This is a genomic window from Rhizorhapis suberifaciens (genome assembly GCF_014200045.1).
GTDB lineage: Bacteria > Pseudomonadota > Alphaproteobacteria > Sphingomonadales > Sphingomonadaceae > Rhizorhapis > Rhizorhapis suberifaciens.
The window spans coordinates 167,409-223,744 of the sequence record NZ_JACHOV010000005.1 but is presented as its reverse complement, the minus strand read 5'-3'; the positions used below and the strand labels follow the sequence as shown (position 1 = coordinate 223,744).

The following is a 56,336-nucleotide window of genomic DNA, read 5'->3' as shown; positions in this document are numbered from 1 at the left end:
GGATGGGAAATTCCGCCCTCCCGTGCGTCGATGTTCTGCTGGGCTCCGCTTCCTCCGGCGCTCGCGCATCTGGGCAGCCTGGAGTTCTCGAAACAGCTTCTCACGCATGCGGGCGTCGCTGTTGCTCCCGGCGTAGGCTATGGCGAGGACGGCGAAGGTTTCGTCCGGATTGCGATGGTCGAAAATGAGCAGCGCATTCGCCAGGCGGCGCGCAATGTGCGGCGCTACTTGCAGAGCATGGGGGTCAATACCCCCTCAGCAAGGGCGGAGTGACGCTCTCCATTTCGGATCGGATTGCCTGAACTTCACCCGGCTTTGGACAAATTGCCGGGTGACAGGCTCCAGCTTTTGGGACTGGGCTCAACCCTCATCGTTCATGATGGGGGCCGAAATTGGGGCAGCAGTCACAACATAGCTATAACGCTCGCCCTCTCTTGCCATATCATCGTGAGAGGGGGCGACCGGTCGTCCTCGTTCTCACCCTGATTTTGGGGGGGCTTTTCCTCGGCTATTATTTTGCGCTGCTCGCCCCCAATGCAGTGATGCCGCTGCTTCTTCCGGTAGCGGTGCTTGCCGGACTCGTCATCTGGGCGCTTCCGGACATGCGCTCTGCGCCGACAAGGTCGTTATCCTGGCTGCTCCTGGCCTTTCTGGTCGCGCTGCCGCTCTGGCCCAATTATCTCGCCTTGGCCTTGCCCGGCCTGCCCTGGATCACGGTGTTGAGGATCATCAGCGGGCCCATGATCCTGCTCTTGCTCATCTGCGTGTCGGTATCGGCGGAGTTCCGGCGGCAAACAACGCAGAGCATTTCCGCCAGCGCGCCCTTATCGAAGCTGCTGCTGTTTTTTATCCTGCTGCAGTCTGTTTCGCTCCTGCCCGCGCTCATTTTCGGAGGGGGGCTGGGAGAGTCGATCGAAGCGCTGATGCTCGCCCAGATCAACTGGACAGCGATATTCTTCCTCAGCGCTTATGTCTTCCTTTATCCTGGACGCTCGGACATGATGATCGCTCTGCTGCTGCTCGTGGCAGGCGCATTGTGCCTGATCGGGATACAGGAATGGCGCATCAGCGCTGTCCCCTGGGCCGGTCATATTCCCGGCTTCCTAAAGATCGAGGACCCCTTGGTCGAAAAGGTGCTAAGCGGTAGCGCCCGCGCGGCGACCGGTATTCACCGCGTGCAGGCGAGTTACACCACCAGCCTGGGCTTTGCCGAGTTTCTGGCCCTCATCACTCCCTTTGCTCTCCATATCGCGGTCCGCGGGCGGCAACTGGCCACGCGAATAGCCGCGGGGACGTTCATGCCGCTGCTCCTTTGGATCATCATTCTTACCGACTCGCGTTTGGGAGTAGTTGGCTTCTTCCTCTCCTGCTTCTTCTACCTCCTTATCTACGGCGTCATCCTGTGGCGTAGCAATCGGCGCAGCCTGATGGGCCCGGCGATAGTGCTTGCTTACCCGATGCTGTTCGCCGGTTTCCTTGTCTCAACCTTTCTCGTGCAAAGGCTTGCCCGCATGGTTTGGGGAGGTGGAGCGGCAAGCTACAGCACACAGGCCCGGATCGAACAATGGGATCGGGGCGTGCAACTGCTGATCGCTAATCCGCTAGGCTATGGCATTGGGCGGGGGGGAATAACGCTTGGCTATGTAAACCAGGCCGGGCAGGGCACCATCGATAGCTATTTCCTGCTGCTTCTGCTGGAATATGGCCCGGCAGGGTTTCTGATTTTCTTTGGAATGTTCGCCGTCGCTTTATGGAAGGGCGGCCAAACAATTTTCCGACGCAATCTGACCGGCGAACTGACTCTGTTAATCCCCCTGATGATTGCGATTGCCGATTGGATCATCGTTAAATCGATCTTTGCCCAGCCCGACAATCATCCGCTGATCTTCGCGATGCTGGGAATGACCACGGCCTTGATATGCCGTGCGGGCGAGGAAAGCGCGTTCAACCAATCCAGTCCGGCACGCCCCGCCGGCCAAGCAGCCCGTCCTTCCATCCCGAAAGGCCATAGCTGAACTGCCGCATCGCGCCTCGCCTTAAAAAACGCAGGCCCAGCAGGATCAGTGCGGCGGGCGCGGCCACGGGCAGATGAAACGGAAAGCAGTCCCGCGTGACCAGCATCTTGTTCCGTTCATCCAGATAGATGGGCAGGCGCGGGCGGTCCCGGATCGATTGACCCGACCCGGTGCTCGCACCTTGATTGTGGAGGACGCGCGCCTCGGGCGCAAAGCCCAGGCGCAACCCGCGCGATCGAGCGCGAAGGCACCATTCGATTTCCTCGCAATAGAGGAAATAATCTTCGCGCATCGCACCAGTCGCGTCGCGAAAGGCGCGGCTTACCAGCATGGATGCGCCGGTGATGTAGTTCATGGATGCTTCGACCGCCGCAGGAGAGATGGGCATTTCCAATCCGCGGCCATGACCTAGTGACACGGCCCGGGCGAGCCAAGAGCGCCACCGCCCGCCATCGGACTGGACAGTGCCATCGGGAAAATACTGCGTTCCCCCGACCGCTTGGCAGTCATCCTTGCCAAGACGCGCCACCAAGGCTGCTAACGCCTCCGGATCAGGCAAGGTATCTGGGTTGAGAATCCACCACGCGTCGGCATCCGCCGTCTCGCGCATCCCGATATTCACCCCGCCAGCATAGCCGACATTGCCCGGCGCCTGCACGACCCGCACGGTCTGTCCAGACGGAAGTCGCTGCCGTAGAGCCTGGGTTAGGTGCGTGAATGCCGCATCTCCGCCATTTTCGCATATGACTACCTCGAAATCGCGATAAGTCGACTCTGCGAGCGCAACGAGGCATGCCTGTATGTCGGGCAGGTTCCGAAATCCTACGATGGTTATCGCAACGTGCATCAGGATCGCTGCTCATGCAGGAAAAGTCGCCACGCGTTTACAAAGCGCCAGAGTCTTTGGCGCGCCAGCATGGAAAGCGCCGCGAAACGCTGAGCACTCCGCCGCAGCCTGGGCGTAGTCATGACCTTCACGCCATGCGGAATTATGGAAAGCGGCAGCGCAAAACTGCGTAACAGCCATTTAACGCGGCCATGTTTGCGGGTGGCGAGGAACCAGGCATAGGTCTCGCGGTCAATGCGGGCGAACTTGGTCCGCAACTCCGGCCAACTGCGCCTCGGGGGGTGATGCACCAGCGCGTCGGGGGCATAGCCGAGCTTCAGTCCCATCCCAGTCGCACGATGGCACCATTCCTTGTCCTCGGATATGTCGGATTGGAAGGGACCCACTCGATCGAAATCCGCTCTAAGGCAGAAAAGATTGGCGGTCACGGTAAAGCCCTTGGACTTCACATAATCCTCATTGTCGAATCCAAAGACGGTTTCGAACGCTTCGGCGGGATTCATCGGCCCGCCATGTTCCATGCGGACCTTCACCCTGCCACCCACGATATCGAAGCGGTCCAGCGCCTTCATGCCCTTTTCCAGCCACAGGCGATCAGGCAGGCAATCGCAGTCGGTGAAGGCAAGAATTTCACCGCGGGACTTGGCGACGCCGCCATTGCGTGCAGGGCCAGCGCCCTTTGTCTTTACGATGACAAGGGTAGCGCGGTGGGCGATGATCTGGTCGAGTGCCTTCTTCCCTTGGGGAGAATCATTGTCGGCTACAATGATCTCATATTCCTTGGGAGACAGACTTTGCTCCGCGAGCGCGGCGAGACAGAGTTTCAGCCGTAGCGGGTCATTATAATGCGGAACAATGACGCTGATACGCGGCGCGATCACCTGGCGCGTTCCCCGCGCCACTGCTGGAGTGTCGCTGCATCAGGATGGAAAAGCATGTTGGGGCATTCCTGCGCCAGCTTACGAAGAGCGGCAAGGTCCAGTTCCCACCAACAGCTTGCCTCAATGGCTTCGATCAGGTCAGGCGCGAAGCGGTCGCGCAGCTTTCGGGCCGGGTTGCCCGCAACCATCGCGTAGCGTTCGACATTGCGCGTGACGATGGCCCCCGCTCCGATGATCGCCCCGCGCCCGATAAACTTGCAGCCGGGAAGGATCATGGCGTTGTGCCCGATCCATACATCGTCTTCGATCACCAGCGGCTCGTCATAGAAGAGATCTTTGTCCACCACGCCGAATTTTTTCTCGTACAGGGCGGGGTGGGTGGTCAGCGCCGCGGCCGGGTGGTTGATAGGGGCCGACCGAACGCTATTCGCGATCGAGCAATAGCGGCCGACCTTGATCGGCCCGGGCATCCGCCATTGGTCAAAGCAGCCATAGGAATATAGGCCAACCTCCACCCGATGATGTTTCATGAACCAGGCCCGCAAGGGAGCGCTTGTGAATTGATCACGCCGCCAGAGGCGGATCTTCGCTTTTTCGATCAGCGAGGCGAAAAGGCCGGACATGGAAAAGGGTCCCTATTGGGCTTGGCTGTTACGGATGCGGAGTCGTGCGGATTGTGGGCGGGATGTCAACTTTGTTGTACCTTGCAGTTCGAATTTGGCCCGTCCCATTCCGAGCAAAATATTTCTATGGACGTCAACTTTCCCGGAATGCGCGGTAAAATTGGTCCGCCAGCGGCTTTGTCAAGAAGGAGAGGAGAGATCGGGAAGCGGTTTCGATATAGATTTCCGCCGGCATTCCTTGAACCAGTTGGACGTCCAATTGACCCATTTCTTTTTTGGGAATTGCCACGCGCGCCGAATAGAAGCGCTGGCCGGTACGGGGATCGTCCGTTGCTTCGGCGGATATAAAATCCAGCCTTCCGTGAAGGTCCGGCGTCGTCTGCCGGTTCAGGGCCGGAAAGATTATCCGCGCCTTTTGACCGGTGCGGAGCTGTTCCCGATGCGCTGGCGCAATTCTGACCTCTACGGCCAGCGCACCATCGGGCACGATCCGCAATATGGGCTGGGCTGCCGGGATGAAGCTGCCGATGGTGGTGTAGGCAAGCTGGTCGACAATACCGCTGGTCGAGGCGCGCACTGTAGTCCGGTCAAAGTTTTCGGAAGCACTGGCGGCGCGTCGTCGTTGCTCGCCAATCCGTTGTTCGGTTTCCGCCAGAAGGGCGGCGGCATCGGAACGGCGTTGCTGGACGAGCTGGACGGACTGCTGGCGGATTTCGGCCATGCGAGCGCGGGCTTGGGCAATGTCCGCCTCCAGCGCGGCGATGCTGCCGTTCAGACTGACGGCCGTCCGTTCCAGTTCGTTGAGGCGGTTGATCGTCACTAATTTGCGCTCCCACAGGCTGCGCACGCCCGCGCGTTCGGGTTCAATCAGTGCCTGCTGATGGCGGTAGGCGGTAATTTGCGCCTGATAGCTGACAATCTGTTGCTCCATCTGGCGCTGCCGTTCGCTCAATTGCGCTTGTTCCACCTTCAGTGCGTTACGCCGTAGAGCGAACAGGCTCTGTTCGCTGGCTCTCACAGTGGAAGGGGCAAGGCCGGGTGGAAAGGTGATCGCGGATAATCCATCACGTTCCGCAATGAGCCGGGCGCGCTGGGCGACAAGCTGATCGAGGCTGATTTCGTTTGCGCTCGCGTCTACCGCAGCCACATGGCTTTCGAACTGGACGAGGGCATCGCCCGCGCGCACCTGCTGCCCCTCCTTTACCAATATTGCCGCGATTACCCCGCCGGTTGGATGCGTCATGATTTTCACTTTTGAAGCGACCGCGACCTCCCCGCTGGCAACCACTGCCCCGCTGACGCGCACCAGGCTTGCTGACAGCAGCAACATGACGACCAATGCCGCAAGCACCGCCAGGGCGACATGCTGATATCGCCGCAGCGTCTCTTCAGCGTCGGCGCTTCCCATGGCTTTGGCACTTGGGAGGCCTTCTGCGCGTTTGGCGAACATGAGTGGCCGTCCCCTGTGCCGGACCCCATGTGGGGTGGATGGCAGGGCGATGCTCTGGCGCTTCGCCCTTGCGCCATGATAGGGGCGTAATGCGCGCGCGAGCAGTGAAGTTTGTTCCATTTCGGTCGAACCGATGCAATGGCGGGCGGGGCGAATGCTATAGGCCAGGAATATGAAGTTCGACGACAAGCTGCTGCGTCCCGAAGCGAATAATCTGACTCTTGTCCGCTTGGTGCTGGCATCGGCGGTGATCTATACTCACTGCTATTGGCTGATCAGCGGCCGGATGGGTGAGGACGATCTCAGCTTCCTGCTTGGCGAACCCGTCTCGGTTTACGCCGTTGACGGATTTTTCTTCCTGAGCGGATTTCTGGTTTATGGCAGTCTGCGCCGCAGCGGTGGGGTGATAGACTTCCTTCTTGCAAGACTGGTTCGCCTATGGCCTGCCTTGGCCTTGTCGGTCGGCTTGACCGTCGTTGGCGGCTATGTGGTAACCACCGATCCGTCCAATTATTTAAGCGGACAGACCTTCAGGTTCATAGCCAACAACCTCAGCTTCATTGCACCCGCTTATTATCTGACCGGCGTCAATTGCGGTGGAGAACCCTGCACGATCAATGGCAGCCTTTGGACATTGCCTTGGGAGGCGCGGTGTTATCTGCTGCTGGGACTATTGGCCTTTCTGGGACTGGCGCGGGAAAAGATGATGGTGCGCCTTGTCCTGCCCGCGACGTTGCTCGTGGCCCTCGGTTGGGATCTGGATGTAGTGCGGCAGGCCGCAGGCGGCATCATCGGCACCGACGCTTTATATTATCCCGACATGGTCGATCGGCTCTGGCCGCTCTTCGCTTTTGGCGCAGCCGCTTATATCTTCCGCGCAAGGATTAGGCTGTCCTGGTTGGCGCTCGGCATCCTGTTCATCCTCAACATCGTCGCGCATCAGGGAGAAATGGGCTTGCATGTGCGTGCGGTCTTTATCGGCTATGCGCTGCTTTGCTTCGGTTTTCTCACGGCCCAAAAGGGAGCAATTGCCGGGCGCTGGCATGATTATAGCTATGGCATGTATATCTATGCCTTCCCCGTCATGATGGCTCTTGGCAGCTGGCGAGACTGGGCCTCTCATCTTTGGCTGGCGGGAGCAACGGCGTTGCTGACCGTCCCGTTGGCGATTCTGTCCTGGCATGCGGCCGAACGTCCCGCCCTGGACTGGTTCCGCCGCTATCGTCGAAAGCGAGCCGCCAAAAGAGTGCCTGCGGGGTTGGCTGCCTGAAGATTGTCCTGTTTAAAGGACACCCTTCGTCCCGATCCCCTCGACCGCGTGCAAGGCAGGCGCTCGGGATAAACCGAAGGCTGAAGTGGAATTACATCAAAGTCCAAACCTTATCGGAACGCCCCGTCCGCTTGCCGGTTGTTTCTCCGACATTAACAGGAGATCCGAAATGGCCACCCACGCACGATATTCCCACTCATCTCATAGCGGCAATAGCCGTAGCGCTCTTGCGGGAGCTGGAATCGGTATCGGCCTGGCCTTGCTTGCTACCGTCGGACGAAAATTGGCGGTGCAGGCCCCGACCGCCCTTGCGGGCAACTGGGATGAAGCGCTCAAGATGGAGCACAAGGCCGCACTGGCCGTGTTCGACAAATTGGCGCTGACGAACGACGATGAACCTAAAAAGCGGGCTATGCTGCTCTACAAGCTGAAGCACATGCTGTCCCGGCATGCCTTCCAGGAGGAAAATGTAATCTATCCCGCGATGCGCGATGCCGGAATGAACTCAGAAGCGGACAGCCTGAACAGCGAGCACGGATATGTGAAGCAATATCTCTATGACTTAGCGGATATGGTTGAAAACAATTCTGAGTTCCAAGCCAAGTTGACCAATTTCCGAACGGATATCCAAAAGCACATGGCGGAGGAGGAAGAGCAGCTTTTCCCCCGGCTGCAAGGCATGCTCAGCGAAAGATCGAACAAGGATCTCGCGGCAAAAATGAATCGTGAGGGCCTGAAACTGGCTTGATTTGCGAGAATTGAATCAGCGGTCGACGGGAGCCGCCGCGACGGGAGATCTATCGGCGGTGAGAAGGTGTCGAGGTTCCAGCACAGCGGCCGTTTCGATGAGGTCGAGGGCGCGGCGGGCCTCGATATAGCGGCGCGCCTGATCCATCCATTTGGCTCCGGCGGCACGGCCAGGCATGCGGGTGACTTCGGCCAACGCCGCATCGACACGTGCCGCCTCGAGCAAATGCCGAGCGCGGGCCAAACGACGCGCGGGCAGAGGTGAAGGCGTCGCCGCGTGGCGGAATATGACAAGCTCGCCTACTTCCCGCTTCATGTCGGCCCACCAATTTTCGCTTTTGCCGTGACCGATCAGTTCGGGTGCGATTTCTTCGAGTTGTCCCTGAAGGTCTTGCAGAGTCACGGGCTCTCTAGCGGCATTGATGATCGTGGCGACGGCACGCGGTTGCGCCTCGCCAAAGCGCAGCCGAAGCTGACCTTCTATATAACCGAGCGCCGCGCCGGTATCGAGTGCGCGACGTGCTGCGAAAGCGATCAACAATCCTTCCGCCCGGGCCGCATTGCCGGAAGCCGCCTCGGCCTGGATATTGATGCGGGCAATGCGATCTTCCAGCTCCGACACTCTGGCTTTCAACTCTTGGCCGTGGCTGCCCTCGATCATGGAAGGCCGATTGTTTCTGTCCGATGTCGCGCTTGCCAATTCGTCGCGAGCGGGCCGATCCTGAGGGACCGACTCGTCCTGACCAGTCCAGCGGTCCCATCGGCTCATCACAAAGGCCATGGCGGTCAGTCCCCCGAGGAAGGCCAAAAGCAACAACACTGCCATGACTCGAAAGGAATAGCTTGCCGGCTTGGCACTTGCGCCCGTGTGATAGTCGCCGCCCATTTCTCGTTCGATTTCCCTCACAGAACCCGCCGCGCTCTTATTTGCACAAAGAGGCGGCAAGGGCCAGTAATGCTTCGTCCCGCGGCTGGGTCGACCAGTCTCCTGATGCCCATCCCACTCCGGCCGCATCAAGCACGGCAGGACTGATTGCGGCCAGATGAAGCCGCCGCCGCTCGATCATCGGCACCAATCGCGCCAAGCGAACGGCCCCGCGTGGCGAATGCAGCAGGGCCACTGCTTCGATAGGCAGTACGGCCGCCAAACCCTCTGCGGTTCCCGCTTCCACCGCTTCATAGACACAGCGAGGCACCATCATGACGGAGCCGGGATTGAAATCCTTGCGGTCGCGGCCGGCGGGATGAAATACGCGGGCATGTGCTCGCTGACCCATGAAATCGGATATCGCCTGCACCCCTGAATGACCGACCCTGGCGATCTGGAAGCCTTCTTGCCGGGCGGCCAAGGCCGTCGCTTCGCCGACGGCATATACCGGCAAGTGCTTGTAAAGACCAAGGTCGCGACCTCCGTACCGGACGGCGTTGGCGCTCGTCAGCAACATGGCGTCGAAATTTGCCGGATCCGGCGGTTCCCAAACGCAGGGGCGGACGTCGAAGAGCGGATAGCGGATCGCCGACAAACCGAGTTTTGCAGCGCGGCTTGCCGTTGCCGAGGCGCCTGGCTCCGCGCGCAGGATCAGCAGCGGAAAGGTCATGGGTTGAAAAGCGCGCGGAGCATCGGGCTTGCTCTTTTCAGAAGACTGCGGCCCAGGGCCACTGCCCGTGCTTCGTCACCTCGTGCCAGTCGGCATTCATCGGCGACATGCTCTCGACCATCGTTCGTCAGGATTTCAGCGGAAAGCAGGATCTCGCCTCCATCAATCCTGGCCCATGCGGCGACAGGAGAGTGACAACCGGCGTCCAGGCCAAGCAGCACCGCGCGCTCCGCCCGCACGCAATCGCCTGTATCGGCATCGTGAATGGCGGAAAGCAATGTCCGGATATTGCTATTGTTCGCGAGGCATTCGACCCCGACGGCACCTTGCGAAGGGGCGGGTAACATGATGTCGAGTGGAATGTCGTTGCCGACCGCCTCCTCGCCTAGCCTGATCAAACCTGCGGCGGCGAGCAGGGTTGCGTCGGCCTCACCTTTTTCCAGCCGCGCAATGCGTGTTGCCACATTGCCCCTGAAAAGGACGATTGAAAGATCCGGGCGGAGCCGCAGGAGTTGCGCGGCACGGCGGGGAGAACTGGTGCCGACCTTTGCTCCGGGTGACAGCGCTTCGATGCTGGGCGCGCCGATTAGCCGGTCATGGACATCGGCACGGGGAAGCATCGCGGCGACCACGATCTCTTCGGGCCGTATGGTTTCGACGTCCTTCATGCTATGAACGGAAAAATCGATGACACCTTCGACAAGGGCGCGATCCAACTCTTTGGTCCAAATGGCTTTTCCACCGATTTCCGCCAATGGTCGATCCTGGATGCGGTCGCCGTCGGTCCGCACGGTCACTATGTCGATCGCTTCTTCGTTCCAACCGTGCGCGGCGCGCAGCGTGGCAGCGACCATGTTCGCCTGCACCAGGGCCAAGGGAGAGCCTCGCGTGCCCAGGCGGAGCGGGCGGGTGAAGGGCGGATTGTCTTCATGCGTCATATCGTTGCTTGCTCTAATCCTTGGGAGCAGTAGAGGGAAGGGCAATGACCATCATCCTTGGCCTTGAATCCAGTTGCGACGAAACCGCCGCGGCGCTTGTGACGAGCGATCGGCGGATATTGGCGCATCGGCTGGCAACGCAAGAGGCGGAACATCGTCCTTATGGCGGCGTGGTGCCGGAAATTGCCGCCCGAGCCCATGTCGAGGCTCTAATGCCCTTGGTAGAAGCGGTATTTGAAGAGGCGAAGCTCAGTCTGAAGGATGTCGATGCGATTGCCGCGACTGCGGGGCCCGGCCTGATCGGTGGAGTCATGGTCGGCCTGGTGACGGGCAAGGCGCTCAGCCTGGCTGCCGGTAAGCCGCTCGTGGCGGTCAATCATCTGGAGGGCCATGCGCTTTCGCCGCGTCTGGCTGATCCAACCCTCCAATTTCCTTACCTGCTCCTGCTGGTGTCGGGCGGGCACTGCCAGCTTTTGTGCGTGGAAGGCGTCGGGAATTATCACCGTCTTGCCACCACGATCGATGATGCCGCGGGCGAGGCCTTCGACAAGACCGCCAAGCTGTTGGGACTAGGCTTTCCTGGTGGCCCGGCGGTCGAGCGTGCCGCCGCTTTGGGCGATGCCGCCGCCGTTCCGCTGCCTCGTCCCCTTCTGGGAACCAGCGAACCGCATTTCTCATTTGCCGGGCTGAAAAGCGCGGTGATGCGCGCCAGCCAATCGGGCGATTGGCGGGCCGAGGACATTGCGGCAAGCTTTCAGCAGGCCGTTATCGATTGCCTGGTGGATAGGACTCGCCGCGCCATTTTCGATGCCGGCGATCGCGGGAAGCCAAGCTCGTTGACCGCGCTTGTGGTTGCGGGGGGCGTCGCCGCGAATCAGTCGGTTCGAGCTGCGCTGGAGGGACTTGCTGCCGAACATGGCCTGCCTTTCGTGGCACCGCCGCTCTGGTTATGTACCGATAATGCCGCCATGATAGGCTGGGCCGGGGCGGAACGTTTCGCCGCGGGCATGACGGACGGGCTGGATGTTGTTGCGCGGCCACGCTGGCCGCTTGATCCCAATGCTGAAAAGGCAAGGGGTGCGGGGGTGAAGGCATGAAGATCGGTGTGATTGGCGGGGGCGCATGGGGCACTGCTTTGGCGCAGGTAACCGCTGCAAGTGGCGAGGCGGTCCTTCTCTGGGCGTTGGAGCCGGACGTCGTCCAAACCATTAACGATACCCACCGTAACACGCTCTATCTGCAGGATATTGATTTGAGCCCCGCCATTCGCGCGACGGGCGAGCTGGCCGATTTGTCCTCTTGCGACGCACTTCTTGTAGTGACGCCAGCCCAGTATCTGGGCGCGACATTGGGCAAGATCCCGGCCACGGGAACGCCGTTGGTGCTATGTTCCAAGGGCATCGAGGCGGGATCGCAAAGGCTGATGTCGGAAGTGGCAAGCGATGTTCATCCCGGATCGCCTATCGCGATATTGTCAGGACCCACATTCGCGCATGAAGTGGCGAAGGGGCTTCCCACGGCCGTAACGCTTGCCTGCGCTGATCGTAGCCTGGGCGAAACAATTGCTGCCCGCCTGGCGCGGCCAGCCTTCCGGCCCTATCTGTCAGAAGATGTGATCGGCGCTGAGATCGGCGGCGCGGTCAAGAACGTTCTCGCCATAGGTTGTGGGGTGGTTGAAGGAGCAGGACTGGGACAAAATGCCCGCGCCGCGCTTATTAGCCGGGGCTTTGCTGAAATGACACGTTTCGGACTTGCGCGAGGAGCGAGAGCGGAGACATTGGCGGGACTTTCGGGACTGGGCGACCTGGTCCTCACCTGCTCCTCGGTCAGTTCGCGCAATTTTTCGCTTGGCAAAGGGCTGGGCGAGGGTAAACCCGCGTCAGAGCTTCTGGCCGACCGCCGCACCGTTGCGGAAGGCGCCTTTACCGCGCCTGTACTGCATGCCGCCGCCACGGCCGCAGGCGTGGACATGCCGATCACCGAGGCCGTCTGCTCCTTGCTTTCAGGCAAACTTTCGGTAGCGAAAGTCATCGATGCGCTCCTCGCCCGGCCATTGCGACAGGAAAATGGCAATTGAGCCTGTGCGCTAATGCTGATTTACATCCGGACGGTGCTTCGCGATAAGCGTCGATTCTAAAAGAATAGGGGCAGGCTTTTGACGGGTGCAGTTTCTCCCGACGGCCCGGCCGGCGCAGGGTCCCCTGAAAAGGAGGATATTGCTGCGCTTGCCAAGGGAGGGCGCATCAATTTCATAGGCTTTTTGATGCGCTTGGCCGCGCGCCTGCCATTCCTGTTCATTGCAGGTCGCGTCTATGGCGCCGGTACTCTAGGTCGTTTCGCTTATGCTGTACTGGTGGTGGAATTCGCCGCCCAGCTTGCTACGCTGGGGTTGAAGCGGGGATTGGCGGGGGAACTTACCCGTACGGATCGCGACCATGCCCATGTCGTTTACGATGCAATGCTGGTAAGTTTGATCGCCTCCATCTTTGCGGCGGTCATTCTATCGATTTTCCCTCAGGCATTGTTTCCGAACAGCAGCGTCAATGATCTGGACCAGTTGCTGCCGCTCATCATCATAGCAGTTGCCGGCTCGGACATTGCGCTCACCGCATGCGCCTATCGCTATGACATCGCAGCCACAGTGCGGGCGCGTTCGATCATCGAGCCCTGGACGATCAGCATCGGCGCGATCGCCTTTTCCTTCTATTCGCTGCGGGATGGCCTGATTCTTTCCTATGTGCTGTCCTTGGTGGCGGCGCTGATCGCCTCGCTCATTCCTCTCGTCCGGACCTATGGTTTGCCCAAGGGATGGCGACCTGAGCCAATGCGGTTGTGGCGGATGGCGCGTCAGAACACGCCTCTCGCGGTTGCTGACGCGGTCGAATGGGGCTCGCGCCGGTTGGATCTTGCGATATTGGGACTGTTCGCGGCTCCTTATGTGGTCGGCATCTACTATGTCGCTCAGCAGGTGGCGTCCCTGCCGCAGAAACTGAAGACCAGCTTCGATCCCATACTTGGCCCGGTCATCACCCGTAACCTCGCGGAGAAAAACTATACCGCTATCGCCCGGCAGGTGAGTCAGGTGGGCTTTTGGATCATCGCGGCGCAAATGGGCATCGCCCTCGCGCTCGGCATTCCGGGCGAGGCGGTCATGGGGTTGGTGGGCCCCAATTTCGTCGGCGGCACGGGAGCGCTCGCCTTCCTTCTGGCGGCGGAGGTCATTGCCGCCACCGCCGTGGTCAGCGAAGCGGCGCTGGTCTATATGGCCCGCCACAGGAACCTGATGATCTCGCTTGCGATGATCGCGGTGCAGGCCGGCCTCAGTTTTGCCTTCATCCTGGGCGCGCGGGAATTGGGCCTGCCGGAACTCTATGTCGCGGCTGGGCCTGCGCTGGCGCTCTGCGTGGCCTTGGGATTGGCTGCCTTCGTGAAGGCGCGCTTTCTTTCCCGCTTGTTGGGTGCTCCGGTCAATGCCTGGCGCTGGGCGCTGGTCTGGGCGTCGGCTTTAGCGGTGCTCGCTGGCATGTTGGTTACGCAAATCCCCGAATGGGCGGAACTGTCGCTGGGGGTGCCGTTGATCCTTGGCGTCTATTGCTGGATGATCTGGTCCAAGGGCTTTGGGCAAGAGGACCGGGAACTGTTTCGTAAGGCGCGATAGGCTCGCTCAAACTATCTTCCAAGCATAATGACTTCCGTTCCGGGAAGACGAACTGCAGCCAATCCCCATCTTGTTTGTCGCGCCTACGCTGTTGCTCGGCGATTTCATGCAAGACAGCTGCAGTCATCTGCTGTAATAAAAATGTCATTGTAACAAAAATGTCTTGGATTTGTCGTGTTCTTGTCATCACCTTTTGGCCAGAAGTCAAAGCATGGAGCGGTAGGCGCGCCGCCGCTGGCTCTGCTGTTTCAGGAGATGCGTTCTCTACCCCGAGTGAGGCGCGCGGGACATGCCGGGCATCTGTTCAGCACGTCTCATAATGGACAGGGCCATCCGGTCTTGGTGCTGCCTGGCTTTCTGGCTTCCGATGAGTCCACAACGACGCTTCGCCGAACGTTAAGGGCCGCCAACTACCATAGCCATGGTTGGGGCCTGGGACGAAATCTGGGCATTCGCTCGGATATTTTTGAACTGCTCGATCGCAGGATGGATCTTATCCAGGCGCGCGCGGAAGAACCGGTCACGGTCGTCGGTTGGAGCCTTGGGGGCCTTATCGCGCGGGAATATGCCAAATATGCGCCGCGGCGCGTGGCGAAGGTGATCACTTTGGGCAGCCCTTTTTCGGGAAATCTGCGCGCCAATCATGCCTGGCGGCTCTATGAGTTCATTGCCCGGCATCCGATCGACTCTCCGCCGGTGCAGGTCCAACTCAACCATAAGCCGCCGGTGCCGACCTTCGCCATCTGGTCGCGCCTGGACGGCGTGGTTGCCCATCGCTGTGCTCGCGGCCTTCCCGGCGAAAGCGACGCAACGATCGAGGTGCGATGCGGGCATATGGGCTTTATTTCCGCGGCCGATTCCTTCGAGGCGATTTTCCAGGCATTGCAGAGTTAAAGTGATTTCGACCCTCCTGCGTTCACGAGTCAGGGTGGTCCGTCAGGCGCTTTCGGAAACAAGCCGGCATTTTACGGATCGCGGCGTTCGACCGCACTTTGCGCTCCGATCCACCGCTGACGAACGCGTGCTGCAAATGATTGCGGCGGGGCTTGGGATCACCATAATGCCGGCGAGCTATAGCTGGCCTGGCGTAACCCGCCCCTCGCTCACCGGCTTTGATTTGACGCGTACGCTCGGTTTCGCTTTTGGCCATGACTTTGAGCATTTACGCGCGCAATAGCCCGGCTTTCTTCAGGCGCTAAGCCAGCAGTTGCTGCGCCAATAATCTGATTATGTCCGGGCTCCCTTGCAGTCTGTACCACTTCCGCTTAACCTGCGCTCAAGTACCGGCGGGATTGCCCGTTCCGGAAAGCATAAGTGAGTTACGGCATGGCACAGTTTGGTTCGCCATTGCCGCGAAGTTCCGGCGCCAGAAATCCTAATGGCAGCCGGGCCATGGCGGCGCAATTGCCCCGGTCAGAGGGCCGATGGCCTCACCGCCGCGCTTATGCGGCCATTGATCTTGGCACCAATAACTGCCGTTTGCTTATTGCAAAGCCGTCATCCGATGGGTTTATCGTTGTCGACGCCTTTTCGCGGATTGTGAGGTTGGGCGAGGGGCTGGCCACCAGTGGCAGGCTCAGCGATGCAGCAATCGATCGCGCGATAGCGGCTCTTTCGGTTTGCTCTGACAAGCTGCGGCGACGCCATGTTACTTTGGCAAGGTCAGTGGCGACCGAGGCCTGCAGGCGGGCCAGCAATGGTTCTGCATTTATTGAACGGGTCTATCGTGAAACCGGTATCGCCCTCGATATTATCTCGGCTGAAGAAGAAGCGCGGCTGGCGGTGCTTGGCTGCCACATCCTACTGGAGCCGGGAGAAGGGCCGGCCCTCATCTTCGATATTGGCGGCGGATCGACCGAATTGGTTCTGGTCGAAACCGAAGGTCCTGCGCCGCGTATCGTCGATTGGCAAAGCGCTCCCTGGGGCGTGGTGTCGCTCACCGAGAGCGAAGGCTATGATCCCGCCGATCCCGAAGCGCGGATAGCAGGCTATGCGCGGATGCGGGAGCGCGTGACCGAAAGCTTCCGTCCCTTTGCGGAACGTTTGCCCAAGCGGTTGGGAGGAGTGCGTTTGCTTGGCACCAGCGGCACCGTAACGACGCTCGCCAGCCTTCATCTGGGTTTGCAGCGCTATGACAGGCAGGCTATCGACGGACTGATCGTCCCGTCCGGGTCAATGCGCGACATTTCAATGCGGCTGTCCTCCATGTCTATCGATGAAAGGCGGGAATTGCCCTGCATCGGGCATGAGCGGGCTGACCTGGTGGTGGCGGGATGCGCGATTCTCGAATGCATACTCGACATCTGGCCTGCTGCGCGGCTGGGCGTTGCTGATCGCGGCATTCGGGAAGGCATTTTACGCGGATTGATGGAACGCGACGGGCGGTTTGCCCACCATGGCTAGGGGCGGTGGCGCGGGTCGGGTTCGTGTAAAAACGGCCAAGGGACGAACGGCCCAATCCACCCGTTGGCTGGAGCGCCAGCTGAACGATCCTTATGTGAGGAAAGCCAAGGCAGAGGGCTATCGCAGCCGTGCCGCCTTCAAGCTTATCGAACTCGACGAGAAGTTCAAACTTATCCGGCAAGCGCGGCATGTGGTCGATCTGGGGGTGGCACCGGGCGGCTGGGCGCAGGTGGTGAAGAAGCTTAGCCCCAAGGCGAAGGTAGTCGGCATCGACCTGTTGCCGACCGACGCCATTCCGGATGTGACGCTGTTCCAAATGGACTTCATGGACGACAAAGCGCCGGAGGTGCTACGCGACGCGTTGGGCGCAGAGCCTGATCTGATATTATCCGACATGGCTGCGAACACGGTTGGCCACCCGCAGACCGACCATCTGCGCACCATGGGCCTTGTGGAGGCGGCCGCCTGGTTCGCCGTTGAAAATCTGCAGAAGGGTGGGGCCTTTGTAGCCAAGGTGTTCGCCGGCGGGACGGATCATGATCTTCTAATCGTGCTGAAAAAGCATTTTTCCACGGTGAAGCATGCCAAGCCCCCCGCCAGCAGGAAGGGCAGCAGCGAGTGGTACGTGATTGCTCAGGGCTTTAAAGGGCGGGACCAGGGGCAGGGTCAATCAGAAGAAGCACCCGGCTGACCCGAACTGACTGTCATGCAAAACAGTTGGGCTCCTGCAAAAGCAGAAGCCCAGATGTCATTTCAGATAGAGAGAAGGCTTAAGCTCCTTGTGGAGCTGGATCCCCGAACGGCCCCTTCCGGCGGCGCGTCTTGGGGATCGAAGACCCGACAGACGGCACGGTTGCAGGCTTCACCGTAGTTCCATCGTCGCGGCTGAATTCGCCGGTGTCGAGCAGGGTTTTGATCTCCTCGCCGCTCAGCGTTTCATATTCCAGCAACGCATTGGCGAGCATATGCAGTTGATCCTCATGGTCGGTCAGCACCTTGTTCGCGCGTTCATACCCGGTCTCAACGATATGCCGGATCTCCGCGTCGATGGCCTGGGCCGTTTCATTCGACATGTGCATGTTTTGCGTGCGGGAGTAGCCGAGGAATACCTCTTCTTCACCCTCGCTATATTGCAGCGGACCCATTTTGTCGGACATGCCCCAGCGCGTGACCATGTCGCGCGCAAGCTTCGTGGCGTATTGGATGTCGCCCGAAGCGCCGGATGAAACCTTGTCATAGCCAAAGATGATTTCTTCGGCGACACGGCCGCCCATGGCAACAGCAAGGTTCGCGTGCATCTTGTCGCGATGGTAGCTGTAGCTGTCCCGTTCGGGCAGGCGCATGACCATGCCGAGCGCACGACCACGCGGGATGATCGTGGCCTTGTGAATGGGATCGGACGCTGCTTCATGGACTGCGACGATGGCATGTCCCGCCTCATGATAGGCGGTCATCTTCTTTTCGTCCTCGGTCATGACCATCGACTTGCGTTCGGTGCCCATCATCACCTTGTCCTTGGCCGCCTCGAACTCATCCATGGCGACAAGGCGCTTGCCGCGCCGCGCGGCGAGCAGGGCTGCCTCATTGACCAGGTTGGCAAGATCGGCGCCTGAAAAGCCGGGCGTACCACGTGCGATGATGCGGGGGTTGACGTCCGGAGCCAAGGGCACCTTTTTCATGTGGACAGCCAGAATCTTCTCGCGACCATCAATGTCCGGGCGTGGGACCACGACCTGCCGATCGAAGCGGCCGGGGCGCAGCAGCGCGGGGTCCAGCACGTCGGGCCGGTTGGTCGCGGCGATGATGATGATGCCCTCGTTCGCCTCGAAACCGTCCATTTCGACCAGAAGCTGGTTCAGCGTCTGTTCGCGTTCGTCATTGCCATTGCCCAGACCAGCGCCGCGATGGCGTCCGACCGCGTCAATTTCATCGATGAAGACGATACAGGGTGCGTTTTTCTTCGCCTGTTCGAACATGTCGCGCACGCGGCTTGCACCGACGCCGACAAACATCTCAACGAAGTCCGAACCGGAAATGGTGAAGAAGGGGACGCCGGCCTCACCCGCAATGGCGCGGGCAAGCAGCGTCTTGCCGGTGCCGGGGGATCCGACGAGCAGCGCGCCCTTGGGGATTTGCCCACCAAGACGGGCAAATTTCGTCGGATCCTTTAGAAATTCGACGATTTCCTGCAATTCCTCGCGCGCCTCGTCAATGCCGGCAACGTCATCAAAGGTCACCTTGCCCTGCTTTTCGGTCAGCAGCTTCGCCTTTGACTTGCCAAAGCCCATCGCGCCCGAGCCCGAGCCCTTTTGCATCTGGCGAAGGACGAAAAAGGCGATGCCCAGGATCAGCAGGAATGGCAGCGACTGGTAGAGCAAAATCATCCAGAAACTGGGCTGCTCTTCGGCCTTGCCGCTATATTTGACATTATAGTCGTCAAGCAGATTGGCGAGCCCGGGATCACTGACCGGAACCGTCGAGAATTTCTCGTCATTGGTGAGAGTGCCGGTAATGCGGTCCGGCGCGATAGCTACGTCCTTGACCGCGCCTTCCTGCACCTTCTGCCGGAATTCGGAATAGGCGATGGCGCTGCCTGTGGGGGCCGCTGACTTTGAATCAAAGATCGACACGAAAAGAAGCAGGGCTACGATCACCCCCGCCCAGATCATGGCGCTCTTAATCCAGGGATTGGTCTGCGGGTCCTTTTCGTCGTTCATCTTCACTCTCTAACGCCGTCGCCTCCTAAAGATAGGAAAGCACGGCCAAATGACAATATCGCCGGCCGATCATCCGGGCCGTCGCCGGGGCGGAGCTGGTTTCACTATCCAGTTGCCGCCCCCGCTCAATAGCAGCATACCAATTGTATATTTCTTACCAAGCGCGAGCTGAACCAGCGCTTGATCGATGGCATTGCCCCTGGGCGTCAAGCCGGGATCAAGCCGGGCAAGCATGCGCAATAGCAGCCTTCGTTGAATTTCGCGTGGAAAATCGATTCTGGAAAGCCGAATTTCTTCGCCGTTGTAATCGATATATTGTTGTTCCAGGGTGTTAACTACCCATTCCAGCGCGATTTCGGCTTCATTGAGGGCTGCGGCGCTGCGGCTGGCCGAAATGGAATCGAGCCAGTCCGTTTCCGAAAGATGCAACCGAAGAGCGGCTCGGTCGTAGCGAACATCCCTGTTGCTCGGGTCCTGCACGCTCGAGCAACCGGCTTGAGCCACCACATGCGCGAGTTCGGCGCGGGTCCAGAACAGGAGAGGGCGAAGCAGCCTGTCGGATCGGCCCCGAATGCCCGCTAGGCCGGATACTCCCGATCCTCGGTTCAGCCGCATCAATATGGTTTCGAGCTGATCGTCAGCATGATGTGCTGTCAGCAGCCAGTTCAGCTTGCGCTCGTCGCACCATTGCCAAAGGAGCCGGTAACGCTCGGCGCGTGCGGCGGATTGCAGATTGCCGGTGATGGGGACGTGCGGGCGCAAGGTTGCGTGGGAAACGCCCTGCTCCTGACACCATTGAGCGACGATTGCCGCTTCATCGGCGGCTTCGGGGCGGAAGCCATGATCGACGGTCGCGGCTTCCACCTGGCCCGGAAAAGCCGCTTGAGTGAGAGCGAGAAGCGCCATGCTGTCAGGCCCGCCCGATACAGCTATGCCAAAGCGGTCCTTCGGACTCTTTTCCCGCCCCAGCAGGCGTTCCAGGTCGGCGATGAAGCGGCTTAGGATGGGCTGTGGAAGATGAGCCAAGGTGATGCTTTCGCCAAGGTCTTTACCCCGCGCACTTCGCGCTGGCGCGGCCCTTGGTCACCACATCCTTCAGGCTGACCGACGCGGTCGGGCCGTAAACATCGTCGAACTCGTCATAAACCTTGCAAGCGTCGGCAGGCTTTTTCAGCTGGACGAGCGCCTGCCCTAGATAAGCCAAGCTGTCGGGCGCGCGTTCGCCCTTCGGACGCTTCTGGTAATTCTCGTAAAAAGCGACGGATGCCAGCGCTGGTTTGCCTTGATCCAGATAAGTGCGTCCCAGCAGATTCTGGGCAAAGCTGGCGCGGCGGTGATTGGGGTTTTTCTCGAGGAAGCTTTTTAGTTGCACTTCCGCCTCCGGATAGAATTTAGCGGCCCATAGGCGATAGCCGTAAAGATAGGCGTCTTCGGCAGCGTCCCCCGAATTGGGTCGTTCGATGGCAGCAACAGCAGCCTTGCGGGCATTGTCGACCGGAGCGGCGGCTGGCGCGGCAGTGGCGGCGCCCGGTGCGGGTGCAACCGCTGGGGGCGTACGAGCGCTCATGCGTGCATCCATGTCTGCCTTGTACTTGTTGAATGCCTCTTCCAGCTGGCGAAGCTTGAAGGCGTTCTGTTCTGCTTGTCCGGTGAGGCTCGCAAGTTGTCCTTCCAGAGCATCCACGCGCGAGGTGAGATCGCTAATCGGCGACGAAGCCGGCGTACCTGGTGCTGGTGCGGGCGTGGCGGCTGGCGGCGCAATTTCCGCCTCGAAATATTGTCCGCTCCCGCCAGGGAAAATCTTGCGCTGAACCGCCTTCATCTCTTTTTCGAGCTTACCGACACGCTGCTCTACGTTGGACTGCGCCAGCAAGGGAGTTGCCGGAACAGCCGCCATGACAAGAGCGCTCACAACAAAACCGCGCATAAGGATCCTCAAATTGATGGTTACTGGCCCCGATGAAACCATAGATGATTTCCTCGCAGGGTAAAGATTGACCTGAGATGAATCGGGCGTTTGTTTGGCTTGGCCTTTAACGGACTGCGAACGCCTGCATTTGGCATCCGCTTCCAGGGCTAAGCTTATGGTTGCGGGGCAGGTGGAGGCGTGGCCGGCGCGGCTCGGGCATTGAGGGCGCTCGCGCTGATGGGGACGTCGGTAATCGTCTTGTCCGGCGTGCCGAGGGGCGGGACTTCCTTGCCGCCAATAGTGACGCGAAGCGCCTGCGGTCTGCCCGTGATAATCAACGGGTTTTTGGCTGTGGGCGGCACGATGAACTTTTCCCCGGTCACCATTTCCTTCTCGAAAAGGCGCTTGCCCCCTTCCTCATAAATGCGCAGCCATACCGTGTCGGTGGCCGTCAGCATTACATCGCCTGCAGGCGCCTGCGGGCGTTGCGGAACGGAGGGCTGCCCCGGAACTGTCGGTACTGCTTTGGGCGCTTGCGCCACTCGCGTCTCAGCAATCTCCTCATCGGTCGGAGCGGTAAAGAATTGCGTGCGCCAAATGCCGTACCCCACCGCCAAAATCACCGCCAGCGCTATGGCAGTCCAAGCGAGATAACGGGGCGGAACTCGCGCGGGATCGGCAGGTTCAAAAGCTTCATATCGCGTGCTCGAAATTGCGTCTTGCGCTTCCAGGTCGGCGCGGACCTCACGTGCGATCTGTACCTCGTCCAGGCCGACAGCGCGGGCATAGGCACGGGAAAAGCCGATGCAATAGGTCGCGCCGGGAAGCGCTTTGTAATCACCTTTTTCAAGAGCCGAGAGCATCCGAACAGGAACGCGCGTCCGGGCGGCAATGTCGTCGACGCTGACCTTCATAGCCTCCCGCGCGATACGCAATTTTTCGCCGGGCGCGTGAATGTTCAGTTCCTCCTGATCCGGCTCCTCTTCGCCTGCCATCAACGTCTCCCGCTCCGGTCATATATCTGCCCAGCGGCTTTCTCACACCCTGGGGTAAGCCCTGTCAACGCGAGCAGCAGCAATTTTTTTGCTTTCACAACTAATTAAGCTCAATTTTCCGGTCGCTCGCCCATTGGGTCAGCGCCGACCTTATGTCCGTACGGCCGCTCGTCAGTAGGGCGGCGAGTTCGCCCTGCAACGGCTTCACTTCCAAAGAACGGATCATTGCCTTCACCGGTCCGACCGAAGCAGGCGTGATCGAAAGCCGTCTGATGCCAAGCGCCAGAAGCGCCATCGCCTCCAACGTTCGTCCACCCATCTCCCCGCAGACGCCGACCGGCACCTGATGCTCAATGCAGGCCTTGGATATGCGGTTGAGGAAGCGCAAGATGGCGATGCTGAGCCAGTCATAACGCTCCGCCAGCTTGGGGTGCGCCCGATCAGCTGCGAAAAGAAACTGCGTAAGATCATTTGTACCAACGGACAGGAAATCCAGCCTGGGCAGCAACAGATCTAGCACTTCAGCGAGCGCCGGGACCTCCAGCATCGCGCCGTAGCGCACATTCTGGGGCAGCTTCTTCTTTTGCTTGGTAAGCCATAGTCGCTGCGCTTCGAACAAGGCCTTGGCCTCGTCAAATTCCCAAGGTTCGGAGATCAGCGGGAACATGACGTTGAGCGTCCGACCCGCCGCCGCCTCCAGCAAGGCGCGGGCCTGCGCCTTCATCAACCCGTCGCGTTCAAGGGATAGACGAAGCGCGCGCCAACCCATTGCGGGATTGTCTTCAATATTCTCCTCGTCCTGCCTCATATAGGGCAAGGCCTTGTCCCCGCCGATATCGACGGTGCGGAATATGACGGGCCGCTCTCCGGCGGCATCCAAAACATCGCGATAAAGCCGCTGCTGCCGCTCGCGTTGCGGGAGCGTCGCCGATACGAGGAACTGGAATTCGGTGCGGAACAGGCCGATGCCGTCCGCGCCGGTGACGTCCAGTGCCGAAACGTCATCCCGCAGCCCCGCATTCACCATCAGTTCGACGCGCTCGCCATCCAGCGTGACCGAAGGCATGTCACGCATCGCGGCGAAAGCAGCACGGCGCTTTTGCGTGAATGCCAGCTTCGTTTCAAACGCTTCGTCCATCGTCGGCGTCGGGCGGATGAACAAACGGTTTTCATTGACGTCTATCAGGAGCAGGTCACCCTCACCCACCAAGTGTCGAATATTGTGAACACGGCCCAGCATCGGCACGCCCATGGCCCGCGCGACGATGGTCACATGAGCGGTGAGCGAGCCTTCCTCCAGAATAACGCCCTTTAAGCGCCGCCGGTCATATTCCAGCAGTTCGGCAGGCCCCAAATTGCGGGCGATGAGAATGGTGTCCTGCCTCAATCCCAATTGCGCGGCGGTGCCGAGCTGCCCCGACACGATGCGGATCAGGCGATTGGCGAGATCCTCCAGATCGTGCATGCGATCGGCGAGCAGGGGGTCGTCGATTTGACGCATGCGCATGCGCGTGCGTTGCTGAACTCGCTCAATGGCGGCTTCAGCCGTCAGGCCACTGTCGATCGCTTCATTGATGCGTCGCGCCCAACCTTCATCATAGGCGAACATCTTGTAGGTTTCGAGGACCTCTTCATGTTCGCCGCCAATGCCGAATTCGGATTGGCCCGTCATGCGGTCGATCTGTTCGCGCATCTTGGAAAAAGCGGAAAGAACGCGCTGCCGTTCGACCTCGATGTCTTCAGCCACGGTATGTTCAATGGTGATACGTGGCTGGTGAAACACGGCGTGACCGCGGCCCATGCCCATGACCAGCTGCAATCCCTGCAACATGGTGGGCGCCGTTTCCGGTACACGGGCATAGGCAGGGCTATCGTCGATAAGTCCTGCGTTGGCGATGAGTTCCGACAGCACCATCGCCACGGTCTGTAGCGCCTCTATCTCCACCTCGGCATAACGGCGCGGCTCCACATGCTGTACTGCGAGGACCCCGACCGCTTCCTCTCGCCGGACGATGGGAACGCCTGCAAAACTGTGGAAAAGCTCTTCGCCAGTCTCCGGATTGTAGACGAAGTCCGGGTGGCTGGTTGCTTCGTCCAGGTTCAGCGTTTCGATATTTTTGGCGATGGTGCCCACAAGGCCCTGGCCCAGCGCCAATTTGGTGACGTGCACAGCCTCCTGCTTCAGCCCGCGTGTGGCGTAGAGTTCAAGGACCCCATCCCGAAGCAGGTAGATGGAGCATACTTCGCTCGAAAGCTGTTCGGCGATGATGTCGACGACCTTGTTCAGCTTCGCTTGCGCATTGGTGCGCGCTGCCATCACATCATGGAGACGGTTCAGAATTTCCCGGGCGGACGCTGCGGCTGAAGTGGTCATAGTCCATCGCTATCAGAAAGCGGTAGGGGTTTCCAATGGGGATGATGAACCGGGCTATGGAAATGCTGTTGTTTGGAGGTGGTCGACTGCCCGAATTCAACCCCTATCGGTCAGTCATTAGCCCTGCTGAGCCTTCGAAACAGCGCCCGGTCAATCGGGGCGTCGAACCTGCATCCAATACTACCACCGTCGCTCCAGACGGTCGTTGCCGCAACTGGCCGGCTTCCCTCAAACCGCAGCCAGACCCGGTCATCTGCGTCAAAGCGGGCTTCAGTCGCAATTCGGCAGCCATAGATGGACAGGTCAAGCAGTTGGGCGTCATGGCCGTGATCGGCGTGATGCCGAATGGAGGCGCGTTGCAATATCACGGGATGGCGCAAGGCGCCGCGATGTTCGACCAGTGCAGGTTCTACCCTGCGATATCTTGAAAGCCTCAGACCCATGACAGCCCCCTCAAGGCGCAGGCTATCCAACAAAGCTTAACAAAATGTTAAGCTTAAGAATGGGGCAATGAGCCAGTCTTCGCTCTCAGGCGGCGCGTTTTTCCAAGGCTTCAACTGCTTCGGCCATCAAAGTTGCTAGGATTTCCGAAACCGGCTCTTCCTTGGTAACCATCCCGACCGATTGCCCGGCCATCAAAGAGCCGCCCTCTATATCGCCATCGATGACGGCGCGACGCAGCGCTCCGGCCCAATAATGTTCGATCTGCAATTGCGCTTCGCCCATTTCGATGTCGCCCGCGTCCAGCAAGGCCGCGACTTCGCGTTGCTTGGCGGTAAAGGCTTCGGTGCCTGCGTTCTTCAGCGCGCGAACAGGGATGACCGGGAGGCGCGGGTCCACCTGTACGCTGGCTATGGCGTCGCGGGCCGAAGCGCGGATGAAGGCCTTTTTGAAGTTCGGATGCGCAATGGATTCGTGCGCGCAGACGAACCGCGTGCCCAGCTGAACGCCCGATGCTCCCATTTCCAGATAGCCCGCAATGGCACCGCCCTTGGCTATGCCGCCTGCGACGAAGACAGGGAGTTGGTGCGCGAGTTCGGGCAGGATTTCCTGCGCCAGGACAGAGGTTGCGACAGGGCCGATATGGCCGCCCGCTTCCATCCCCTCGATCACCAGCGCATCGACGCCCGAGCGGACCAATTTCTTCGCCAGCGCCAGCGCCGGGGCGAAGCAGATAAGCTTTGCACCCATTTCCTTGATGGCTTCGATGCTGCCTTTGGGTGGCAGGCCGCCTGCAAGCACGACATGGCCCACCCTGTGCTTCGCGCAGACCTTGATCAATTCGAACAGCTGAGGATGCATGGTGATAAGGTTGACGCCGAACGGCTTGGAGGTGAGCTTCTTCGTTTCGGCAATTTCCGTGTCGAGCAGTTCTGACGTCATTGCGCCACAGGCGATCACGCCGAAACCGCCCGCATTGCTGATGGCGGAAACGAGGTTGCGCTCGGACACCCAGCTCATCGCCCCGCACATAATGGCGACGTCGCATCCCAGGAATTCCGTGCCGCGCTGCATTAGGCGGTGTAATTTGTCTTGTGCCATTTTACCCTTCCGTCGTCCCGCGAAGGCGGGAACCCATCTCCCGGCCTATTCTCCTGGCTCTGCGTCAGGAGATGGATCCCCGCCTTCGCGGGGATGACGATAATCAGATCAAGCCGCAGCCACGTCCGCGTCGAGATCGTAAGCCGTGTGGAGCACGCGCACCGCCAGCTCCGTTTCGTCTTCGTCGATCAATACGCTGACCTTGATTTCGCTAGTTGAGATTGCCTGGATGTTGATGCCGCGGTCCGCGAGCGACTTGAACATCAGCGCCGCAACGCCAGCATGGCTCTTCATGCCGACGCCAACGACGGAGATCTTGGCCACTTTTGAATCGGAGATTATGCGGTTGAAGCCGATATTGGCCTTCTCGCTCTCCAAAATGTCCATCGAACGGGCGAGATCGGCGGCGGGGACGGTGAAGGTAACGTCGGTTTCGCCCTTTTCGCGGCCGACATTCTGGATAATCATATCGACGTTGATCGACGCATCCGCCAGCGGGCCAAAGATGTGGGCAACCGCACCGGGCCGATCCGGCACACGGGTCAGGATGATCTTGGCTTCATTCTTGTCATGGGCGATGCCGGTGATGAGCTGCCGTTCCATATCGCTTCCTTCAATTTCCTCTTCGCTGACGATCAGCGTACCGGGCAAATCGTCCTGATCCGGATCATCAAAGGAGGAGAGCACCTGAACGCGCACTCCTTCCTTCATAGCAAGGCCGACCGAGCGGGTCTGGAGCACTTTTGCTCCCACGCTCGCCAGCTCCAGCATTTCTTCATAAGTGACCTTGTCGAGCTTTCGCGCGCGGGCCACGATACGGGGGTCCGTCGTATAGACGCCGTCGACATCGGTGTAGATGTCGCAACGGTCGGCCTTCACCGCCGCTGCAACGGCGACCGCCGAGGTGTCCGAACCGCCCCGGCCTAGCGTCGAAACCCGGCCATTCTCCATCATTCCCTGGAAACCGGGAATGACGGCGACCTGTCCGGCCGCCATGGCTTCGTTAAGAGCGTCGGTTTCAAAACTTTCGATCCGCGCCTTGGCATGTGCATCCACCGTGCGGATCGGCAACTGCCAGCCAAGCCAGCTGCGCGCGTCGACACCCATCGACTTCAGCGTCATCGCCAACAGGCCGCTTGTGACTTGCTCGCCGCTCGACACAACCACGTCATATTCCGCAGGGTCGTAAAGCGAACTGGCTTCGCGGCAATAGCCGACCAGCCGGTCAGTTTCGCCCGCCATGGCAGAGACAACGACCGCGACTTCATTGCCTTGTTCCACGACATGCTTCACGCGAGCGGCGACATTACGGATTCGCTCCATGCCCGCCATCGACGTGCCGCCAAATTTCATCACTATGCGCGCCATGATTTGCGCCTTAATCTTGTATGTTGCAGATACGCCCCGGCGCGGGGCGCGCCCCTATTAGTCAGCGAGTGAGGCAATGGCAAGCAACGCCACTACGATCAATCCGGATGAAGCCGCACATTTCGGCAAGCTGGCGGCAGATTGGTGGAACCCGAGCGGATCCAGCGCCATGTTGCACCGCCTCAACCCTGTGCGCCTGCGTTATATACGGGACGCGATCGATGCTCATTGGCATATCGACGAACATGATATGCGTCCGCTGACCGGCAGAAAGGCCCTGGATGTAGGGTGCGGGGCAGGGCTGCTGTGCGAACCGCTGGCGCGGCTTGGCGCGCGGGTCACCGGTATCGATGCAGCACCTGAAAATATCACTGCCGCACGGTCGCATGCCGTTAAACAAGCCTTGGCCATAGATTATAGGGCCGGGGGCATAGAGACTTTGAACGAGGGAAGCTTCGATCTCGTCACGTCCATGGAAGTGATCGAGCATGTGACTGATCCCCAGGCCTTCGTCGATGGCTTGGCTCGTGCCCTCGCTCCGGGGGGTCTCATGATCCTTTCCACACCCAACCGAACGGCCCTTTCGCGCCTGGCGCTGATCACCCTGGGCGAGGGGCTGGGCCAGATCCCGCGCGGGACGCATGACTGGAACAAGTTCCTGACCCCTCAGGAATTGGAGGAATTGCTCGGCAAGGCCGGTATGGAGGTGACCGATGTTACCGGTCTTTCCATCAATCCGGCTAGAGGCTTCGTCCTTTCCGACAATATGGCGGTCAACTATTTCATGCGTGTCCGGCACAAGGGCTGAATGGCCGGCTTTGATCCATTTCGAGGTTCAACCGTGCAAAATCTGCACCGTAATGAAATAAAATATGCTGGCTAGCTTCCCGGCGACATGGCATTGTTATTACTGAACAATTAACCTTCGACGCCCCTCCGGCGTACGGAAAATAATCGGTTTTGTGGAGTAGATGCCGTGTCGTGGCCCTTTCAGGGGTCACGCTGAGGTGGACGACCATTAAGTTTGAGGAAGCACATGATCGACCTCCTGTTTCGGGCCAAGAGCCAACGTAACCGTGATCTTAGCGATCTGGCGGAATTGAAATTGCGTCACGGCAGCCAAACCGCGGCGATTTTGAAGCTGCAGGCGACGGATCTGCGGTCAGATCCACAGAGCCGCAAGCGGTGGAAGCGCCTGGTCCGGCTGGTTTGACGTCCGGATAGTCGACGATTGCCGGAGTTGAATGCGCGGTTACTTCTATGGCGGCTAAGATACTGCCATATATCTGAAATATAGCTATCTTCGGGATTTCAATGCGGTCTCTTGATGCGCTATGCATCAATGACGGATCGAACCGGCCATACCGGGAGGCGGCATTGGATTTATTCCTTTTTGGAGCTGGACTGCTTTACCTGCTGCTTCAGCTTGTGAGCCTGCTGGTGCTGCGCGGCCGATGGAGGACGGCCGCCTGGGCATGCGCCGGCATCATGGCGTTGGCGATCATCATAGGGCTGCTTGGCGGATATAGCGGCTCCGACATGGCGCCGCTGTGGATCGTGGTGGCGATACCCATTCTGGCTGTTGTGCTCGCTATCCTGCTGGTTGTCCGCGGCATCATCAAGCTTGCTGAATAGCGGCAGAGTTCAGCTGATCCCGCACCGAACTCAGCCGCCTCCGCCACCCTGCAGCCGCCTTGCGAGGGGCGTGATGGGGACCAGTTCCAGTACATCGAGGCGAGATTCCGCCTTCGGACTTGGCAAGACGATCCGCCATTGAAACGCGTCTACCCGCTCGACATAGCCGGCAAGGTCCCGCTCGGGATCGTCACCATAGGCTGGCGGTTCTTTTTCATCGCCCAGCACCATCGCTCCTAAGAAAACGTAACGATCGTCGCGTTCGGGCCAGATGCGGCCGGCGGGGCGCTGCGATCCCGTTTGCTTGACGATCCACAGCCGGTCTTCTTCTGCTTCGACATGGCAGTTGAAGCCCTTATAAGCCATGAAATTCACCCCCTTTCGGCCGGCGGGGTGACCCAGCTTTACGACGCGGCATAAATAAGGGCCGGGGGGCGGAGCGGCGCGAGGTAGAGCCGCTTTGGGCTCCAGCAACGGCCCTTCTGCGGCTATTTCTTTCGCGTGCCCCGTGCGGCGGGCCTGCGCCAATGCTTCAGCCCAGGCTTGATCGACCGCTGCCAATCGAGCCTTGTCATTGAAGGAAATGATGGCATGCCAATCGGCAACGGGATCGGTCTTTTCTACTTCCATGACGGCAGAGGGCGTCGTGACGCCCTTCGGTCCCAGGACCGACGTACAGGCGGGTAGAACCATCGCCAGCGCTACTAACGCTGCGACCGAGCGGTACGTCGACATTTCAAAAGGTCCTTCTTGCTGTCCCCCAAGGACACGCCGGAATATGAAAAAAGAATGAAGGTTAATCATTAACAAATAGTTAATACTGTTGCGGTGCAGCAACGTTGCTGCACCGCTAAGTCTCACAAATGCATATGGAAATTCGTTTCTGTCGCGATCTAACGGTCTCCTGTTGCGGCAGGCCGATGTTTAACTTGCGTACGGTGCTGAAGGATCAGCGGCAGCGCAGTTCGCCCCGATCTATCGATCGTCCCAGGAGCGCTCCTCCAGCCGCGCCGACCACGGTTCCAAGCGTGCGGTCGCGCCCGCCGTCAAGTTCCCGCCCCAGCAGTGCGCCTACAGCGCCACCAATGATAAGTCCGGTGGTGCCATTGTCTCGGCGGCAGTGATAGCGCCCGTCACGGCCACGCCAGACGCGATCGCTCCGCGACAGGCGGCGCGGCTCATAATAGCGGCCATAACCGTCATAGGCACGCTCCTTTGCTCGACGTCCATGGGCCGGGGCCCATGGCGGCGGGTCGGCAAAGACAGGCGATACAGGCAGCATCATTGCGCCCAGACACGCAGCGAGAATCGTCTTACGCATGATTAGATCTCCTCCAGTCATTCCGCTTCATCATGTTTGTGCAGCATCAAGTTGCATGAACCTGAAACTACATTTGACTGATGAACCCTACATTGCCAAATGCCTCTAGGGTATTGCGATCGGCATGCAGGCTATCAGCTCCTCACCCACTTTGCTCTTGGTGATAGCGATCTCTGCCCGTAGATGGGTCGCTTAAGGAGCGCCTGCATGATTCCACTGTCTATCCTTGAACTTGTGCGTGTTATCGAAGCCGGCAATGCTCGCCTGGCGCTCGACAACGCCCGCGACCTTGCTCGGCAGGCTGAGGGCTGGGGCTATCGGCGGATTTGGGTGGCCGAACACCATAATTTCGCGGGCATCGCGAGCGCCGCGACGTCCGTTGTGATCAACCATATTGCTGCCGGGACAGAGAACATCAGGGTGGGCGCCGGCGGGATCATGCTGCCCAACCACGCGCCGCTTATCATCGCCGAGCAGTTCGGGACACTGGCGACGCTTCATCCCGGACGAATTGATCTTGGTCTCGGCCGCGCGCCCGGGACCGACCAGCTCACAATTCGTGCGCTGCGCCGCGATCTGATGAGCGCCGAACATTTCCCGCAGGACGTGATTGAGTTGCAGGCGTTTCTTCGCCCGCCGCAGTCGGGCCAGCGCGTTCGCGCGGTGCCTACGCCGCCTGAACCGGTGCCGCTGTGGATTTTGGGGTCGAGCATATTCGGTGCTCAACTCGCCGCCGAACTTGGCTTGCCCTATGCGTTTGCCTCGCATTTCGCGCCCGACGCCTTGCTCGAAGCGCTGGCGGTCTACCGCGCCCGCTTCAAGCCGTCCGACCAGCTCGCCGCGCCTTATGCTATGGTGGGAGTCAACATCATAGCGGCGGAAACTGACGCTCAAGCGAGACGACTCGCTACATCGCAGCAGATGTCGTTCGCCGAGTTGCTTCGCGGAGGCGCTCGCCTTTTGCAGCCGCCGATAAACGATATAGAAACCTATTGGTCGCCCGCAGAAAAGGCGCAGGCGATGCGGATGCTCGCTCGTTCCATCATCGGCTCGCCCGAAACAGTGCGTGCAGGTATGGAGCAGCTAAAGGCGGAAACCGGCGCTGATGAACTGATCGTGGTTTCAGATATGTTCGATCATACAGCACGCTTGCGATCATTTGAAATCATCGCGGAGATCGGAAGGGGCTAAAGTGATTTCGAGCCACATGGGATCATCCGGCGGCTCCGCGATTATTCATAACAAGAAAGTGTTGACTCGATCCTCTTCGGATCGCGGAAATCAATCAGCTATGATTAACCCCAGATCATCAAATGGGAGTGACCATGACTGTCATTATGTACGGAATCAAGAATTGCGAGCAATCTGTTTCTTATGTAGCAGGAAAATGGCTGAGATAGGCGGTTTCTCGAATTGTCGTTGAGGGGGCAGGGGATGCGAGGACGTTGGGCGCTGATAGTGTTTGTCGGAATGGCGATGGCATCATGCGGACAAGCAAAGGAACGGTCCCGACCGTCTTTGCTGCCTGCATTGTCGAGCATGGCGCCAGTTATCGCTTGCGTCGATGCGGCCCCTCGTGACGCAAAAGATGCTTTGACTGCCTGTGTAAGTGAAGCGGGAACACCGATCGGTAGAGTTGAACAGGAAGCCGAGTCGCTTGCTGATTTCAGGCAACTTGTCATAATTACGTGGTTGATGTTGGACAGAGATCCAAGCCGACCGTTAAAGCCAGAGTCGCTCACAAAAATGATCGATTATGCTCGGTGTATTGAAGCCGCCGCCTATTCAGATGATGCATTTTCGAGCCGCACGAGAAAGGGCGTGGTGGAAACGCGACTGAGAGCTGAATTAGCCTGCAAGGACCATCCTCTATCCATACGAAGCCTGGACCTAAACGCTGTCACTTTACCGCCCGACATAGCTGAAAGGCTGTTTGCTAAGGCGATAGCGAACTTAGCTTTCACTTATGCGCTCAAAGCGAACGGTTGGTTTCCAAATGAGATGCGTCCTTGCATTCGCTATTTGGACGGGCGACCGCCATCAGCAGGTTGCGCGGGCAAACCTGAGCCACGCCTCCCGCCTCCACCGGGGTGGAAATCGAGGGATCCTATCACCAACTGAAGTCATCTTTGTGCGCGAGCCAATGTCTACTAGGTTGCATTACGGGTTGTTGAAGAGGTTTGATGTGACGTTAACCATGTACGGCATCAAGAATTGCGATACGATCAAGAAGGCGCGCGACTGGCTTGACGGGAGCGGTGTCGCCTATGCCTTTCATGATTATAAGAGTGCCGGAATTGACCCCGCGACCCTCGATCGCTGGATCGGCAAGCTGGGATGGGAAGTGCTGCTCAACAAAGCGGGCACCACATTTAAAAAATTACCTGACTCCGAAAAGGTCGACCTCGACGCCGTAAAGGCCAAGGCGCTGATGATTGCCCAGCCTTCGATGATCAAGCGCCCGGTACTGGATGTTGACGGAGATTTGCTTGTCGGGTTCAATCTTGACCGATATGAGCAGGTCCTGGCAGCCGCCTGACCCATTTCCCCCATTACACTCAAGCAGGATTCATCGAACAATGGCACGCACACTCATTTCTTCCGGCTCTCCTTTTGAGAAAACGGTCGGCTACAGCCGTGCTGTGGTGCAGGGTGATTGGTGCTTCGTTGCCGGGACAACGGGCTATCACCCGGAAACCCGCGAGATGCCGGTCGATGTAAAGGATCAGGCCCGCAATGCGCTGGCGGTGGTGGAAAAGGCGCTGGCCGAAGGTGGCTTCTCCTTGTCCGACGTGGTCCGCGCAACATATTATGTCACTGACATGGCTTATTGGGACGAGCTTGGGCCGGTGTTGGGTTCGGTGTTCGGAGACATTCGCCCTGCCGCTAGCTGCATTGTTTGCGGCCTCGTGAAGCCTGAGATGAAGTTTGAGGTGGAGGTTACTGCCCTCCGCGGTTGAACAGCTACCATCAATCGGTTTTGAGGTCAGTTTCCTCCGCAAGGCTGGCTAAGGCGCGTCGGGCTCGCTAAAAGGCCCGACATGTCCACGACCTTTACCATCGACACCTCGACCTCCCGCGCCAATCCCACCCCTGCGCCCATGAAGCGTCTGACGGTGCCCGCGCTCCGGCAACGCAAGGTGGACGGTAAGACCGGCGAACCCATCGTCATGCTTACCGCCTATACCGCGCGGATGGCGCAACTGCTTGATCCGCATTGCGACGTCCTGCTGGTGGGCGATAGCCTCGGGCAGGTGATCTACGGCCTTCCTTCGACGGTGCCCGTCACGCTCGACATGATGTGCAATCATGGCGCAGCCGTGGTGCGGGGCAGTTATCACAGCCTCGTTATCGTCGATATGCCTTTTGGCAGCTATGAGGCATCCCCCGCCCAGGCATTTGAAAGCGCTGCTCGCATTTTGAAAGAGAGCGGGGCCGCAGGTGTAAAGCTGGAGGGTGGAGAGGCTATGGCAGAAACCGTTGCGTTCCTGACTGCGCGGGGCATACCGGTTTGCGCTCATGTCGGCCTTACTCCACAGGCGGTGAATGCCCTTGGCGGCTATGGCGCGCGGGGACGAAGCAAGGCGGAAGCGGAAAAAATACTCCGTGATGCCCGCGCCGTTGAACAAGCGGGCTGTTTTATGCTGGTGGTCGAAGGCGTGATGGAGGACATTGCCGACGCGGTCACCGCCGCTGTTGCCTGTCCTGCCATCGGCATCGGCGCTTCGGTCAACTGCGATGGCCAGGTCCTGGTGATCGACGATATGCTCGGGATGTTTGAACGCGTGCCACGGTTCGTCAAGCGATATGAGAACATCGCCGAAATCATTTCGGCAGCGGCTGGACAATATGCCGCCGATGTTCGTGGCCGGGCCTTTCCCACAGACGAACAGGTCTACCGCCCCAAAAAGTGATTTTCCTTATGTCCTTCCGCCGCTAAGGTCCGCGCCGGAGCGATCAGCTATACCCATCGGAGACCCGTTTTGGCCGTTACGCCACAAGATAATGAAGCCTTTTTCCGTGAAGTCGACGATGCACTGCGTCAGGATCAACTCACCGGTTTCTGGACGCGCTACGGCCGGTGGCTGATTGCTTTGATCCTGCTTGGCCTCGTCGCTTTTGGCGGGTGGCTGTGGTGGAACCATCAGGCGCAGGAGAAGGCGGGCCTTCGTGGCGAAGAACTGGCCCAGACATTTGATGCGCTGGAAAGCGGAAATAAGGCCCAGGCTTCCAAGCAGGCCGACGCCTTGGTTACTGCCGATCAACCGGGCTACCGCGCCGCCGCCAAGCTCATAAAGGCTGCCATCGCGCTGGAAGGCGGGGACAACAAGGCTGCTGTAGCGCAGTACAAGGCCGTGATAGCTGATGATAAGCTGGCCCAGCCCTATCGCGATTTGGCGCTGATCAGGCAGACCGCATTGGAATTCGATACGCTTCAGCCGCAGCAGGTGGTTGATCGGCTGAAGCCATTGGCCGTTGAAGGCAAGCCCTGGTTTGGCAGCGCCGGAGAGATGGTCGCAATTGCTTATATGAAGATGCGTAAACCGGAACTCGCGGGCCCGCTCTTCGCCGCTATGTCAAAGGATCAGGGCGTGCCGAGAAGCGTTCGGACACGTGCGGTTCAGATGGCTGGTTTATTGGGGGTGGATGCGGTCCGAACAGATCGCGAGCAGGAGGCCGGTGCACCGGCCGGAAACGGGGATAATGAAGGTGAATAAGGGTTATCGCTTGATGGCTGCCTTGGCGGCCGTCGCTCTTCTATCCGGCTGCGGCGTCTTCAAGGGGAAGAGCGGGCCAAAGACGCCGGTACTCGGCGAACGCATTCCGATCCTTACATCGGAGTCCGGGGTCGAGGTTGACCCCTCGCTCGCCGATGTGGAGGTGGTGCTTCCCGCTCCCGAAACGAATGTTGAATGGGGTCAGCCGGGCGGGAACGCCGCCAAATCCATGGGCCATCTAACTCTTGCCAGCGCCCCTCAGCGGGTCTGGTCGGCTAGCGTCGCGGGCGGTAGCAAGAAGGCCCGCCTGGCTTCTTCGCCGGTTGTCAGCAACGGCCGCCTATATGTCATAGGTACTGACGCCCGCGTCCGCGCGTTCGATGCCAATAGCGGTTCTCCCGTCTGGTCGGTCGATTTTGACTCCAAGGGCAATAGTGGCGCTTTGTTCGGCGGCGGCGTCAGTGTTGAGGGTGACCGCGTCTATGTCACGAACGGCGTCGGCGACGTTGCTGCGTTGAATTCCGCCGATGGCAGCACGGTGTGGAAGAAACGGCCTGGCGGACCCTTGCGTGGGGCTCCCACCATTTCGAACGGTAATGTATATGTGATGTCGCAGGACAATCAGATATTCGCTCTTAATGCCACCGATGGCGAGCTGATCTGGTCAGAATCCGGTACGTTGGAGGTTACCGGCGTGTTCGGTGTCGCGGCTCCGGCGGCAGCGCAAGGAACAGTTATTGCCGGCTATAGCTCGGGTGAATTAAGCGCCTATCGTTATGAAAATGGCCGTGGCCTTTGGGGTGATGCTTTGTCGCGGACCAGTATTTCCACCTCTGTCGCCTCGCTGTCGGACATCGACGCTGACCCGGTGATTGATCGTGGCCGCGTCTATGCCGTTGGGCAAGGCGGGCGCATGGCTTCGTACGAACTCGTGACAGGCCAGCGGCTTTGGGAGATCAATACGGCAGGTATTTCCACGCCTTGGGTTGCGGGCGAGTGGCTGTTCGTGGTGACCGACGAGGCAAAGCTGCTGTGCATTGCCCGCGCCACGGGCCGGATTCGCTGGATCAGCCAGTTGGAGCGTTATGGCAACGAAAAGAAAAAGAAGAATCCGATCAGTTGGACGGGACCAGTGCTCGCAGGTGGCCGGTTGATTCTGGTATCGTCTGAGGGCGATCTCGTGTACGCGAACCCCGTCGACGGCTCGGTGCTGGCGACGCAGGAGTTGGGATCGGGAATATCCCTTTCTCCGGTGGTCGCAAACAACATGCTGTATATCCTTGATGATGATGGCCGGCTGACGGCTTATCGTTGAGCTATGCAGGTCATCCAGGTCATGAGGAGGTAGGCAGGCCCATATGCTGCCCGTAGTTGCCATTATCGGGCGGCCTAATGTCGGCAAGTCCACTCTGTTCAACCGGCTCGTGGGCAAACGGCTGGCGCTGGTCGATGATCAGCCGGGCGTCACCCGTGACCGGCGGGAGGGCGACGCGGAATTATTAGGTCTGAAGTTCCGCGTGATGGATACGGCGGGTTATGAGGATGAGGATCCGCGCACGCTGCCCGGTCGGATGCGGGCACAGACCGAGTCTGCCGTCGCCTCAGCCGACGCCGCGCTATTCCTGATTGACGCCCGCGCCGGCATTACGCCGCTCGACGAAGAAATCGCTCGCTGGCTGCGCGAGAGCGAGACACCTACGATTCTTGTCGGAAACAAGGCAGAGGGCAGGGCGGCTGAGTCAGGTCTCCTTGAATCTTACGCCCTTGGCCTTGGCGATCCCGTGCAGATCAGCGCCGAACATGGCCAAGGCATGGCCGATCTTTTCCAGGCTCTCCTGCCGCATGTCGATCGCGACCAGGATGAACCGGAGGAAGAAGACGGAGAGGAAGACTCTGCCGACGCTATTTTGAAGTTGGCGATTGTGGGGCGGCCGAATGCGGGAAAATCCACGCTCATCAATAAAATAGTCGGGCAGGATCGGCTTATCACCGGTCCCGAAGCCGGCATCACCCGCGACAGTATCGCCATTGATTGGCAATGGACGGGGCCGCATGGCCAGGTTCGCGATGTCCGCCTCATTGACACTGCCGGCATGCGTAAACGGGCACGTGTGCAGGAGAAATTGGAGAAACTGTCGGTCGCGGATGCCCTCCACGCCGTCGATTTCGCGGAAGTCGTCGTCCTCCTTCTTGATGCTACCAAAGGCCTTGAGGCGCAGGACCTGAAGATCGCCGACAGGGTGCTGGAGGAAGGCCGCGCTCTCATCATCGCCCTTAATAAATGGGACGTCGCCGAAAATGGCAGCTCCCTCTATCAGGGCGTTCGCAAGGCGCTGGAGGACGGACTTGCCCAGGTGCGCGGCGTGCCGCTGCTTACCATATCGGGCGCTACCGGCAAGGGTATCGACCAGTTGCTGCAAGCGGCGTTCGAAACCCGCGAAGCCTGGTCACGCCGCGTTTCTACAGGTACGCTCAACCGCTGGTTCGAGAAGGCTCTTGAAGCCAATCCACCGCCCGCGCCTGGCGGCAAGCGGATCAAACTGCGCTATCTGACGCAGGCGAAGACTCGTCCTCCCGGCTTCGTGCTGTTCGGTACCCGGCTCGACCAGCTTCCGGAAAGCTATCGGCGTTATCTCGTCAATGGAATTCGCAAGGAATTGGGCTTTGGCGCGGTGCCGGTGCGCCTCACGCTACGCAGCCCCAAAAATCCTTATGGAAAATAAGCCGATCCTCGTCGATGCTCGCGGAATGCGTTGTCCGTGGCCGGCGTTACGCGCGGCGCGAACGCTCCGGCAGTCCAGCGAAATATTGATTCTGGCGGACGACCCAGCAGCGCCGGCAGAGCTGCACGGATTGGCGCGTCAGAATGGCTGGCGCTGCATCGAACAGCCTACGTCTGACGGCCCCGGATTTCTTATCCGCCGATAAACCGTCCCAAGCGCATTGCATATACGCTCTATTTACCCTTTTCCCGGTAAAGCAGGATTGTGGGAACCATGGACGGGATAAGGAGTGTGGCGCGTGGCCCACTTGCATAATGCACTTGTTAACTGGACTGACTTTGCTCAGGCGCGCCGGGAATTGGGGGCGGGCTTCGTACGCATCCTCGGCTATTTCCGGGAAGACGGGATTAAGTCGGTGGCAGGAATCGAAGAAGCGATGCGGTCGCGAAACGCCGCGGCGCTGGTCATACCGGCGCACACCTTGAAGGGTGAAGCGCGCCAGTTCGGTGCGGAACGGCTTGCACTAATGGCGGAGGAGATCGAGACGGTCGCGCGGCGCTGTGTCGAATATCATGAATCGCCTGAGGAACTGATCGAACAGATCGTGGCGCTCCGTCCAGCATTTGAAGAAACGCTGCAATTATTGGAGAAGGAAGCTAATCCATTGGTGGCCCGCCGCCCTACATTCGGACGGAAGGCTGACGCCGTCGGGCAAGGCTTTGGTCGTGCTTGAACAAATTATTTGGCTCCCGTTCAGGCGGGAGCCGAATAATCACTCCTCTTCAGCTTTTGAATTGAGCTGAATATAATTTTCCAGGCCCATCCGTTCGATCATGTCGAACTGGGTTTCCAACGTATCGACATGCTCCTCTTCGCTCTCCAGGATATGAGCGAAGAGATCGCGGCTCACAAAATCCCGAACAGTCTCGCAATGGGCAATCGCGTCGCGCAGCAATGGCAACGCCTCATGCTCAAGTTCCAGGTCAGCTTTCAGAATCTCCTCCACCGTTTCGCCGATCTTCAGTCGACCGAGCAATTGGAAGTTTGGGAGACCGTCTAGAAAAAGGATGCGCTCCGCGAGCTTGTCCGCGTGCTTCATCTCATCAATAGACTCTTCATATTCGAATTTGGCGAGCCTCTTTATGCCCCAATTGTCGAGCATCTTATAATGAAGAAAATATTGGTTGATCGCTGTCAGCTCATTTTTGAGCGCCGCGTTTAAGAATTCGATTACCTTGTCGTCGCCCTTCATCGGGTCTCTCCATTGTTGAACACAAGGAGTATAGACCTTTTTCAAGTAATGTTAAGCTGAAAGCCGCAGAAAAGCAGGCTTTTCTTGCGCGCTATTGCAAGGCAGTCTCACGCTCCGATGCGATAATGCTTTTCGCATAAGGCACGCACTGACCGCATTTTGGTCGACGGCCAAATCGGGCATAAGCGCTGCAAGGATCATGAGCGCCATCACGCACCGCGTTGCGAAGCTCTTTCTCACGTATCGCATTGCAGATGCACACTACCATTACCGTCTCCTCCACTCCCCTATAGCGTTAATGATAATGGCTCGCAATATTAAACTGAAGGCTGTGATAATTGATAGTTAACAGCAGTTTAATCCCGTTTGCTTTTGGCTAGTACAAGCAGAAAGAAAGGGGGGTGTGATGTTCCGCGATTCGATTTGGTTGGCAGGCGTAACCGTTGCGCTGGCATTCAGCAGCAGTGCGGATGCACGGCAGGCGTATCTGAACGAGATTTCGGTTGAGCAGGGAGATTCTCAGCAGCCGATCGATGAACTCTGGTCTGCAATGGAGTATCAGGTTGAGGCCGTATGGCAGGATTTGCGGGCCGATATTGATAAGGAAAGAACCCATTATTTCACGCCAACCGGTCCTGCTGACCCGCAATGGGCGAAGGACGGCGTGGATATTGCCGCTTTGCTGGCGCAAGCGCCCGGAGGGGCTGCGGCCAATGTGCTTTATGGCGAAGATCGAGAGGGATCTGTTGTCCATGTGCTTGATGCAGCGGCATTGAAGCAACTGACTTCTGGTCTGCGCCCTTTGGTGGAGCGCGATTTTGCCAAAGCCGATGGAGACGCATTTGCGACGCTGCTGGCGCTAACGCCCGCCCATTTGCTCGTTTCGCGAGAAGCGGTAGAAAAGACGGGCAATGGGTTTTGCCCTTCGTCGCCTTTGCCGGCGCCCGCTGATCAGATGATGCTTTATCGTGATCCGCAACTGCCGTTCGATGGCAACTCGGAAAAGGATGGCCAGGTCGAGGGTAAGGCTTTTTCAACCTGGACTGCACTTAGCAGAACGGAAACACCGCGCGTTTGCTGGACTTATGTGCAGGTCGCTCCGGGGGAATATGAGAGCCGCAGCTTCGACACGGCCGGTCGGCCGCTGGCGCATATGGACAAAGCTACCCAGCGTTTGCGGATTGTGCCCCTGTCCAAGCTCAAAGGGATGCTGACCGCCAAAATGCAACCGCTGCCGGACAGCGCCAGCGCCCGATAGATCAGGCCGGTCGCAGCGGTTCGAGCCGTTGGCGGACTAGACTGCGCCAAAGCCATTCGAAAGGGCCGTAGCGGAAGCGTTTCAGCCAGGGCAGGGACCAGAGCAGCATCAAGGCCCAGAGCGCCGGGACGACTGCATAGACGGCGACGCGATCGACGGTGCCGTAAAGACCCAGGCCATAGCCGTAAAAGAGTGTCGTCATGATGATGCTGGTGCCGACATAATTGGTGAATGCCGTGCGTCCGGCGGCGGCCACTCTGCGCATAAAACCGGTGCCGGAAAAGCGCAGGATCAGCCACATCAGCAAAGCGGCATGGGCAATGGTGAGCGGGATGCGAAAGGGTAGGGACCAGCCGATCACTGCGTTGAAGGTGACGATGTGGTCAAAACCGCTTGCCCAGCACCATGCAGCGAGGCCAGCCATTGGCACGCACCCCAATAGGTAGCAGATGCGGGCGGTGCGAAGATAGCGCGCGGCGTTCCATGCCCCTGTCAGAAAGCCGCTTTTCAACATGCCCATGCCGAGCAGCATGAATCCGAGCGTTTCAAAACCGGAGAAGATCAGCAGCATCGGCTGATCGCTGAAGAGATGTTGCAGCCGATCCTCCACGATAGGCCCGTAGCTGCCCAGATGCAGGGCTACGTCCTTGCGAAGCGCAGCCAGATCGGTGCCGCCGAGGGTGCCGCTATCCGTCTGGATCAGCGAAAGCGACAATATGGTCAAAACGGCAAATTGAACGAGAAAGAAGAAGATTGCGGCCTTTAACAATTCATGCGGGTCGCGCCGCACGAACATGAGAAGGAACACTCCGGCGATGGCGTAGAGCCGCAAGATGTCGCCCCACCAGACAAAGACGTAATGGACGAGCCCCAGAAGAAAGAGCCAGAAGAAACGGCGATAGAGCGTCGCAAACCCCTCACCCTGCGCTGCGGCGCGCTCATATATGAGCAGCGTGCTGGCGCCGAAGAGTAACGAAAACAGGCCCCGCATCTTGCCGTCAATGAATATGAAGTTGGCGATCCATACAGCATAGGCGGCCGGTGTCTCGCCGCCCCACAGGCGCGGGTTTATATAGGCCATGTCGGGCATGGAAAAGGCGATGATGTTCATCAACACTATTCCCATGACCGCAAAACCGCGCATCGCGTCTAGGCTCAGAAGGCGTGCGGAAACTTGCATCGCTCGCTCGTAGCCCTGGGCAGAGGGCAGGGGAAGCCGTGTCGCTGGAAAAAGGCCGCAAAGTGCGCCATGGAATGCGGATATGGCGGAAAAGCGAATTGAACGGATCAAGCGGGCGTTCGGTGCGGCGGCGGAGGGCTATGAGGATAGCGCCGGGGTGCAGCGCATTGTAGCGGAGACAGTCGCGCAACTTGCCGCGCAACGTCGCGTGCAGCCCATGGCCCGCATATTGGAGGTGGGCTGTGGCACGGGGTTTCTGACGCGTCATATCCGCACACAATGGCCCGATGCGGAGTTGGCGGTAAGCGACCTGGCACCGGAGATGGTCGGGCAGGCCGCTCGCAATCCGATGCTATCTGCGTCTTTTTTTACAATGGACGGGGAGTGGCCCTGCTTTGAGGGCGAGTGGTTCGACCTGATCCTGTCCAGCTTGGCCTTCCAGTGGTTTGCCGACTTGCCCGGGGCGCTTGAGCGGCTGTTCGCGCTGCTGCGGCCCGGCGGGAGCCTCATCTTTTCCACCATGGCGGAGCGGAGCTTTGCGGAGTGGCGCGCCGCGCATGAGGCGTGCGGGCTGACGGCGGGAACTCCGGATTATCCGTCGCTTGATGCGCTGAAGGCCGTGGTCGCAGACTATCCGGACGGGGCGGCCTTCGATGAGGAATATGCGGTCGAATTCGGGAGCGGGCGGGGGTTCCTGAAGCACTTGAAGGGCATTGGGGCGACCGTGGCGGCAGAGGGTCGCGCACCCCTTTCAGCCACACAGCTACGGCAGGTGGCGCGCCGTTTCGAGGAAGCGGGCGCGCGCGCCACCTATCATGTGGGATTTGTGCGTTTGAGCCGCATCTAAGCCGCCTGAGATTTCCCGAAGTTCACACCGTTGCTGCGTCAGGTTTTCCGCCGCTTTGCGGTGTCAAACAGGATGGAGATTGTTGGAAATCGTTTTCCAACAATTCGATCGCGGTCACTTACCATGAGAAAGAGCGGCGGCAGAGGATAGCCTGCCCAGCGCCCTGTAGGACAGGACTTCCGTCGATCCGAGCGAGGCGCTGACGCCCGAGCTTGCGGCGCAATTGCGCCGCTTTACGAATGAGGACCTGCAACTGCTAGATGCTCTCGCCATTGAGGTGTATCGCGAGCATGTGCTGGTCGCTGATCTTACGCTGCTCTAAGCTCACCCCTCCATCAACGCCGGGAAAAACCCCTCATGCGCCTTGCGGAGGTCTGAGAGCGCAACGGCTTTGCCATTCACCTTGATCGCATCACCGCCGGTGGTGCCGATGCGGGTTAGGGGGACGCCTGCGGCCTCGAACGCCGTCGCGTTGCTTGTGGTGACGATATAGCGGGCCTGATCTTCGCCGAAGGCTGTGGCTGCGTCGGGGATGTTTTCCAGGGTCGCGCCGATGTTGGCGGCGAGGGTCATTTCGGCAACCGCGACGAGCAGGCCGCCGTCGGCGATGTCGTGGACTGCCGTGACCTTGCCTTGCGCTACAAGGGCGCGGACGAAATCGCCATGGGCGCGCTCTTTCGTCAGGTCGACGGGGGGCGGGGGGCCGGCTTCGCTGGCGTGGAGTTCGCGCAGGTAGAGGGATTGGCCGAGATGGCCTTGCGTCTCGCCGACCACGAAGATGGCTTCGCCTTCGGCCTTGAACGCGACAGTCGCCATCTGCTCGATGTTCTTCAAAAGGCCGATGCCGCCGATGGCTGGCGTGGGGAGGATGGCGCTGCCGCCGCCGGTGGCCTTGCTTTCATTGTAGAGGCTGACATTGCCCGAGACGATGGGGAAGTCGAGCGCGCGGCAGGCGTCCCCCATGCCTTCGAGGCAGCCAGTGAACTGCGCCATGATCTCCGGGCGCTGGGGGTTGGCGAAGTTGAGGCAATTGGTGACGGCGAGCGGGGTTGAGCCGACGGCGGAGAGGTTGCGGTAGCACTCCGCGATGGCCTGCTTGCCGCCTTCATAGGGGTCGGCATAGCAATAGCGCGGGGTGCAGTCGGTGCTGATCGCGATGCCCTTAGTGGTGCCGTGGACGCGCACGACCGCGGCGTCGCCACCAGGGGCCTGGACGGTGTCCGCACCGACCTTGTGGTCGTACTGCTCCCAGATCCAGCGGCGGCTGGCGATGTCCGGGCTGGCCATTAGCTTCAGCAGGTCGGCGGTAAGGTCCGTGCTTTGGGGCACATTGCCGAGCGGCTTGATGCCGGTCCACGCCTTGTACTCCTCGCGCGGCATGGCGGGGCGGTCGTAGAGCGGGGCGTCGTCGGCGAGCGGGGCAAGCGGAATGTCGCAGACGGTCTCGCCATGGTGGACAAGGACCATGCGGCCGGTGTCGGTGACTTCGCCGATGACGGCAAAGTCCAGTTCCCATTTATGGAAGATGGCTTCGGCAAAGGCTTCGCGGCCTGGCTTGAGGACCATGAGCATGCGCTCCTGGCTTTCCGACAGCATCATTTCATAGGCGGTCATGCCGGTTTCGCGCTGGGGGACCTTGTCCATGTCCAGTAGCAGGCCGACGCCGCCCTTGGACGCCATTTCGACGCTGGAGGAGGTGAGGCCGGCGGCTCCCATGTCCTGAATGGCGACGATGGCGTCGGAGGCCATCAGCTCAAGGCAGGCTTCGATCAGCAGCTTTTCGGTGAAAGGGTCGCCGACCTGAACGGTGGGGCGCTTTTCATCGCTGTCTTCGCCGAAATCGGCGCTGGCCATAGTGGCGCCGTGAATGCCGTCACGGCCGGTTTTTGAGCCGACATAGACAATCGGGTTGCCGACACCGCTGGCGGCCGAATAGAAGATCTTGTCAGTGTCCGCGACGCCCACGGTCATGGCGTTGACCAGGATGTTGCCGTCATAGGCCGGGTGAAAGTTGACTTCGCCGCCGACGGTTGGAACGCCCACGCAATTGCCATAGCCGCCGATGCCGCTCACCACGCCAGAGATGAGGTGACGCATCTTTGGGTGGTCGGGGCGGCCGAAGCGGAGCGCGTTCATGTTCGCTATGGGACGCGCGCCCATGGTGAAGACGTCGCGCAATATGCCGCCGACACCAGTCGCCGCGCCCTGATAGGGCTCGATGTAGGAGGGGTGGTTGTGGCTCTCCATCTTGAAGATGGCGGCCTGAGGCTTTCCGTCTGGTCCGGCGCCGATGTCGACCACGCCTGCATTCTCACCCGGACCGCAGATGACCTGCGGGCCTTCGGTCGGGAGCTTTTTCAAGTGGATGCGGCTGGATTTATAACTGCAATGCTCCGACCACATGACGGAGAAGATACCGAGCTCCGTAAGGTTGGGCTCGCGGCCCAGCGCGTGGAGGACGCGGGCATATTCTTCTTCGTTGAGGCCATGGTCGGCGACGACCTGCGGAGTGATTTGCGAGGTGGCGGTAGACATGGGGAGCCCCTTAGCCGAGGCAGGGGCATTGGGCTAGGGGTGAATTGGAACCTGCAATACGCTTAAAGCGCCTTGACCGCCCCCATATGCGCCTTCGCATTGTGCACATAATGTTCGACGCCCGCTCGCATTCCGGTGACGGCCTCGTCGCTGAGGTCGCGCATGTGCTTTGCAGGGCGGCCGGCCCATAGCTGCCGGTGGGCGACGGTTTTACCAGGAGTCAGCATCGCTCCAGCCGCAAGCATGGCGTCGCCCTCTATCACGCAACCATCCATGACGATGGAGCCAAGGCCGACAAAGGCGCGGTCAAGCAATGTGCAGCCGTGCAGCATCGCCATATGCCCGATCAGCACGTCATTGCCGATGATGGTGGGAAAGCCGCCCGATCCGTCTTTGTCGCTGTCACAATGAATGACGGTGCCATCCTGGATGTTGGTCCGGGCTCCGATGTGGATATAGTTCACGTCGCCGCGAATGACGCAATTATACCAGATGCTCGCATCCTCCCCGATTTCGACGTCGCCGATAATCTTGCATCCGGGAGCGATGAAGGCGCTGGGGTGGATTTTGGGGCTCTTGCCTCCGAGCGGCAAAATCAGGGGGTTCATTACAAGCCTTTCCATTCTGCCTTGGCGATGCGGTAAACGATGGTGGGATTGAGGTCGCGTCCGAAACGCGGATCGTCAAAGTCAAAATCCGGGCGGCGCGTCATACCCAGCCTTTCCATCAGGCCCCAACTGGCGCTGTTGCCCGCAACGGTGAAGGCAACGACATGCGGCGCTTCGAGTTTGACGAAGGCGTAATCCAGCGAGGCTGCGGCTGCCTCCTTGGCGTAGCCCTTGCCCCAGCTGTCTTCGCGGAAGCGCCAGCCGATTTCGTGCTGCCCGGTCAAGTCGGTGCCCTGCGCATCCACCCGCTTGATGCCACAAAAGCCGAGCACTTCGCCATCTTCCTTGCGAACCACTATCCAGAATCCGTGGCCAAAAGCGGTGAAAAAACCAGTGTGCCGCTGATAGAGCGCGGCCAATTGCTCATCATTCATGACGCCGCCGAGCCAGCGCATCACCGAAGGCGTGTTGGTTCCATTATGAAACCGCTTGAACGCATCTTCATCCCATGTCTGCAGCAATAGCCGCTCAGTTTCCATGATCGTCCTGCTCACGCGCCGAGCAACCGCGCCGCGAGAAGCGCATGGTAGGTGAGGACGCCGCTGCAACCGGCGCGTTTGAAGCTCATCAGCGTTTCGAGGACCAGGGCGTCGCGCTCGCCTGCTCCGGCCGCTGCTGCTGCCTCGATCATGGCATATTCGCCGGAGACCTGATAGGCAAAGACCGGAACTTCGAAGCGTTGCCTAACCTTGGTGACGATATCAAGGTAGGGCAGGCCCGGCTTCACCATGACGCTGTCGGCCCCTTCGGCAAGATCGAGGGCGACCTCGCGCAGGGCCTCCTCGCTGTTTGCCGGGTCCATCTGATAGGTTTTCTTGTCGCCCTTCAGGAGCCCCCGCGAGCCAACCGCGTCGCGGAAAGGGCCGTAAAAGGCGCTCGCATACTTGGCGGCGTAGGACATGATCTGGACATTGATATGACCCGCGCCCTCAAGAGCGGAGCGGATTGCGGCGATGCGGCCGTCCATCATGTCGCTGGGCGCGATGATGTCGGCGCCTGCTTCGGCCTGGACCAGCGACTGGCGGCAGAGCATGTCGACGGTGGCGTCATTAAGGATATAGCCCGCCTCATCCATCAGGCCGTCCTGGCCGTGACTGGTATATGGATCGAGCGCAACGTCGGTGAGGACGCCGATGGCCGGCACGGCGTCCTTGATCGCCTTGATCGCGCGGCACATGAGATTGTCGGGATTGAGCGCCTCCTTGCCATCCTCGCTCCGGCGGCCGGGCTGGGTGTTGGGAAATAGGGCGAGGCAGGGAATGCCAGCTGCGCGCGCTTCCCTGGCGCGGGCGGCGATGAGGTCCACCGACCAGCGGGAGACGCCGGGGAGACTTGCTATGGGCTCCTCCACGCCTTCGCCTTGCGTGACGAAGAGAGGCCAGATCAGGTCCTGCGGGCCGATGCGGTTTTCCGCAAAAAGCGCGCGGCTCCAGGCGGAGGCGCGGGTTCGGCGCAGGCGGAGCGCGGGAAAAGAAGCTGGGGTCATGCTAAGCCGTTTAACGGCTTGGGACGGTTTACCGCAAGACCCGCTTGGATCCGTCGGGCAGGAAGGCGATTTCCTTGGGTTCTTCACTGAGCTTCACGCGCGGCTTTTCGGCGCTCCGAATGGGTTCCTGCGGGCCGGCCTTGAGGCTTTTAAGCTCCGCAAGTCGGTTGCGGAAACGGCGGAGGTCGTTGCCCGCGAGTTGCGCCGTCGTGGTGAACTTGACGGAGCGGGGGTTTATGGTCTGGCCGTTGCGGTAAAGCTCATAATGGAGATGTGGACCGGTCGAGAGCCCGGTCGAACCCACATATCCGATAATCTGGCCGCGGCGGACATAATCACCTGCATCGGCGACGATGCGGCTCATATGGGCATAGCCGGTAGCAAGACCATTGCCGTGGCTGATCTTTACGTATTTGCCATGACCGCCATGGCGTCCGGAATAGACTACCCTTCCGTCCGTCGCGGCATAGATGGGGGCACCGTAGGGTGCGGCGAAGTCGATGCCGGCGTGCATGCGGCTATAGCCGAGGATAGGATGGCGGCGCATGCCATAGCTTGAGCTTTGCCGGCCATATACCGGCGCTGCCAATTGACCGCGCTGTTCGCCTACGCCTGACGCTTCAAACCATTCCGTGCGGCCGCCGGTTTGCCATTTCAGCAGGTTCACATCCTTGCGACTGGTGCGCTCCAAACCGGCGAAGAGCAGATCGCCCACTTCCACCTCACCGGTTTCCGCCCGGCGATAACCCAGGATGATGTCGAATTCGTCGGTGGCGCTGACGTCGCTGTCCAGCGACAATTTGGTGGCAAGCGCTTTTAGATAAGCCTGAATGGTTTTGGGCGGCGCACCGGCCGCACGCGCGGAACGATAAAGGCTGGAGCCTACCTCGCCGCGGATCCGCAGTGGAGTGTCGTCCACCGCGATGGGAATTTTGTTCACTTGTAGCTTGCCGTCCACACGATTGACCGTGATGGCGAGTTCCAGTTTTGCTCGGAAGGCGAGCGCGTCCAGCGGCCGAGGCATGTTTCGCGAGGCGCGCCGGCCAAGGCGGATGTCGAGGCGTGTGCCCGGAGTAAGCGCCCCGATGCTTCCCGAAAGCAGGTCCATCACTGCTGTGGTATCGGTATTGCTGACGCCGGCCCGGCGCAGTGCGCTGCCGAAACCGTCGCCGCTGCCAACCTGGGCCGTAAGGTCTATCTGGGGGCGCTCGGGCGTTTCTTTTAAAGGAACGACAGCGTCATTGGCGGCCATATGGCGCCCGGAGTCCGCACCAAGAGCCAGCGGCGTGATCATCTGAGTGCGGGCTTCGTCGAACTGCCGATCGGTCAGCATCGGTTCGGATGCGGCTGGAATGGGCGCAAAGCCGGGAGAGAGATAAAGGGCGCTGGCGCAAAGCGCTGCACATGTCAGCGCGCCGCGGAACCATTCCGCGGAACCGATGCGCTGGCCGAGATCAGGGACAAGATTGACCTCTTCGCAATATTCGCGAAGGCGTTCGCGCCAGTTTGCCGGAAGGGCAGGCGCTGGAAGCGCGTTGGCAAGCGACAGCGATACAGCAGCGCCGCCCTGGCCGAGACCAATTTCACTCTTCTGAAACAAGATGTTGCATCCCCCGACGGGCCATGTCGAACAAGGAGCCCTTCGCCCAGCTTATTCAAGGATTCTTCTGCCTCACTAAGGTTAAAGTCAATTTAAGATCGTGGTAAACGGCTTTCGCGTGCGGCGAGCCGTTCTTTGCCGCCGACCAACTACAGTTCATTTCGAAACCATTTTGAAAACGAAGGGGGAAATAGCAAACAATACTTGCGCCCGGGGGCCGGGTTGCCGACATATGACATATGGCAAGTTTTGCCCGCTCATCGTTGACCGCCGTTCTTGGACCAACCAACACCGGCAAAACGCATCTGGCGGTGGAACGCATGTGCGCGCATTCCAGCGGAATGATCGGTTTTCCCCTGCGCTTGCTAGCGCGGGAGGTCTATGACCGGGTGGTAGGGATCAAGGGAAAGGATCAGGTTGCGCTCATTACCGGCGAGGAGAAAATCCTGCCGGACAAGGCGCGCTGGTTCCTCTGTACCGCTGAATCCATGCCGGTGGATCGCGATTTCGCCTTTGTAGCGGTAGATGAGGCCCAGCTTGGCGCGGACCCTGAGCGCGGGCATGTTTTTACCGACCGGCTGTTGCGGGCCAGAGGGCGGGAAGAAACCATGATCCTTGGGTCGGACAGTCTGCGTCCACTGGTGCGCGCCCTGGTTCCGGACGCCGAGATTATCAACCGGCCCCGCTTTTCAACGCTTTCCTATGCTGGATCGAAAAAATTATCCCGCTTGCCCAAGCGGTCGGCGATTGTCGCTTTCTCGGTCGAGGAGGTCTATGCGGTAGCGGAAATGCTGCGGCGGTTCAGGGGTGGATCGGCCGTAGTGATGGGGGCGCTCTCTCCGCACACGCGCAACCGCCAAGTAGCCATGTTCCAGGCGGGCGAGGTCGACTATCTAGTGGCCACCGACGCAATCGGCATGGGCCTCAATATGGACGTGGCTCATGTCGCCTTCGCATCCCTCAGCAAGTTTGACGGCAGGCGGGTAAGGCGACTGACGGTGGCAGAAATGGCGCAGATCGCCGGTCGTGCCGGGCGACATCAGCGCGATGGGACCTTCGGCAGCCTAGGTGGAGAAGGCAGCGAGGCGGCGTTTACGGATGAAGAAATCGACCGCATCGAGAACCATCGATTTCCAAAACTCGATTTCCTGTATTGGCGCGAGGGCGAGCCGCCCATGGACAGCGTCGATGCATTGATCGCCGCTCTTGAGGAGAAGCCAGCCCGGCCGGAACTGCGCGGGGCCCCCCAAGTTATTGACCTTTCCGTACTCAAGCGCCTCGCCGATGAGCCAGATGTTATAGCCCGGGCACGCGGGATGGCGCAGGTGAAGCGGCTGTGGGCGGTATGCGGGCTTCCCGATTTCCAGAAGCTGGGGGCTGAGGACCATGCCCGGACGGTGCTGCGCCTGTGGCGGCACCTGAGTGAGGGGAATGGTCATATTCCGCAGGACTGGTTCGCTCAGCAGATAGCACGGCTGGATACCGTAGAAGGTGACATCGATACCCTATCGGCCCGGATCGCCGCTGCGCGGACATGGTCTTACATCGCCCACCGGTCCGACTGGTTGCAGAGCCCGGCGGAAATGGCCGAGCGCACGCGCGCACTGGAAGAGAAGCTATCGGATGCATTGCATGAGAGGCTGACGCAGCGATTCGTCGACCGGCGTACTGCCGTACTGCTGAAGGAAATTGGCTATGGGGCCGGGCATTTGCCGGTCGATGTGGACGAGTCAGGCAGCGTACATGTGGATGGCGAGTCCATTGGGCAGCTGAACGGCTTCCGATTTTCGGTGGCGCCTGACGCGCGGCATGCCGACCGCAAGATGCTGCTTGCCGCCGCCGAACGCCGCTTGGGCACCATATTGGGGAAGCGGGCAGATGAACTGGTCGCCGCTTCCGACAAGGATTTCGCATTGGCGGCGGAGGAAGGGGAAATTCCCGGAATCTGCTGGAAGAACATACATGTGGCAGCTTTAAGCGCAGGGCCTTCCCTGCTTGATCCGCTGGTCCGCCTGGATGCTGGCATATTAACGTTGTCGAACGAGCGGCAGCGCGCGATCGCGGCTCGCCTTGCCGCATGGCTGGAGCAGCAGAAGGATCGGCATCTGGGACCACTTCGCAGCATGACGCTTGGCTCAAGACAGCCGGATACATCGCCGTCGCTCCGTGCGGTGCTCGCCCAACTTGCCGAGGAGGGCGGAATATTGCCGCGTGTGGCTCTGGATGAGGCGCTTGGGCATCTGGATAAGGCTGGTCGAGTCCAACTGCGCAAGGCGGGAATTGTCATTGGATCCCTGGATGTCTTTCACGCCGCCCTACTGAAACCAGGAGCCGCACGATGGCGGCTGGCATTGTTGGCGGTGCGGCAGGCAAAGCCCATGGCCCGCACTCCGAAGCCGGGCGCTGCTCTCTTTGTACCTGACGGGAGCATTGGTGAAACGGGAGCTCGGCTCAGCGGCTTTCGGCGTTTTGCGGGGCAATATCTACGCATTGACATCGTCGAACGGCTGGCCCGGCTGGCGCATGACAAGGTCGAAAAGCGAGAGGCGTTTACGCCTGATGATCCGCAAATCATATCCTTGGGCTTGCAGGGCGATGCCTTCAGGCAATTAATGCGCAGCCTGGGTTTTCGTCCGGCAGCCGAACCGCTCAAGGACGACGCCAATTGGGCGTTTCGCGGCCGCATGCGCCCGGTCAGGCGGAAGCAGGTGACTGAAGGTCATCATTTTTCCGGGCTTGCTCAATTGTTGGGCCGGCATGGCTAAGGCGGCGGCACCGGCAATGAGCTCCTCCAGGGCGGGAGAAGTTTTGCGGATCGATAAATATCTTTGGTTTGCGCGTCTGGCAAAGGATCGTTCCCTTGCTCAGAAAATGGCTGAAGCAGGTTTTATTCGTGTTAATGGGCGGCGGATCGACCGGTCGCACGCCGCCATTAGGCGTGGAGACCTTATTACCTTTCCCTTTGGAACCCGCGTGCGGATCGTGAGGGTGTTGAGCCTGCCGCATCGCCGGGGACCAGCGGCCGAAGCGGCGACCCTCTATGAAGAAATCGTCGCTGGCGGTTGAAGAAATCATTTGGCCGAGGGCGGGAGCAACATATTGACGCGCGTCCAACGGAGGCATAGCAGGGCAGAAATCTCGAAGGGGAGAGTATCTTAAAATGACCTATGTCGTCACCGACGCCTGCATCCGCTGCAAATATATGGATTGCGTTGAGGTATGCCCGGTAGATTGCTTCTACGAGGGCGAAAACATGCTGGTGATCAATCCCAGTGAGTGCATCGATTGCGGCGTGTGCGAACCGGAATGTCCGGCCGAGGCGATCTTGCCCGATACCGAAAACGGCCTTGAGCAGTGGCTTGAACTCAATGCAAAATATTCGGCGGAATGGCCCAACATCACTACCAAGGGCGAACAACCTGCGGACGCTGATGATCACAAGGGTGAGGAAGGCAAGTTCGAGAAATATTTCTCGGCACAGCCGGGGTCGGAAGCTTAGGTTTGACAGCCCGCGGAGTGTCAGGTTCAGTTAACTAGTTAAAACGGCCGCTGAAAAGCTACGCTGCGCACAGGATTTCCACAGCCTTTCGCACAGAAAAATTGTCATCCTGCGCCGATATTCGAGCGCGGGCTGGTAATTATGTTACGAATCTGCTACATATTGCATTAACGGACGGTACGGTGTTCGTCGGAGAAAAAAACAGGTCGCATGTTGTTCCCCTCTGAACCGCTCTCTGCGGTGCCGGCTCTGCACATGACGCCCAGTCTCCTATGTAGATAGAAAGGTTATCAAGAATGGCTGCCAAGGCGCTGTCTTTCGATGTTGGCGATTATGTAGTCTATCCCAAGCACGGCGTCGGCCGTGTGGTGGAACTCCAAAGCCAGGAGATCGCGGGCATTCAGCTAGAGCTCTATGTTCTTCGCTTCGAAAAGGAACGGATGACGCTGCGCGTTCCGACTAATAAAGCCGAAAGCGTGGGCATGCGCAAACTGTCTTCTGACAAGACTTTGGGCGAAGCGTTGGAAACGTTGAAGGGTAAGCCCAAGGTAAAACGCACCATGTGGTCGCGCCGTGCACAGGAATATGAAGCGAAGATCAATTCGGGGGATCTGGTTTCAATCGCGGAAGTAACCCGCGACCTGTTCCGTGCTGACGACCAGCCAGAACAGAGCTATTCCGAGCGGCAGATTTTTGAGGCTGCATCCAGCCGTCTCGCTCGTGAGCTGGCGGCCATGGAAGAAGTCGACGAGCCGCGTGCGCTCAAAAAGATTCTGAGCATCCTCAACGAAGCCGCCCCGAAATATAATCGGGAAAAGGTCGACTGAGCCATTGAGTTGTAGTGGGCGAAAGAGGGCGGTCCCGAAAGGGGCCGCCTTTTTTATTGGGCGTTAAAGGATCGCTGGTAGGATGGGATAATGATCAAGGACATTCTGGCTGCTTGCTTCGGCCTGGCCCTGCTGACGGTTCCGGCCGTCGCAGCCGAGCAGCAATATAGCGTCACCGACTTCGACACCGTTCGGATGCAGGGACCCTTCAACGTGACCATCATCACCGGCAAAGGTAATAGTGCGCGGGGCGAGGGGCAGCGCGACGCACTGGACCGTGTGTCGCTGAATGTGTCGGGCGGTATTCTTACGGTTCGCGGAGCGGCGCCCCCATATGGGGGACAGGCGCGCAATTTCGGCAGGGTCGACCTGGTGATTACGACGGGCGTTATCCGCCGGGTCAGCATGGGAGGCAATGGCTCACTTGCCATTCAAGGTTTGAAAGGAGTGCGTGGCGACATCAATTTGGCCGGTAATGGCGATCTGGAAGTGAATGGGGTCGCTGTCGATCAGCTTGTGGTGAACAGTGCCGGCAACGGACGAATACGGCTTTCGGGACGGGCCGGTCAGGCGCGGGTGCAAGTGATCGGAGCGGGTAGCATCGATTCCCCCGAACTGGTGGCGAAGGACCTGATTTTGGAAAGCCAAGGGCCTGGCTCAGTGCTGCTCACAGCAGCAGGAACGGCGCAAGTGAGCGTCCAGGGCTCAGGAAATGTGCGGGTATTGGGGAATGCTGCCTGCAAGGTGAACCAGACGGGAAGTGGGCTGGTTGAGTGCGGCGGAAAGTGAAGAGCAGGCTCTGCCGTTATACCCGATCTGCCTGAATAACCGGCTCAATGGACCGTAATGCCGAGATGATCCGCATGAGATGTGCGATATCGTGCACTTCTATGTCTATGATATCCGTATGAAACGGCCCCTCGCGATTGCTGAGTTGCAGGTTCAGGATGTTCGCCTTGTTGCTGCCAAAGATATTTGCCACGGCTGCCAGTGCGCCCGGTTCGTTTTTCAGGATGACGCTGAGGCGAGCGGTGCCACCGATTGATTTGACGTCCCAGCTAAGGTCCACCCAATCGGCATCGGCACTGTTTTCCAGGCTGCGGCAATCGATGGTGTGAACCTCAATTCCTTCTCCCGGATGACGAAGGCCGACGATGCGGTCGCCAGGGACGGGATGGCAGCATTCCCCCAGCTTGAACGCGACGCCGGGGGTCAGGCCGCGTATCGAAATGGCCTTGTGCTGCTGGGGGACGTGCGGGTGGCGATCGGCGTCCATCGTGCTGCCGGGGATCAATGCTTCCATGACCTCCGCATCCGTGACGCTATGCGTACCTATGGCCAGCATCAGGCTGGGACGATCTTCAAGCTTTAGCCGGGTGAGGGCGGCCGCCACCGCCTTTTCCCCGATCTCCACGGGAAGGCGGCTGGCGATTTCTTCGAAAAGCATCTCGCCCAAGGCGATCATCTCATCGCGCTGCTTGTGGCGGACAAAGCGGCGAATGGCGGCGCGCGCCTTGCCGGTGATAACGAAGGTCAGCCATCCAGGACTAGGCTCCTGGCCCTCGGATTTCAGAATTTCGACCTGATCGCCATTCTGCAGTTGAGTGCGCAACGGCACCACCCGGCCATTTACCTTTGCGCCGACCGTCTGGTTGCCCAGGTTCGTGTGGACAGCATAAGCGAAATCGACCGGAGTCGATCCCTTGGGGAGCTGATGCAACTCGCCCTTGGGAGTGAAGGCAAAGATGCGGTCCTGATACATCGCCATGCGCGTATGTTCGAGCAGTTCGTCGGCATCCTGGCTTTGGTCGAGAATTTCGATGAGGTCGCGTATCCAGCCCGCTTGTCCGTCCGAGCCGCTGCTCCTTTGCTTATAGGCCCAATGCGCGGCGAGCCCGAATTCGCTGTCGTGGTGCATCTCCTTGCTGCGCAACTGGATTTCGATCCGGGCACTTTCATGGTGGATGACGGTCGTGTGCAGCGATTTATACCCGTTGCGCTTGGGTGTGGAGATATAATCCTTGAACCGGCCAGGAACCATTTTGTAGCGCTGATGGATGATGCCAAGTGCGCGGTAACAGTCCTCCGCGGTTTCGGTGATGACGCGAAATGCCATGACGTCGGTCAACTGTTCAAAGCTGATGTGCCGCTCCTGCATCTTCTTCCAGATGGAATAAGGATGCTTTTCGCGTCCGGAGACCGAAACCTTGAGATTGGCATTGCCGAGCAGCAGTTGAAGGCCCGATGCAATACGCGCAATCTTGTCGCCGCCGCCTTCCTTCAATTGCTCAAGCCGCTTGGTGATGCTGGCGCAGGCGTCGGGTTCAAGCTGTTGGAAGGCGAGAAACTGCATTTCGCGCATGAATTCATACATGCCGATCCGCTCGGCGAGCGGCGCGTAGATTTCCATGGTTTCACGGGCGATACGCTTGCGCTTCTCCTCGTTCCGGATGAAATGCAGGGTTCGCATATTATGCAGCCGGTCCGCCAGCTTGACCAGCAGCACGCGGATGTCATCCGACATGGCGAGCAGGAATTTGCGCAGGTTTTCCGCCGCGCGCTCACTTTCGGTCTGAGCTTCGATCTTCGACAGCTTCGTCACGCCATCGACAAGTCTCGCTATGTCGGGACCGAAATTCTTCTCGATTTCGTCGTAGGTGACGAGCGTGTCCTCGATGGTGTCGTGGAGCAGAGCTGTGATAATTGTATGGTCATCGAGATGAAGACCGGTCAATATGCCCGCCACCTCTATGGGATGGCTGAAATAAGGATCGCCGCTGGCTCGTTTCTGACTGCCATGCTTCTGAACCGAAAACACATAAGCGCGGTTGATCAACGCCTCATCAGCGTCTGGATCATAGCGTTTTACCCGCTCAACCAGTTCATATTGGCGTAACATCCCCAAGATGATGTGGGGCATTTTTGCCGCCATGCAACAAAAAACTGCGGCGGGCGCGGCGATGTGGCCGATTTGCCGCCATCGCTCCCTCCGAGCCAAGGGAACGGATGGTTTTTCAAAGCCGAATGTGGACTCCGGTGCGGGGACAACGATCAGCTTAGATTAACGGTATTGCGGGAAATGAAAGCGTTTCGGGGTTCCGCCATCACACGACGCACCATGGGTTCGAAAAAGCTGAGCGGTGCGGTGTCGTAGCGAGCATCAAACGCGCGCTGATCATATTTTTCAACGAATTCGGCTGCCGCTGCAAAACAGGGGTGGCCACGAAAAACCTCGCGTGCGTCACGATCCAGACCGATATGATGAAAGAAATAATAGCCTTGAAACAACCCGTGTTGCTGCACGATCCAATGAGTTTCGTTCGAAACAAAGGGTTTCAAGAGCGCCGCCGCCATATCGGCATGGCTGTATATGGATAAAATGTCGCCGATGTCGTGGAGCAGGGCCATCACCACGAATTCCTCGTCGCGCCCGTCCCGATACGCTAGCGTTG

General features: G+C 59.4%; 57 protein-coding genes (2 of these 57 cut by a window edge). 30 read left to right on the top strand and 27 right to left on the bottom strand.

The window, feature by feature from the left end:
- Together HNQ99_RS08345 and HNQ99_RS08340 are read left to right on the top strand one after the other, a co-directional pair.
- Positions 1-273, top strand: partial view of an LL-diaminopimelate aminotransferase gene (locus tag HNQ99_RS08345; protein WP_184475176.1) — the final stretch only. 936 nt of this gene lie to the left of the window's left edge; the window shows 273 of its 1,209 coding nt (coding positions 937-1,209); its start codon lies off the left edge, out of view; it ends in the stop codon at positions 271-273.
- Positions 274-392: 119 nt separating this feature from the next.
- Positions 393-2,015, top strand: coding sequence for an O-antigen ligase family protein (locus tag HNQ99_RS08340; RefSeq protein WP_184475175.1), 1,623 nt, complete (start codon positions 393-395; stop codon positions 2,013-2,015).
- Here the strand turns inward: HNQ99_RS08340 and HNQ99_RS08335 are convergent.
- From HNQ99_RS08335 to HNQ99_RS08320, 4 genes are all read right to left on the bottom strand, one after another.
- Entirely contained in the window at positions 1,945-2,862 is a 918-nt protein-coding gene (locus HNQ99_RS08335) for a glycosyltransferase family 2 protein (RefSeq protein WP_184475174.1), read from the bottom strand. The two genes, HNQ99_RS08340 and HNQ99_RS08335, sit on opposite strands and share 71 nt — an antisense overlap.
- Positions 2,862-3,743: a glycosyltransferase gene (locus HNQ99_RS08330; RefSeq protein WP_322790342.1), complete on the bottom strand. Its 882-nt coding sequence runs from the start codon at positions 3,741-3,743 to the stop codon at positions 2,862-2,864. The genes HNQ99_RS08335 and HNQ99_RS08330 overlap by 1 nt, the downstream gene beginning before the upstream one ends.
- Positions 3,740-4,366 carry a CatB-related O-acetyltransferase gene (locus HNQ99_RS16955; RefSeq protein WP_184475173.1) on the bottom strand — a complete coding sequence of 209 codons (627 nt, stop codon included), beginning with the start codon at positions 4,364-4,366 and terminating at the stop codon, positions 3,740-3,742. Before HNQ99_RS16955 ends, HNQ99_RS08330 begins: the two co-directional genes overlap by 4 nt.
- A gap of 133 nt (positions 4,367-4,499) precedes the next feature.
- On the bottom strand, positions 4,500-6,005 hold the full coding sequence (locus HNQ99_RS08320) for an HlyD family type I secretion periplasmic adaptor subunit (protein ID WP_184475172.1): 1,506 nt from the start codon (positions 6,003-6,005) through the stop codon (positions 4,500-4,502).
- On the opposite strand from HNQ99_RS08320, the gene HNQ99_RS08315 reads away from it, so the two are divergent.
- Both HNQ99_RS08315 and HNQ99_RS08310 read left to right on the top strand, forming a co-directional pair.
- A complete protein-coding gene (locus HNQ99_RS08315; protein ID WP_184475171.1) occupies positions 5,989-7,086 on the top strand; it encodes an acyltransferase family protein in 1,098 nt (365 codons plus the stop codon). The genes HNQ99_RS08320 and HNQ99_RS08315 overlap by 17 nt on opposite strands.
- A gap of 169 nt (positions 7,087-7,255) precedes the next feature.
- Positions 7,256-7,834: a hemerythrin domain-containing protein gene (locus HNQ99_RS08310; protein ID WP_184475170.1), complete on the top strand. Its 579-nt coding sequence runs from the start codon at positions 7,256-7,258 to the stop codon at positions 7,832-7,834.
- A 15-nt stretch (positions 7,835-7,849) separates the two neighbouring features.
- Here the strand turns inward: HNQ99_RS08310 and HNQ99_RS08305 are convergent, their stop codons facing one another.
- From HNQ99_RS08305 to hemC, 3 genes are read right to left on the bottom strand one after another with little or no spacing between them, the layout of a single operon-like run.
- Positions 7,850-8,740: a hypothetical protein gene (locus tag HNQ99_RS08305; protein WP_184475169.1), complete on the bottom strand. Its 891-nt coding sequence runs from the start codon at positions 8,738-8,740 to the stop codon at positions 7,850-7,852.
- Between the two features lie 16 nt (positions 8,741-8,756).
- Positions 8,757-9,431 (bottom strand): uroporphyrinogen-III synthase, encoded by a 675-nt coding sequence (locus HNQ99_RS08300; protein WP_184475168.1) that lies wholly within the window; start codon positions 9,429-9,431, stop codon positions 8,757-8,759.
- Positions 9,428-10,369 (bottom strand): hydroxymethylbilane synthase, encoded by a 942-nt coding sequence (hemC, locus tag HNQ99_RS08295; protein ID WP_184475167.1) that lies wholly within the window; start codon positions 10,367-10,369, stop codon positions 9,428-9,430. Before hemC ends, HNQ99_RS08300 begins: the two co-directional genes overlap by 4 nt.
- Positions 10,370-10,413: 44 nt before the next feature.
- On the opposite strand from hemC, the gene tsaD reads away from it, so the two are divergent.
- The 7 genes from tsaD to HNQ99_RS08260 all read left to right on the top strand — a co-directional run bounded on the left by tsaD (position 10,414) and on the right by HNQ99_RS08260 (position 17,121).
- Entirely contained in the window at positions 10,414-11,466 is a 1,053-nt protein-coding gene (gene tsaD / locus HNQ99_RS08290) for a tRNA (adenosine(37)-N6)-threonylcarbamoyltransferase complex transferase subunit TsaD (protein ID WP_184475166.1), read from the top strand.
- Entirely contained in the window at positions 11,463-12,446 is a 984-nt protein-coding gene (locus HNQ99_RS08285; protein WP_184475165.1) for an NAD(P)H-dependent glycerol-3-phosphate dehydrogenase, read from the top strand. Before tsaD ends, HNQ99_RS08285 begins: the two co-directional genes overlap by 4 nt.
- Before the next feature lie 78 nt (positions 12,447-12,524).
- Positions 12,525-14,027, top strand: a complete 1,503-nt coding sequence (locus HNQ99_RS08280; protein WP_184475164.1) for a lipopolysaccharide biosynthesis protein — start codon at positions 12,525-12,527, stop codon at positions 14,025-14,027.
- Positions 14,028-14,201: 174 nt separating this feature from the next.
- Positions 14,202-14,921, top strand: coding sequence for an alpha/beta hydrolase (locus HNQ99_RS08275; protein ID WP_322790341.1), 720 nt, complete (start codon positions 14,202-14,204; stop codon positions 14,919-14,921).
- Between the two features lies 1 nt (position 14,922).
- Positions 14,923-15,204, top strand: coding sequence for a type 2 periplasmic-binding domain-containing protein (locus HNQ99_RS08270; protein ID WP_184475163.1), 282 nt, complete (start codon positions 14,923-14,925; stop codon positions 15,202-15,204).
- 149 nt (positions 15,205-15,353) lie between these two features.
- Entirely contained in the window at positions 15,354-16,430 is a 1,077-nt protein-coding gene (locus HNQ99_RS08265) for a Ppx/GppA phosphatase family protein (RefSeq protein ID WP_184475162.1), read from the top strand.
- A complete protein-coding gene (locus tag HNQ99_RS08260; RefSeq protein WP_184475161.1) occupies positions 16,423-17,121 on the top strand; it encodes an RlmE family RNA methyltransferase in 699 nt (232 codons plus the stop codon). Before HNQ99_RS08265 ends, HNQ99_RS08260 begins: the two co-directional genes overlap by 8 nt.
- 79 nt (positions 17,122-17,200) lie before the next feature.
- On the opposite strand, the gene ftsH is transcribed toward HNQ99_RS08260, so the two are convergent.
- From ftsH to HNQ99_RS08220, 8 genes are all read right to left on the bottom strand, one after another.
- Positions 17,201-19,147: an ATP-dependent zinc metalloprotease FtsH gene (gene ftsH, locus HNQ99_RS08255; protein ID WP_184475160.1), complete on the bottom strand. Its 1,947-nt coding sequence runs from the start codon at positions 19,145-19,147 to the stop codon at positions 17,201-17,203.
- 69 nt (positions 19,148-19,216) lie between these two features.
- Complete coding sequence (gene tilS, locus HNQ99_RS08250) at positions 19,217-20,173, bottom strand: tRNA lysidine(34) synthetase TilS (RefSeq protein ID WP_221232627.1); 957 nt, start codon at positions 20,171-20,173, stop codon at positions 19,217-19,219.
- A 22-nt stretch (positions 20,174-20,195) separates the two neighbouring features.
- Positions 20,196-21,074 carry a tetratricopeptide repeat protein gene (locus HNQ99_RS08245; RefSeq protein WP_184475159.1) on the bottom strand — a complete coding sequence of 293 codons (879 nt, stop codon included), beginning with the start codon at positions 21,072-21,074 and terminating at the stop codon, positions 20,196-20,198.
- A 155-nt stretch (positions 21,075-21,229) separates the two neighbouring features.
- Positions 21,230-22,051: a helix-turn-helix domain-containing protein gene (locus HNQ99_RS08240; RefSeq protein WP_184475158.1), complete on the bottom strand. Its 822-nt coding sequence runs from the start codon at positions 22,049-22,051 to the stop codon at positions 21,230-21,232.
- 100 nt (positions 22,052-22,151) lie between these two features.
- Positions 22,152-24,425, bottom strand: a complete 2,274-nt coding sequence (gene ptsP / locus HNQ99_RS08235; protein ID WP_184475157.1) for a phosphoenolpyruvate--protein phosphotransferase — start codon at positions 24,423-24,425, stop codon at positions 22,152-22,154.
- 110 nt (positions 24,426-24,535) lie between these two features.
- On the bottom strand, positions 24,536-24,868 hold the full coding sequence (locus tag HNQ99_RS16950) for a PilZ domain-containing protein (protein ID WP_184475156.1): 333 nt from the start codon (positions 24,866-24,868) through the stop codon (positions 24,536-24,538).
- A gap of 85 nt (positions 24,869-24,953) precedes the next feature.
- Positions 24,954-25,967, bottom strand: a complete 1,014-nt coding sequence (locus HNQ99_RS08225) for an NAD(P)H-dependent flavin oxidoreductase (protein ID WP_184475155.1) — start codon at positions 25,965-25,967, stop codon at positions 24,954-24,956.
- A gap of 108 nt (positions 25,968-26,075) precedes the next feature.
- A complete protein-coding gene (locus tag HNQ99_RS08220; protein ID WP_184475154.1) occupies positions 26,076-27,335 on the bottom strand; it encodes an aspartate kinase in 1,260 nt (419 codons plus the stop codon).
- 76 nt (positions 27,336-27,411) lie between these two features.
- Here HNQ99_RS08220 and ubiG point away from each other — a divergent pair, with 76 nt between their 5' ends.
- The 3 genes from ubiG to HNQ99_RS08205 all read left to right on the top strand — a co-directional run bounded on the left by ubiG (position 27,412) and on the right by HNQ99_RS08205 (position 28,970).
- Positions 27,412-28,143 (top strand): bifunctional 2-polyprenyl-6-hydroxyphenol methylase/3-demethylubiquinol 3-O-methyltransferase UbiG, encoded by a 732-nt coding sequence (gene ubiG / locus HNQ99_RS08215; protein WP_184475153.1) that lies wholly within the window; start codon positions 27,412-27,414, stop codon positions 28,141-28,143.
- 228 nt (positions 28,144-28,371) lie between these two features.
- Positions 28,372-28,548 carry a hypothetical protein gene (locus HNQ99_RS08210; protein WP_184475152.1) on the top strand — a complete coding sequence of 59 codons (177 nt, stop codon included), beginning with the start codon at positions 28,372-28,374 and terminating at the stop codon, positions 28,546-28,548.
- A gap of 164 nt (positions 28,549-28,712) precedes the next feature.
- On the top strand, positions 28,713-28,970 hold the full coding sequence (locus HNQ99_RS08205) for a hypothetical protein (RefSeq protein ID WP_184475151.1): 258 nt from the start codon (positions 28,713-28,715) through the stop codon (positions 28,968-28,970).
- A 30-nt stretch (positions 28,971-29,000) separates the two neighbouring features.
- On the opposite strand, the gene HNQ99_RS08200 is transcribed toward HNQ99_RS08205, so the two are convergent.
- Together HNQ99_RS08200 and HNQ99_RS08195 are read right to left on the bottom strand one after the other, a co-directional pair.
- Positions 29,001-29,705, bottom strand: a complete 705-nt coding sequence (locus HNQ99_RS08200) for a DUF4893 domain-containing protein (RefSeq protein WP_184475150.1) — start codon at positions 29,703-29,705, stop codon at positions 29,001-29,003.
- A gap of 214 nt (positions 29,706-29,919) precedes the next feature.
- The gene (locus HNQ99_RS08195; protein ID WP_184475149.1) at positions 29,920-30,291 is read right to left on the bottom strand and encodes a glycine zipper 2TM domain-containing protein; all 372 of its coding nucleotides are present in this window, start codon (positions 30,289-30,291) and stop codon (positions 29,920-29,922) included.
- A gap of 207 nt (positions 30,292-30,498) precedes the next feature.
- On the opposite strand from HNQ99_RS08195, the gene HNQ99_RS08190 reads away from it, so the two are divergent.
- The 9 genes from HNQ99_RS08190 (at position 30,499) to HNQ99_RS08150 (ending at position 38,465) form a co-directional block, all read left to right on the top strand.
- Positions 30,499-31,482 (top strand): LLM class flavin-dependent oxidoreductase, encoded by a 984-nt coding sequence (locus HNQ99_RS08190; RefSeq protein WP_184475148.1) that lies wholly within the window; start codon positions 30,499-30,501, stop codon positions 31,480-31,482.
- A 994-nt stretch (positions 31,483-32,476) separates the two neighbouring features.
- Positions 32,477-32,830: an ArsC family reductase gene (locus tag HNQ99_RS08185; protein ID WP_184475147.1), complete on the top strand. Its 354-nt coding sequence runs from the start codon at positions 32,477-32,479 to the stop codon at positions 32,828-32,830.
- A gap of 40 nt (positions 32,831-32,870) precedes the next feature.
- A complete protein-coding gene (locus tag HNQ99_RS08180) occupies positions 32,871-33,251 on the top strand; it encodes a RidA family protein (protein ID WP_184475146.1) in 381 nt (126 codons plus the stop codon).
- 81 nt (positions 33,252-33,332) lie between these two features.
- Positions 33,333-34,205, top strand: a complete 873-nt coding sequence (gene panB, locus HNQ99_RS08175) for a 3-methyl-2-oxobutanoate hydroxymethyltransferase (RefSeq protein WP_184475145.1) — start codon at positions 33,333-33,335, stop codon at positions 34,203-34,205.
- 69 nt (positions 34,206-34,274) lie between these two features.
- Complete coding sequence (locus tag HNQ99_RS08170) at positions 34,275-35,009, top strand: tetratricopeptide repeat protein (protein ID WP_184475144.1); 735 nt, start codon at positions 34,275-34,277, stop codon at positions 35,007-35,009.
- Entirely contained in the window at positions 34,996-36,324 is a 1,329-nt protein-coding gene (locus HNQ99_RS08165) for an outer membrane protein assembly factor BamB family protein (RefSeq protein ID WP_184475143.1), read from the top strand. Before HNQ99_RS08170 ends, HNQ99_RS08165 begins: the two co-directional genes overlap by 14 nt.
- Before the next feature lie 43 nt (positions 36,325-36,367).
- Entirely contained in the window at positions 36,368-37,732 is a 1,365-nt protein-coding gene (gene der, locus HNQ99_RS08160) for a ribosome biogenesis GTPase Der (RefSeq protein WP_184475142.1), read from the top strand.
- Complete coding sequence (locus HNQ99_RS08155) at positions 37,650-37,937, top strand: sulfurtransferase TusA family protein (RefSeq protein ID WP_322790340.1); 288 nt, start codon at positions 37,650-37,652, stop codon at positions 37,935-37,937. Before der ends, HNQ99_RS08155 begins: the two co-directional genes overlap by 83 nt.
- 93 nt (positions 37,938-38,030) lie before the next feature.
- Positions 38,031-38,465 (top strand): Hpt domain-containing protein, encoded by a 435-nt coding sequence (locus HNQ99_RS08150; RefSeq protein WP_184475140.1) that lies wholly within the window; start codon positions 38,031-38,033, stop codon positions 38,463-38,465.
- Positions 38,466-38,504: 39 nt separating this feature from the next.
- Here HNQ99_RS08150 and bfr read toward each other — a convergent pair whose 3' ends face one another.
- Positions 38,505-38,984, bottom strand: coding sequence for a bacterioferritin (bfr, locus tag HNQ99_RS08145; RefSeq protein ID WP_184475139.1), 480 nt, complete (start codon positions 38,982-38,984; stop codon positions 38,505-38,507).
- 91 nt (positions 38,985-39,075) lie between these two features.
- Positions 39,076-39,252: a (2Fe-2S)-binding protein gene (locus HNQ99_RS08140; RefSeq protein WP_184475138.1), complete on the bottom strand. Its 177-nt coding sequence runs from the start codon at positions 39,250-39,252 to the stop codon at positions 39,076-39,078.
- Between the two features lie 138 nt (positions 39,253-39,390).
- On the opposite strand from HNQ99_RS08140, the gene HNQ99_RS08135 reads away from it, so the two are divergent.
- Positions 39,391-40,242, top strand: coding sequence for a hypothetical protein (locus tag HNQ99_RS08135; RefSeq protein ID WP_184475137.1), 852 nt, complete (start codon positions 39,391-39,393; stop codon positions 40,240-40,242).
- Between the two features lies 1 nt (position 40,243).
- Here the strand turns inward: HNQ99_RS08135 and HNQ99_RS08130 are convergent, their stop codons facing one another.
- Complete coding sequence (locus HNQ99_RS08130; RefSeq protein WP_184475136.1) at positions 40,244-41,422, bottom strand: DUF418 domain-containing protein; 1,179 nt, start codon at positions 41,420-41,422, stop codon at positions 40,244-40,246.
- A gap of 82 nt (positions 41,423-41,504) precedes the next feature.
- On the opposite strand from HNQ99_RS08130, the gene HNQ99_RS08125 reads away from it, so the two are divergent.
- Positions 41,505-42,269, top strand: a complete 765-nt coding sequence (locus HNQ99_RS08125) for a methyltransferase domain-containing protein (protein WP_184475135.1) — start codon at positions 41,505-41,507, stop codon at positions 42,267-42,269.
- Positions 42,270-42,593: 324 nt separating this feature from the next.
- Here HNQ99_RS08125 and purL read toward each other — a convergent pair whose 3' ends face one another.
- From purL to HNQ99_RS08100, 5 genes are all read right to left on the bottom strand, one after another.
- Positions 42,594-44,804: a phosphoribosylformylglycinamidine synthase subunit PurL gene (gene purL / locus HNQ99_RS08120; protein WP_184475134.1), complete on the bottom strand. Its 2,211-nt coding sequence runs from the start codon at positions 44,802-44,804 to the stop codon at positions 42,594-42,596.
- A gap of 62 nt (positions 44,805-44,866) precedes the next feature.
- Positions 44,867-45,412 carry a gamma carbonic anhydrase family protein gene (locus HNQ99_RS08115; RefSeq protein WP_184475133.1) on the bottom strand — a complete coding sequence of 182 codons (546 nt, stop codon included), beginning with the start codon at positions 45,410-45,412 and terminating at the stop codon, positions 44,867-44,869.
- Positions 45,412-45,951: a GNAT family N-acetyltransferase gene (locus tag HNQ99_RS08110; RefSeq protein ID WP_184475132.1), complete on the bottom strand. Its 540-nt coding sequence runs from the start codon at positions 45,949-45,951 to the stop codon at positions 45,412-45,414. Before HNQ99_RS08110 ends, HNQ99_RS08115 begins: the two co-directional genes overlap by 1 nt.
- A gap of 11 nt (positions 45,952-45,962) precedes the next feature.
- Positions 45,963-46,958: a porphobilinogen synthase gene (gene hemB, locus HNQ99_RS08105; RefSeq protein WP_184475131.1), complete on the bottom strand. Its 996-nt coding sequence runs from the start codon at positions 46,956-46,958 to the stop codon at positions 45,963-45,965.
- 28 nt (positions 46,959-46,986) lie between these two features.
- A complete protein-coding gene (locus HNQ99_RS08100; protein WP_184475130.1) occupies positions 46,987-48,558 on the bottom strand; it encodes a M23 family metallopeptidase in 1,572 nt (523 codons plus the stop codon).
- A 239-nt stretch (positions 48,559-48,797) separates the two neighbouring features.
- Between HNQ99_RS08100 and HNQ99_RS08095 the strand changes: the two genes are divergently transcribed.
- The 5 genes from HNQ99_RS08095 (at position 48,798) to HNQ99_RS08075 (ending at position 53,673) form a co-directional block, all read left to right on the top strand.
- Positions 48,798-51,323, top strand: a complete 2,526-nt coding sequence (locus HNQ99_RS08095; protein ID WP_184475129.1) for a helicase-related protein — start codon at positions 48,798-48,800, stop codon at positions 51,321-51,323.
- A 16-nt stretch (positions 51,324-51,339) separates the two neighbouring features.
- Positions 51,340-51,624, top strand: coding sequence for an RNA-binding S4 domain-containing protein (locus HNQ99_RS08090; RefSeq protein ID WP_184475128.1), 285 nt, complete (start codon positions 51,340-51,342; stop codon positions 51,622-51,624).
- Positions 51,625-51,718: 94 nt separating this feature from the next.
- Positions 51,719-52,057, top strand: coding sequence for a ferredoxin FdxA (fdxA, locus tag HNQ99_RS08085; protein ID WP_184475127.1), 339 nt, complete (start codon positions 51,719-51,721; stop codon positions 52,055-52,057).
- A 296-nt stretch (positions 52,058-52,353) separates the two neighbouring features.
- Positions 52,354-52,884 carry a CarD family transcriptional regulator gene (locus tag HNQ99_RS08080; protein WP_184475126.1) on the top strand — a complete coding sequence of 177 codons (531 nt, stop codon included), beginning with the start codon at positions 52,354-52,356 and terminating at the stop codon, positions 52,882-52,884.
- Between the two features lie 90 nt (positions 52,885-52,974).
- The gene (locus tag HNQ99_RS08075; RefSeq protein ID WP_184475125.1) at positions 52,975-53,673 is read left to right on the top strand and encodes a GIN domain-containing protein; all 699 of its coding nucleotides are present in this window, start codon (positions 52,975-52,977) and stop codon (positions 53,671-53,673) included.
- Positions 53,674-53,689: 16 nt separating this feature from the next.
- Here the strand turns inward: HNQ99_RS08075 and HNQ99_RS08070 are convergent, their stop codons facing one another.
- A complete protein-coding gene (locus HNQ99_RS08070) occupies positions 53,690-55,783 on the bottom strand; it encodes a RelA/SpoT family protein (protein ID WP_184475232.1) in 2,094 nt (697 codons plus the stop codon).
- 152 nt (positions 55,784-55,935) lie between these two features.
- Positions 55,936-56,336, bottom strand: partial view of an HD domain-containing protein gene (locus HNQ99_RS08065; RefSeq protein WP_184475231.1) — the 3' portion only. Its footprint extends 196 nt past the window's final position; only the last 401 of its 597 coding nucleotides appear in the window; the start codon falls outside the window, past its right edge; it ends in the stop codon at positions 55,936-55,938.

What these genes read in the sequence shown, in the direction of transcription:
- HNQ99_RS08335 (WP_184475174.1), bottom strand. Translation starts at nt 2,862, where the DNA reads ATGCACGTTGCGATAACCATCGTAGGATTTCGGAACCTGCCCGACATA.
- HNQ99_RS16955 (WP_184475173.1), bottom strand. Translation starts at nt 4,366, where the DNA reads ATGTCCGGCCTTTTCGCCTCGCTGATCGAAAAAGCGAAGATCCGCCTC.
- HNQ99_RS08315 (WP_184475171.1), top strand. Translation starts at nt 5,989, where the DNA reads ATGAAGTTCGACGACAAGCTGCTGCGTCCCGAAGCGAATAATCTGACT.
- HNQ99_RS08310 (WP_184475170.1), top strand. Translation starts at nt 7,256, where the DNA reads ATGGCCACCCACGCACGATATTCCCACTCATCTCATAGCGGCAATAGC.
- HNQ99_RS08300 (WP_184475168.1), bottom strand. Translation starts at nt 9,431, where the DNA reads ATGACCTTTCCGCTGCTGATCCTGCGCGCGGAGCCAGGCGCCTCGGCA.
- hemC (WP_184475167.1), bottom strand. Translation starts at nt 10,369, where the DNA reads ATGACGCATGAAGACAATCCGCCCTTCACCCGCCCGCTCCGCCTGGGC.
- tsaD (WP_184475166.1), top strand. Translation starts at nt 10,414, where the DNA reads ATGACCATCATCCTTGGCCTTGAATCCAGTTGCGACGAAACCGCCGCG.
- HNQ99_RS08285 (WP_184475165.1), top strand. Translation starts at nt 11,463, where the DNA reads ATGAAGATCGGTGTGATTGGCGGGGGCGCATGGGGCACTGCTTTGGCG.
- HNQ99_RS08265 (WP_184475162.1), top strand. Translation starts at nt 15,354, where the DNA reads ATGGCACAGTTTGGTTCGCCATTGCCGCGAAGTTCCGGCGCCAGAAAT.
- HNQ99_RS08260 (WP_184475161.1), top strand. Translation starts at nt 16,423, where the DNA reads ATGGCTAGGGGCGGTGGCGCGGGTCGGGTTCGTGTAAAAACGGCCAAG.
- ftsH (WP_184475160.1), bottom strand. Translation starts at nt 19,147, where the DNA reads ATGAACGACGAAAAGGACCCGCAGACCAATCCCTGGATTAAGAGCGCC.
- HNQ99_RS08245 (WP_184475159.1), bottom strand. Translation starts at nt 21,074, where the DNA reads ATGCGCGGTTTTGTTGTGAGCGCTCTTGTCATGGCGGCTGTTCCGGCA.
- HNQ99_RS08240 (WP_184475158.1), bottom strand. Translation starts at nt 22,051, where the DNA reads ATGGCAGGCGAAGAGGAGCCGGATCAGGAGGAACTGAACATTCACGCG.
- ptsP (WP_184475157.1), bottom strand. Translation starts at nt 24,425, where the DNA reads ATGACCACTTCAGCCGCAGCGTCCGCCCGGGAAATTCTGAACCGTCTC.
- HNQ99_RS16950 (WP_184475156.1), bottom strand. Translation starts at nt 24,868, where the DNA reads ATGGGTCTGAGGCTTTCAAGATATCGCAGGGTAGAACCTGCACTGGTC.
- HNQ99_RS08225 (WP_184475155.1), bottom strand. Translation starts at nt 25,967, where the DNA reads ATGGCACAAGACAAATTACACCGCCTAATGCAGCGCGGCACGGAATTC.
- HNQ99_RS08220 (WP_184475154.1), bottom strand. Translation starts at nt 27,335, where the DNA reads ATGGCGCGCATAGTGATGAAATTTGGCGGCACGTCGATGGCGGGCATG.
- ubiG (WP_184475153.1), top strand. Translation starts at nt 27,412, where the DNA reads ATGGCAAGCAACGCCACTACGATCAATCCGGATGAAGCCGCACATTTC.
- HNQ99_RS08210 (WP_184475152.1), top strand. Translation starts at nt 28,372, where the DNA reads ATGATCGACCTCCTGTTTCGGGCCAAGAGCCAACGTAACCGTGATCTT.
- HNQ99_RS08200 (WP_184475150.1), bottom strand. Translation starts at nt 29,705, where the DNA reads ATGTCGACGTACCGCTCGGTCGCAGCGTTAGTAGCGCTGGCGATGGTT.
- HNQ99_RS08195 (WP_184475149.1), bottom strand. Translation starts at nt 30,291, where the DNA reads ATGCGTAAGACGATTCTCGCTGCGTGTCTGGGCGCAATGATGCTGCCT.
- HNQ99_RS08190 (WP_184475148.1), top strand. Translation starts at nt 30,499, where the DNA reads ATGATTCCACTGTCTATCCTTGAACTTGTGCGTGTTATCGAAGCCGGC.
- HNQ99_RS08180 (WP_184475146.1), top strand. Translation starts at nt 32,871, where the DNA reads ATGGCACGCACACTCATTTCTTCCGGCTCTCCTTTTGAGAAAACGGTC.
- panB (WP_184475145.1), top strand. Translation starts at nt 33,333, where the DNA reads ATGTCCACGACCTTTACCATCGACACCTCGACCTCCCGCGCCAATCCC.
- HNQ99_RS08165 (WP_184475143.1), top strand. Translation starts at nt 34,996, where the DNA reads ATGAAGGTGAATAAGGGTTATCGCTTGATGGCTGCCTTGGCGGCCGTC.
- der (WP_184475142.1), top strand. Translation starts at nt 36,368, where the DNA reads ATGCTGCCCGTAGTTGCCATTATCGGGCGGCCTAATGTCGGCAAGTCC.
- HNQ99_RS08155 (WP_322790340.1), top strand. Translation starts at nt 37,650, where the DNA reads ATGGAATTCGCAAGGAATTGGGCTTTGGCGCGGTGCCGGTGCGCCTCA.
- bfr (WP_184475139.1), bottom strand. Translation starts at nt 38,984, where the DNA reads ATGAAGGGCGACGACAAGGTAATCGAATTCTTAAACGCGGCGCTCAAA.
- HNQ99_RS08140 (WP_184475138.1), bottom strand. Translation starts at nt 39,252, where the DNA reads ATGGTAGTGTGCATCTGCAATGCGATACGTGAGAAAGAGCTTCGCAAC.
- HNQ99_RS08135 (WP_184475137.1), top strand. Translation starts at nt 39,391, where the DNA reads ATGTTCCGCGATTCGATTTGGTTGGCAGGCGTAACCGTTGCGCTGGCA.
- HNQ99_RS08130 (WP_184475136.1), bottom strand. Translation starts at nt 41,422, where the DNA reads ATGCAAGTTTCCGCACGCCTTCTGAGCCTAGACGCGATGCGCGGTTTT.
- HNQ99_RS08125 (WP_184475135.1), top strand. Translation starts at nt 41,505, where the DNA reads ATGGCGGAAAAGCGAATTGAACGGATCAAGCGGGCGTTCGGTGCGGCG.
- purL (WP_184475134.1), bottom strand. Translation starts at nt 44,804, where the DNA reads ATGTCTACCGCCACCTCGCAAATCACTCCGCAGGTCGTCGCCGACCAT.
- HNQ99_RS08115 (WP_184475133.1), bottom strand. Translation starts at nt 45,412, where the DNA reads ATGAACCCCCTGATTTTGCCGCTCGGAGGCAAGAGCCCCAAAATCCAC.
- HNQ99_RS08110 (WP_184475132.1), bottom strand. Translation starts at nt 45,951, where the DNA reads ATGGAAACTGAGCGGCTATTGCTGCAGACATGGGATGAAGATGCGTTC.
- hemB (WP_184475131.1), bottom strand. Translation starts at nt 46,958, where the DNA reads ATGACCCCAGCTTCTTTTCCCGCGCTCCGCCTGCGCCGAACCCGCGCC.
- HNQ99_RS08095 (WP_184475129.1), top strand. Translation starts at nt 48,798, where the DNA reads ATGGCAAGTTTTGCCCGCTCATCGTTGACCGCCGTTCTTGGACCAACC.
- HNQ99_RS08090 (WP_184475128.1), top strand. Translation starts at nt 51,340, where the DNA reads ATGAGCTCCTCCAGGGCGGGAGAAGTTTTGCGGATCGATAAATATCTT.
- fdxA (WP_184475127.1), top strand. Translation starts at nt 51,719, where the DNA reads ATGACCTATGTCGTCACCGACGCCTGCATCCGCTGCAAATATATGGAT.
- HNQ99_RS08080 (WP_184475126.1), top strand. Translation starts at nt 52,354, where the DNA reads ATGGCTGCCAAGGCGCTGTCTTTCGATGTTGGCGATTATGTAGTCTAT.
- HNQ99_RS08075 (WP_184475125.1), top strand. Translation starts at nt 52,975, where the DNA reads ATGATCAAGGACATTCTGGCTGCTTGCTTCGGCCTGGCCCTGCTGACG.
- HNQ99_RS08070 (WP_184475232.1), bottom strand. Translation starts at nt 55,783, where the DNA reads ATGTTACGCCAATATGAACTGGTTGAGCGGGTAAAACGCTATGATCCA.